Consider the following 57671-nt stretch of genomic DNA (forward strand, 5'->3'; position numbering starts at 1 on the left):
GATTTGTTCGGCGAACCCCTGCCCCAGGCAGAGCGTTAATCCAGGATACAAGCGCTCCATCATCGACAATTTCTGCATCATCGCAGGATCAGAATTGCCGGACTGGATGGCCGTAAGGACTTTTTGTGGCAGTGAAAGATTGGTAACACTTGGAGTTTTGTGCAACAGCGTGTTCAGCGTGGTGCTCAAGGAAGCCAGGTTTTCGCCCAGACTAAGTGATTGGTTCAGCAAAGTGTTGATGGTCCCTGTATCGGAAGCCTGGGCAATGTTCCCCCTGAGCGTGAAGCTGCCGGCATTGGTGGGAAAGCCAGGTTTTCCATAGACTGCCAGTTTCTTGCCAGCCAATAATTGAGGCGAAGGCGAACCAAGCACGATATAGGACCAATCGTGATTGCCACTATCTTTGATGGTAGTCCCAACGGAAAACACCAGATTGGACAATGGAGTTTGGGCGTTCGCGGTAAACGCTCCCAGCATCAGAGATAGACAGAGCCAGAAAGTCGTAACGACCGTCTCCCCAGGTTTCCGCCCGGTGCCAAACTTCCGATATGAGGTTCTGCAATTCATTAGAAATCAAACGAGTAGTCGATGCCGCCATCATTAACAATGCCGGTGAGCGTCGCGCCAATGCAGCCATCGACACAGAACGGGCAATATCCAATTTCACCACAGACATTAGCCTCACCTTTCAACATTAATTCCAGGCCGGAAGGGCCACTGGAGATGGACGTGCCGAGCGCCACATCCACATGGGCGCTGATGATGCACAAGAGAGAAGCATCCCCTGAAACCTTCTGGCGCATGCCGATTTTTCCGGACCTTGGTCCATCCTGGTAGTAAGTGGCAGTGGTGACCCCGATGGTAATATCCAACGCACAGGACGATTCTCCGAATAAGATGTCAGAGAGAGAAATGTCTCCTCCAAAGGCAATATAAAGACCGGTGAATTCCGTTGCGTGATCAAGCACTTTATCCGCCTCCGGATCAATAAATCGCAACGGGTCCAGGGAACAGGCATGCCCCGCGAACAGACCAGCCTGCACATTCACCGGTACGCCGATAATGGTTATTGTTCCCGCCGCCTTGGCTGCGAAAAAGTTTTCCAACTCTCCGACGGCAAACGTCGCTCCAATTTCGTTAATGCTGCACCCCTTAAAACCAACATGCCCCTTGATATCGATGAGGCCGCCCACTCCGAGCACGTTCCCGCTTTGCACCGTCCATTTGCCCTCGATGCTCAGCGTGAGATTGCCTGGTATCCCGGTCCAACTCAACGGGACGTTTAATGCCCCGACCGTTATCTCCGCCGCAGGCGGGCCGGCAGGAATGCAGTCCAGAGGAGTATTGTCGGAGTCCAGTTCCTTGATATCGAGGAATGCTGTGAAATGCATCTCATCCGGAAGATTCATCTGCACATCGGCATCAATATGAATTCGACGCAGTGAGTCTCCGTTGAAGGTGGGTGCTCCGCGCAGTTTTGCCGAGAGCATGGCTTTGCTCAAAAATCCCCCACCCTTGAAATTTTGGAATGCTCCATCGGTTGCCGACGCAATTTGGGATGTGAGGCCATCGCGAATGGCCTTATTGATCTGGCCAAAAATCACATCAGTCAATTGGTTCAGGGCGAAGTCATCATCATAAAGAAACTGGCGAAACGATTTCTGATAGTTCCCCACCAACGGCGAACCGAGGAAGGCTACCGTAAGACGTTCCCGAATGGCCTGCTTCACCTGTGCCGGATTGCCAGTCAGGTAATCAGTCGAACTCGCATTCAAGGAGACCAGCAAATTCGAGACGTTTAGACCTGCTGCCCCGGTGAATTGCTGCAGGCCTTTTGAATCATTAAGCGCCACCGTCAATGCCGAACTGAAATCACCGGTTCCAGCCGCTATTGAGCCCCGAAGTTGACTAAACTGGGCTCGCACATCCCTGAGCTGCTGCTCGGCTTCGGCCAGAGTTGGTTCGAGATCCGTTAGCAATTGGTTGACGGCATCATCACCCATGTTCGCCACGAATCCCAAGGCAGGGCCCTGGTCTTCCACCAGTTTTTGAATGATTGCCCGGACCACATGACGCTGGCCTTTAGAATCCTTTTCCAGCGCCCGGATGAACAAATTGAGAGTATCGTCCACGTCATTCAACGTGCCATTCATCTTTCCCAGCACTGAGTTGGCCTGGCCGGCCGAACCGTTCAGTCCGTTAATGGCGGTGTTCAAGCCGCTATTCACCCCACCCACCACCCCGTAAACACTGGTCAGTAATACAGCAGGATTTGTGCGTTGAATGTCTGTCAGTGCGGCGTAGATCTTGTCGACTACAGGATCCAGGGCGGGTTGAACAATGGGCCGGAAGAAACCACTGGCATCTTCACGCAAGGTATTTTGTAGACTGCGGAAACCGCTGGTAAGACCGGTGGAGGCCAACGCCGCCCCCAACTCCTGGCTGATTGCGTTTGAAATGGTATTTAACGGCTGGTTGATTTCATTGAGCGCATCATTGGCAAAGTCGAGGACTTTGATGCGTGGAAGTTGCACGCTAATATCCTGGGCAAAATCGAAGTCCACCTTGCCGGGTGTGATTTCTTTGAGGCGACTGTTCACATCCAGTACCGGCAGTTCCACCTTGGCATCAACGAAACCCGCGAAATTGCGAAGCACGGCGTTCCACTGCAAAGGATAATCAAATTTGGCAACTTCAATCCAATCCCGCTGCGCCCTGGGATGATAATCCTCGGTTGGAGAATTCCGATATTGTGCAATCGTAACCGCACCCGCCGGCCAACCATCGCTATGAGGATCGAATTTGGAGGTATTGAAATAGTTTTGGGTGCCGACATTCCATCCACGATTTTGCCCCAGGCCGTCGGCTGCCGGCCAACCTCCCATCATCGCCATCTGTGAGGTATTTGTTCCGGTGGGAGTGATGTGCAGTTGAGCTTTGACATCCTCAAAGAACGGAGTGCGAATCTTTACCGTCAGATTGTAGAAACCGCTGTCCGGTTTGCCGACCGTCTCCCAGTTATTGAAATAACCTTCCGCGACGGTCGACAATTTGAAAGTGCTGCCACCCGAACCCTGCAAGGTAAGCTGGGCGGGCACCGGGAAACGCGAGTCAGCGCCACCCGCGACGTTGTCGAAGGGCGCAACCATATTGCCATTGGGTTTGAACCCTAGCGTAGCGTGAAAAGCCTGAGGGATAAATGGCAAGCGGGTTTCCACACCTTCAACCAGGAATCGCGCACCGGTCCCGCAGGTGTCCGAGGCGGTGGGCCGAAACTCGATCGTCTGCGGGGTTATATCTGAGTTCCAATAGACCAAATGCTTTACTCCGCTGGAAGGCGGCACCTGTGCAGAATCCAGACCTCCGCGACAAACAAATTTCATACGAGCAAATTCCTGGGTAAAACCTGCAGGTACCGGCAAAGCCAGGGCACCGTCCGTTCGCGATTCCCAATTCTCACTATCAAGATACGAGAGTCGATAGCTGATAAAAGTGAATGCGTATCCGTATAAATTAAGATTGCTCGGAAATGTGGCGGCTTCGTGAATCCCACTCACGCCACCCGCACGCACGTAATACTTGGCCCGGGCCGTGAGTGGATAAAATCCGGTGTCCTGACCACCAATGATGCTGCGCCCCTGCGCTGGTGCCCGGAAATTCGCGCCGGCATAGTTGGCAAAACCGCTGAGATAAGCTGCCTGACCGGGGCGCTCGATATAGTTGGGGTTCGCTTGATTCCCGACCCCAGTCAGCAACAAGGTGGATGGACGGTTAGGGTCGTTGCTGGAGGTTTGATCGAACCGCAGGAAGGTCCCGGGCATATGATAGGCACCAACGCCAACATCACTGGTTCGCTGCGCAAAAATGCTCCCACCCGCAAATCCCCATGTCAGGTTTTGAGCAGGGACCGAGCCGAAGCCGAGAAGGCCGCCATCAACCGTGAAAGTAAGCTGCTGGCCATTCGGGGAAAAATTAAGCACAGCGGCGCTGATAGTGGCACTACTGCAATTGGTATCCGAACAATCCCGCGCATAGGAGAGCGGGACAGCGCCGCTCAATGCGAGATAACTGTTGGTCGTATCAATGCGCCCATTTTGCATGCTGAGCCGTCCACCAGATGTCGTTGGCGTTTGCGCCCCCGCAATTCGGCCGGAGTAAGGGAAGTGCGGACGCAGTTCGGGAGGATTGAGGGCCACTTGTGCCGACATTTGCGCGAAACCGTTCGTATCGGCAGTTACAGTTACTTGAGCCCCAGCCACCAAAGCTGCATTGCGATAGTATCCATCGTTTGAAACTCGATTGGCAGTTTCCGGCTCTTTTAGAATGCTTTTATTCGCCAGCAGAACATCGTCTTCATCCTGTCGCACGAAATAGATGGCGTTTGGCGAATCGATGAGCACTTGCCCTGCGCTGGGGAGCCATTTCAGATTAGGCGCTCCAACCCAGAATGGCTTGGTTTCCTCGACTGCATACCATGGCCCATTGGTGGTCAGAACTGAATTCTGCGGGTTCAGACTGAGATCGAGCGGTATATTTGGAAAATCGATGCGTGCGCTCGTGGCGCGGGAGGTCAAACTGGTCCCAACACTGAAGCCCAAAGGAAGTTGAAGAGAAACCAGTGCGTTAATGCCACTGCTTGTCAGATTTATATTGGTCCGGGTGAAGCAAATGTTTTGAATACAATCGGTGTCGGGAACCGAGCCGGTGAGAGGAACAGAGGCTGAAGGTGTCAACGCATCGCCATTGTCGAAGATAATGGAATTGATCAAGCTACCGTTTCCATAATGATGGTCCGGCCTCGTAACGAGCGACCCGGAGTTGTTGTTCACGGCGAGTTGTGTGGTCAGTCCGCCGCTGCTAGGTGCTCCTGCCACCGGAGTGTTCGCGATGGACGTAAAGACTGTTTGGATCGAACCAAAGAAAAGATTGCCGTTGAAATGAAGAAACCGTGCAAGTGGCAAATTTGATACTTCATCAGTAATAACGGGGTTACTAATCACCTGATGAGAGAAGGCAACCGCAGTGGAATAAGTCTGGCTGACCGACTGAAGCTGACCTTGCGGCTCGACATTGATAACTGTGGTAATCGTCTTCATCGCAGTGGGAGTCAGCGGCGAGGAGGCGTTGTAGGAATCCAAAATATACAGATTCGAGTACATGGAGGTCGGCTTAAGAGGTACGCCTTGTGACGATGCATTGGTCATCACGGGATTGATGAACGTACTCACCGATACCGGGGTTGGAGCATCTCCGTAGTCGTAGAATCGCCAAAGACTGGCCTGCGCATTCAGAGGAAAAGTTTGAAAATTGGGGCTGTTCTGGATCGCCCAGGAGCGTCCGTAATTTGCCACATCCAAGGAACCAAGAAGATATTGCGAAGCATCACCGACGCGCGCGAGCGAACCCACGCGGGTAAAACCACCGGAGGCGATTCCGTTTGCCAGACCCGTAAGATCATTAATCGTTGTGCCGCTGGCCTCATTCATTTCATAAGCGGAAATCAAGCCGCTTTCAGTCCCCGCCAGTGGTAGATGAGAATAACGATTTATATCAGTGCTGGTGAGGGCGGTGTTCCAAAGGGAGACATGATCAATCGACCCGTTGAAGAAAAGCGCGCCTCCGCCAGTGTATGCACCCAAACGCAGGCTCTCCGTAGTTGTCACTGCTGCAGGAGTTCCTGTCCAGGGTTGCGTGTTAACGAGCTGTCCATCGATGTAAGTGCGACCAGTGCTTGTGTCCACGACAAACGCGATATGATGCCACTGCCCATCGGCAACAAAACGATCGCTGGCATTGGTGAAGCCCGGATCAATGAAGCTGGTGCCACTGGCATAATACCAAGGGTCAATTCTCCCAGCGTTCAACCCGATTGCATACCCGTTCACGGAGTTTCCAACATACTTTGTGACGATGCCTGGGTATGCGCCAGTGCTTTGGCTGGTCTTCACCCATGCCATGAGAGTTATGGGGAGAGTATCCTGAGCCGGCACATGAGGCATTACAGCCTGGGCGTTAACGCCATTGCATTTAAGAGCAGTGGCCGCCACGGGCGAAAGCGGCAAAGGAGCGGTTGATGTCACCCATTGCGGTGAACCAACCAGACTGGCCACTAAGGCGGATGCACTGGAATCTGTCGCGGTCGCGCCGCTCCCCTCATCAAAATGCCACAGGGCCACTAAACCATCCTCTCCTCCCGCCAGGCGCCGATGTTTTATGTAATTCAGCGAGGCAACATCCAAAGTTTGATTCCAAACAGAAACCTCATCAATATCGCCGTGGAATCTCGTTGGATATAGGTTATATCGCCCAATTTGCAATGGGTCAGCTGAAGAGGACACTCCAGCCGTGCCGGTCCATGCGCGGGAAGCCTTCTGCACTCCATCAACGATAAGCCTTCCTCCCGAGGCATCCACCACCAGAGCCACATGATGCCAGGCCCCATCTGCCAGAAGCCCACCATCCAGCCCAAGACCCCCGTCCCAGACGTAGGAACTTGAGTTTCGAAAATAGAATGCCCGTATATGCCCGGAGTAAAAAAATAAAGTCCACCCGTTGAACGAGCCATCCACATATTTACTCACCACCCCTCGAACCTGGGCATCTTGATCCACGGTGCGAACCCACGCCGTGACAGTGAGAGGAAAGGCGTTGAAGGCCGCGCTGGAGGAAAGTTGAACGTAGCTATTCGTTCCATCATAGCGCAGAGCGGTTCCAGAGCCTGCCTGTGCCGGAAAGCAAATCAGAACGCAGCCTAGGAAAACAATCAGACAATTTCCAAGCCAGGTTTTGAAGTGGTGATTCGAAGGCATTTGGTCAATACGCCACGGCACAGCGCAATCGCTTCGTTGCCGTGCTTCTTTTGCTCGTAATGTATGGCGCTAAATGCAAATTCAGCAGAATTCTGTCACTCCGCCCGACGTATACAGGTCAGTTCAATATGGCTAAGAAGAATTAAAGGCTGTGGATTACAAAGTATTTTAAAAAAGTTTGATCTGCTAATCAGATGGCAATTTGCCCACGTGATCCACAGCATCAAAAAACTGAACGGTATCCTCCCCGGTTGTGACCGCCAAGCGCTTCCCGTCACCAGTAAATTCGATGAACGCACCGGCTTTTGGCATTTCAATGGAGAGCAATTCCCTCTGCGTTTTCAGATGCCAGAGCTTAACGGACTCGTGCAATCCCACTGACGCAAGTGTCTTTCCATCAGGTGAAAAGGAGACATCAGTAACTTCCTGCATATGGCCTGGAAGATCAAAAAGCCATTGACCCTTGGAGGTATTCCAAACTTTTATGGTTCCATCCATGCTCCCAGTGGCCAAACTTGTTGCATCCGGCGAAAACGCCAGGCCGCTGACGAAATCACGGTGTCCTTTGAGTTCCTTCTGAGATTTGCCGTCGGATTGATAAAGACGAACAGAATTTTCTCTTTCGAGGCTGACTGCCAATAGCTTTCCATCCGGTGCCAATTCAGCAGCCCGAATGGGAGGTTTTGGTCCCTGAGCACTCCAGGTCAATTTCCCGCTTTTTGCATCCCACACCCGGATAGTTCCGGAAACACCAATTGAAAAGAATTTTTTGTAATCCTGACTGAAACCAAAACATTCAAACGGCTTTTCCTTTGTCCGGGCGTACTCGAGTGTACATCCGGCATGCCCCCTGGCACCGGGCAGGCAAAATTCGAGGCATCCGGATTCCCTGTTAAGCAGGACAATATTTTGTCCCTCCGGACTAAAGCCGATGGCATTTTCTTCGCCCAGATCTGCAAGCTCCGTCTGCGTTTCAATGTTCCAAAGCCGCAACGCCTTGTTTGCCCCATTTTTCGTGACCAGAATTGCTTTTGTTCCATCAGAACTGAGAATGGGACGCTCGCCGGTGTTTAGCGGCAGGGACCGTTTTTGGGCCTGGATCTTTCCTGGCCAAAGCATTACTGCTTGATCCTTGCCACCGGAAGCCAGAAATCTTCCGTCGGGAGTCAATGCTGCACACCACACCTCGTTGCCATGTCCTCGTAATACCCCTTCAGTTTCCAAGGTGGCAGTATCCCATATTCGGATGGTTTGATCTGAGCCGGTAGTGACAATTTGCTTTCCGTTCGGGGAAAACATTGCTGACCAAACTGTCAGGTTATGTCCTTTTAATTTCCGCGGAGATACCAGCAAATCGAGTTCCCAGAGCGAGGCTTCATTTGACCAGTCAGTCGTCAGCAGCTTTTTTGAGTCAGGAGAAAATGTCACCGACCAGATCGGTTTCTGCGTTGAAATAGCACCTATCTTTTCTCCGGAAGCAACGTCCCAGATTTCGACGTCATGTGAGGGCCCGGCTCCGGCCAGCCTTTTACCATCAGGAGAAAGCGCGACGGCTCTGGCTTTACTTGAAATTCCCTTTAATTTGGCACCGGTTCGATAATCCCGAAGCTCCACGAATCCGCTGCGCTCCCAAAAAAAAGGACTTGAGTGGGAGATCGCCACCACTGAACCTGTTTTTGACAGTGAGGCAATCTGCCCGGGCAGTTCAGAAACCAGATGGAAATCTTTTGTGTCCCAAAATTTAACCTGATCGCCCGCTCCCGCAGTCATTACCAGATCTCTCTCAGGCGAAAAGCCTACCGACCAGACGGCACCTGGGGTGACTTCAAACGAGTGAATTAATTTCCTGCCTTTAACATCCCACAATTTTGCGGTTCCATCCTGACTGCCAGTTACGAGCCACTTTCCATCGGATGAAAATGCGATGCAAGTGACAATCCAAGCATGCCCGGTTAGGACTGCCAGCTGATCCCCCTCGCACTGATTCCACAAATAGAACCATTCAAAACCGCGCAAATCCACATCTCCAGCCTTGGGTTTTAAAGCCGAAAGTGTTCTTCTAGCGAGTCCATAGTCGCCCCTTTGGGCGGCCTGGGAAGCCACGCTCATGTCCGCAGCGTACAGATTAAGTGCCATTTTTCTACCATGCTCTTCGGCAATCCTCCGCTGGTTTGCCTCCCCCCTTGCAAGCAACTCCGCCCTGCTCCACTGTCCAAACACGGCCACGAATCCAAGCAGAATTACCATAGCCAGGGCGACCGTCAAAGCTGCCGGGACGGGATGCCTTCGACACCAAAGCGTAAGTTTTCTAACCGCTGAGACGGGCCGGGCCTTTATTGGTTTATTAGCGAGGAAGCACTCCAATTCCTCTGTCAATTCTCCGGCAGTTGCGTAGCGTCCCTCGGGTTGTTTCTGCAAACATTTCATACAGATCGTTTGCAGACTGATCGGAACGCTGGGGTTCAGTCTTCTCGGCGGTACCGGGTCTGCCGCTTGTAGCTGGGACAACACTTCAGGGATTGTTTCTCCCTGGAATGGCGGGCGACCAGTGAGTAAGTGATACAAAATACCCCCTAGTGAATAGACATCCGTGAAGGCGCCGGTGACGCTATGTTTTCCACCCACCTGCTCCGGGGCCATATAGTTGGGCGATCCCAAGGTTTGACCAGTGATCGTCAACCCGGCACGACTCTGAATTACTTTTGCCAAACCGAAGTCAGTAATATGTGGCTGGTCCAAATTATCTATGATTACATTGGAAGGCTTCAGATCCCGGTGGAGTACGCCTTGACCATGCGCATAGTGAACCGCCTCTGAAATAGTCTTCAACAGTCGAGCGGCTCTGGCGGCGTTTAAAGGCCTTTGACTTGTCAAATCCGCCAGATTTTTTCCTTCGATATATTCCATGGAGAAATAATGATGTCCATCCTCCTCTCCAATTTCGTAAATACCGACGATGTTTGGATGGTGCAATCGAGCCGCAGCTTGGGCTTCGGTCTTGAAGCGTTGCACGAATTCTTCGCTCGAGAACGGACCATGCAAAACCATCTTCAGCGCGACGAGACGATTTAAACTCATTTGCCTGGCCCGATAAACCACTCCCATACCGCCACGAGCGATCTCCTCAAGAATCTCGTAATCGCCCACTCGCCGGAGGGCATTTAGCATCTCGGAACCATCAGTGGGTTCTGAGGCTAGAAAACCAAAAGCAAGCCGGCCCAGGCACTTGGGACATAAGCCTCTCAGGGCGCGCTCGGATATTGACGCGCCACATTTCGAGCACTTTTTATCTGCCGTCATGATTCCCAAAGATGCTGTTTTTGAGATTACTGCGAGCCAATATCCCGACAGTTACCAATTTTTGTTCCAGAGCAAATCAAAGCATGAGCGCCTGGAACAAATGTCTCATTTCATCCTCCAGATCCAAGGGGCTGGCAACCGTCTGGGCAACTTCTGACCGGACCAGCTCTCCATAGCGCTTACGCAGCCTAAAGACTGTTACAGCCACGTGTTGGTTGCTCATTCCGAGCCCGACAGCCACTTCGGAATAATCCTGCTCCTTTGGATCGTTGGTTAGAAATTGTTTTAGCTCCTCAAAAAGCTTCTGCTTCCCCTGTTGCATTAACTCCCTTTCCAATTGCAGCAGCGCCTGCTCCAACACTGAAATGGCCCAGCGCTGGTCAAAACTCTTGTCCGGCGAAATGTGATGAGATAGCTCCACCTGGTACGATTCTTCGGCCTTGATTCCTTCCAAGGAAATGATGGTTTTCCCTCCTCCACGCTTCGCCGCTTTTGAGCGGTCCCACTCATTGGCCAGAAAATGGGTTAAGGAAGTCAAAAGAAACGTTCTGAATTTCCCCTTTGCGGGATTCACCGTGGAAAAATCATTTCGAGCCAGAAGGGTGAGAAAGAATTGCTGTGTTAAATCCTGAGCGTCTTCAGCACCGAAACCCCGTCCCCGAACAAAAAAATAAAGTGGCAGCCAATAAGTCCTGCAAAGTCTTTCCAATGCTTCAGCGCATTGTGCGGAGTGAGTTTTTCCAGCGAGCATGACCATGCTCCAATGAGTGGTGTCGAACTTTTGATGCTGCGGAACGATTGCCGGCTCCGGAAAAATCATAATTCAGTAAGCCAATAAAGATGATCAGACTCCGATTTACACAGCTCGACGTTGCCAAGGACAGATATACATCGACTTTACGAATGACAGGTTTTTGAAATAGCTCAAGGATCTTATAAACTGGCGCTGGAAATGTGTCCACACCTATCGCCAGGAACAGATTTATCCGGAAGGTGAATGGATAAAACTTTACACACAGTCTGCTGACTTTTCCTCCAAAACCCAAATAAAATTGGGTGGAGGAGAGGTCGGAACGCGCACAGCAGATTGTCAATAAACCGTACCGTCACTCCACCGTCACACTCTTGGCAAGATTCCGTGGCTTATCCACATCGCAACCTCGCGCCACCGCCACGTGATACGCCAGCAATTGCAGCGGCACGACCGCTAGCAACGGGAATACCGCCTCCAAGGTCTGCGGCAGATAAATAATCTCATCCACCTGTTTTGCCAGCGCCTCATTCCCCTCCGTCGCAATCGCAATCACCGGCCCCTTGCGTGCCCTCACCACTTCCAGGTTGCTCAATGTCTTCTCATACATCGCATCGCTGGGAATGATCACCACGCTAGGTGTCTGGTCATCAATCAATGCTATCGGCCCATGCTTCATCTCCGCTGCGGGATAACCCTCTGCGTGAATATAGGAAATCTCCTTCAACTTCAATGCTCCCTCCAGCGCCACGGGAAAATTATATTGCCGCCCTAAAAAGAAAAAATTTCGCACACTTGCAAATCTCTGCGCAATCCTCCGGATCTCTCCATTTTGCTCCAGCATCCTTTCCATCTGGTCCGGCACCGCTTGCAACGCCTTCAAAATCTTCTCCCCGCGATGCAACGACAACATCCGAATCCGCCCCATGAACAGCGCCAACAACGACAGCACCGTCACCTGTGACGTAAATGCCTTCGTCGACGCCACCCCAATCTCCGGCCCGGCATGCAAATAAATTCCGCCATCCGCCTCCCGCGCAATCGTGCTCCCCACCACATTACAAATCGCCAGCACCTTGTGCCCACGACGCTTCGTCTCCCGCAAGCTCGCCAGCGTATCCGCCGTCTCACCCGATTGCGTGATCGCCAGCACCAACGTGTTCTTCTCAATCGGCGCATTGCGATACCGAAATTCGCTCGCATATTCCACCTCCACCGGAATGTGCGCCAATTCCTCGAACAAATACTCCCCCACCAATGCCGCGTGCCAGCTCGTCCCGCAAGCCGTGATCACAATCTGGTCAATCGCCCGCAACTCCGCCACCGACATATTCAAGCCACCGAACTTCGCCGTCCCCTCCTCCAAATCAATACGCCCCCGCATCGCATTCGCGACTGTGCGCGGCTGCTCGAAAATCTCCTTCAACATGAAGTGTTCAAACTCACCCTTCTCCGCCTGTTCAGGACTGAATTCCAACTGGCTGATCTGCACACGTGCGATATCCGAACCCAGCGACGTCACAGCAAACCGATCCGCTCGCAACGTCACCACATCGTAATCATTCAAATAAATCACCTGCCGCGTGTGCAACGCGATCGCCGTCGCATCGCTCGCCAGAAAATGTTCCCCGTCACCAATCCCCACGATCAATGGCGACCCTCGACGTGCCCCCACTATCACCTCTGGATAATCCGCGCATATCACCGCAATTCCATAGGTCCCAATCACCTCCCGCAACGCCTCCGTCACCGCCTTCGTCAGCGGATGCAACCCATCCCCATTCTGCGTGGCTTGTTCCGTCTCACAGCGCTTGATGCGTTCGTAATGCTCCCCGATCAAGTGCGCCAAAACTTCCGTGTCGGTGCTCGATTGGAAGGTATGTCCCGCCTTCAAGTGCCGGTCCTTCAACCGGTCGTAATTCTCAACCACCCCGTTATGAACCACCGAAATTTTCCCACTGTGATCAAAGTGCGGATGCGAATTCTCGTCGGATGGCTCGCCGTGAGTTGCCCATCGCGTATGCCCCACTCCCACCTGGCCCAGGAGCAGATTCGTTTTCAGCAACTTCCCCAACCCCTCCTCGATCTTTCCCTTCTTCTTGCGCACCTCCAATCCGTGCCCATTCAACACCGACATTCCCGCGCTGTCATAGCCGCGATACTCCAACCGCCGCAGGCCCTCCAGAATGATGGGTGCTGCCGATTGTTTCCCGATATAGCCAACGATTCCGCACATAGTTTAAGTTCTCCAAATGTCGATCTGTTTGCGTGTTCTGTCAGTAGGTCTTGGCCGGAACGCACGTCGATCCTTCTCAAATACCAGTTCGCACCATTAATTTCCAATCGCCATTAAAGGCCACTTGCGCTTCTGATCGTCCTGAACCCTTTTGCCCACCTCAACGAATCGTCTATCATACCACAATTCTGCCCCCGGCAAGCCTACTTTTATTCTCATTATACGCATTCACCATCACAGTCATTTCACTTGTCACCCTCCACCCGTCACTCTTTACTGCCCACTCGCCACTCTCCACTTGTCACCTGCCCTTCCCATCCCTATAACAACCCCAGCGTTCTTGGAATAAAGGCACCTATTATGGCGTATCCTGTAAGGCAGTCAGTTAACACCAGCAATGTTCTCTCCGTCATCATGGGTGGCGGTCAGGGCACCCCGGCTTTTTCCCCTTACGAAGGAACGCGCCAAACCTGCCGTCCCGCTCGCCGGCAAATATCGTCTCGTTGACATCCCCATTTCCAACTGCATCAACTCCGGACTCCGGCGCATCTACGTCCTCACCCAGTTCAACTCCGCGTCGCTCCACCGTCACATCTCCCAATCCTACAAGTTCGATCATTTCTCCGGAGGCTTCGTCGAAATCCTCGCCGCCGAGCAAACCTTTTCCGATACCTCGTGGTATCAAGGCACGGCCGACGCCGTCCGCAAAAACCTCATCCATTTCCTGAATCACGAGTTCGAATACCTGCTCATTCTCAGTGGCGACCAACTCTACCGCATGGACTTCCGCTCCATCGTCGCCCAACACGCTGATACCGACGCCGACCTCACTGTCGCCACCATTCCCGTCCCTCGTCAGGATGCCTCCTCCTTGGGCATTCTCCACATGGATTCTGAACGGCGCATCACTCATTTCCACGAAAAACCAAAAGATCCAGCCATTCTGGACAAGCTGCATCTCGACCGCGCGTCCTATTCCACGCTCGGCATCCAGGAAGACCGCGAACTCTTCCTCGCTTCCATGGGCATCTACGTCTTCAAGCGCGAAGTGCTCATTAGGATGCTCGATAACAACCTGACTGACTTCGGCAAACATATTATTCCCGACGCCATCAAAACCCATCGGGTATTCTCCTACGTTTATCAAGGCTATTGGGAAGATATCGGAACCATCCGCAACTTCTTTGAAGCCAATCTCGATGTCACCAACGAACTTCCCAGGTTCAACTTTTTCGACATGGCCGCCCCGGTCTTCAGCCGCCCCCGTTTCCTCCCCGGCTCCAAAATCAACGGCGCCCAGATCGATCACGCCATGGTCTCCGACGGCTGTATCATCAACCATGCCAAAATCACCAGCTCCGTCATCGGCATCCGCAGTGTCGTGGGTGCCGGCAGCGAACTCAAACGCGTCATCTCCATGGGCTGCGATTTCTACGAATCCCTCAGTTCCATCGAGGAGAGCACCCGCCAGGACCGCCCGCGCGTTGGCATCGGCCAGAACACCCGGATCGAAAACGCCATCATCGATAAAAACGCCCGCATCGGCGACAACTGCGTCATCAGCCCCGCCGGCAAACCCGAGAACCTCGACCACCCGCTCTACTTCATCCGCGACGGCATCGTCATCATCCCCAAAAACGGCGTCATCCCCCACGGCACGGTAATTTGAATCCCTGCCAACAAAAGAAGCCCAAAACACCCACATCTCGCCCCCTTTCAACTGCCCCACCCGCGCACGCGACCCGCGACCCAATCCCACCGCCAGGCACCTTCTCTCGCGTAGGAGACGACGTACGGAGTCTCTAACCTTGCTTCGCATTCCCATCAGCGTACACGACCAACGATCCAACTCACACTCCCCGCCCCCAGCACCAAAGTTGCGACCCATACTTCCCCTGGCTTTAGCATTGCAACGTTGGACCGACCTTGTCAATCTGCCGCGCAAGAGCGCAGACTCATTATCCAACGCACATTATCTATTCGGAATGAAAAAAAATTTCGCAACCCTCGGCCTGGTCTTCGTGGGTATGCTGTTTCTGTTGGTGGCCCTGGTGTTTTATTTCCGCCCTCACCAGAGCGCCCCGCTCACAAAGCCGCCGGAGCATGGAATTGCTTTTCTGTTGGAAATTGATGCCTCCGAGGCGGCGGCAAACACAAACCTTATGGCCGAGGTCAGGCAGGTGATGCTTAAACGGTTTGGGAAATTCGGCACCACTGTTTTTTGGGAAACTGTTTCGACAAACCAGGCCCGCATTATCTCTCCCATGGTGGGTTCGCAGAACATCGAACTGGCTCAAAGCCATTTATTTAACAATGCCTTTTTGGAATTCCGCCTCGTGCATGAACATAGTGAAGACATGATTAAGCAGGGATTGACCGAAATCGGCTATGAAACGATGAAGGAGATGAACGATTTGCCGAATGGCCGGCAGCAAACCTCCACTTATCTGGTGAAGAAAATGCCGGAGCAGGGCCTGACCGGCAAATACCTAACAAGCGCGATGGTGAGCCGCAACCAGGTAGGTCAACCGGAGATTAACTTTACCTTTGACCGTAAAGGCACGGAAATCCTTGCAAATGTCACCACTGAAAATGTGGGGCGAAAATTGGCCATCATACTGGATGGTAAAATACAGTCCGCCCCCATCATCCGATCACCTATTACCGGCGGTCGGGGACAACTCACGGGAAATTATACTGACCGGCAAGCCCTGGAGTTGGCCAATCTGCTCGAGAGCTCCCTGCCAACTCGCGTCAAGCTGGTGGAATCAAAGTCGTTTTAAAGTCTTAACGAACTTATCTTTCCACCACGAAGGAATTGGTGGAATGACACTGGTGCCCGTCCGGAAGGGCCCGGAATTCTAACCTCATCGGTGATTCTGCCGAACCCATCGAGCTTATCGCGCACGCGCCCCACAATCCAAATCCCACCGCCAGGCACGTTCTCTCGCGTAGGAGACGACGTGAGGAGTCTCTAACCTTGCTTCGAGATCCTCTTCGCGTACGCGACCAACGATCCTAAACACATCCGCCCCTCATTTCTCCTTCGCCACTGGTATTTCAATACATGGATAACACTCAAAGAGGCGAGTTGGAGCGGATACCGGCGAGCCGAATGGCTCGCTTTCCGGTTCTGCTCGTCTTGGTTTGCTGCTGAAGCATTGTGAAAAACGCCCGATTTGCGCCGCGAATATGCTGGGCTGGGCGCACAGTGTTTGACCTGCATGAAATATCTGAGTTAAATCATTTGGAGTATCAAGATGAACTTCCTCTTTCGCACGCAAAATTGGTTTGCCATCTTTGCAGTATTGATGGGGACTGGGCAAGCCTTTGCACAAACTTGGGTTCAATGGAGTGCGGCTGCTGGTGGGAACAACCATTATTACGCATTAACAACATCAGCCACGAATTGGACCACCGCTGAGCACCTGGCCATATCATGGGGAGGGACGTTGGCGACCATCACAACCTCCAACGAGCAAAATTTTATCAATGCCAGGTTCCTTACCGGAGCGTATGAGCACCGGCCACTCTGGATCGGCCTCATTGACCGTCACGCGAATAGCCGATTGCGACAACTTAAAAAAAAATTTGGCCTCACCACACACACCACGTTCAATTGGGTGACAGGCGAGCCGCTTACCTACAGTAATTGGAAACCAGGACAGCCGGATGATTTCGGTGAAGATGAGTTTTGCGGGACCATAAATTGGCACTACTCAGACAACCCGCCGAGAGGAACCAAAGGGGATTGGAATGATGCGCCCCTCAATGGCACTATCGGTTTTGGAGGCACCACGGACGGTCCGTACTTTGGATTGGTGGAGCGGGATACCGATCCAAGCCGGCCGGTCAAAAGCAGTAATAAATACACCTTGGCCACCATTCTCATCACAGTGTTTGTTATCCTGCTGTGTATCTGGGTCACCCGCCTAAAACGCCCCAAAAACCCAACAGGTTAAAATGCCTCACCCGCGTACGCGGCCAACGCCCCCCAATCCAACCACCAGGCTCGTTCATTCTGGTAGGGAACACGCTGCGCCGTTTCCCAAATAAGGCCAAGGATGCTTAACCTAACGCCCCACTCAATCCGCGTACGCGGTCCAACGACACCAAACCTCGCCCGAGCAAACGTTTAATGGTGGAATGACGATGGTGCCAGTCTGGAAGGACCCCGAATTCTAACCTCGTCGGTGACTTTGTTCATCCCACCGAGCTTATCTGCGGACGCAGCCCACGATTCCACGTCGTGCGCAAGCCATCAATTAATGGTAAGGATTGGTGCCCGTCTGGAAAGACCTGCCGCTCGCTCCCTGACAAAGCCCGCGCCCCCACTCATCCCATTTGCTCCACCCGCGTAAGCGACCAACATATCCATCCCCGCGCGCAAGCAATCCATTAAATGGTGGAACGAGGCTCTGCCCGAATTCTGACAACGTCGGCGACCCTGTTCGCTCCATCGAGCCCATAGCGGACGCGACCCAAGATCCCAAACATTCAACCAACCCTTGCGCCGTGGCACCTGCTCATTCCTTTGCCCTTTTCCCCAAAAAAACCACAAAGTGGTTTCGGCTTACAGCCCAAGGTTGTCGTGCCTCGTTCGATTTGGCGCGACTACCTTTGGTACAAGTGCGTAAAAAACCTTCGGCCCAAAAACGTCAACCTCCTCCACCAAGCCCAACCGAAGGATCGAAAACGCACCAACATCCCCATCTCGCCGATAGCACGCGACCAACGATTCCAATCCTCTGCGCCAGCAATCAGTTAATCGGTGGAATGACGCTGGCACCCGTGTGGAAACACCCGGAATTCTGACCCCGTCGGTGACTTTGTTCCGCCAATCGAGCTTACCTGCGGACGCAGCCCACGATGCCACGTCGTGCGCCAGCCATAAATTAATGGTAAGGATGAGCTGCCGCTCGCTCCCTGACGAGGCCCGAGACCCCACTCATCCCATTTGCTCCACACGCGTACGCGACCAATAATCAAAATCCTCACGCTTCCCCAATCTGAGAATTTGAAAATCTGACAATCTGATATTTCCCTTGGCCATTCGCCGCATTCTCCGCGCAAGGCCCCTTCCCCCTCAAACTTCTTCAGGGCTGAAAGCCTGCCATGTGAAAGCCTGGGGTGTAGCGCAGCGGAGCCCCAGGTAACCATTCCCATAAAAACCTTCGGCCCAAAAACGCCAACCTCCTCCATCAAGCCCAACCGAAGGACCGAAAACGCATGAAATCCACCGCCTTGGCCACATTCCGCTGTGACCTTGGTAATTACATCATTAGACATTCCGCTCCCCCTCGAAATCCGAACCATCTTAACCCAGGAAGTAATCAAACGTGACGTCCTCGAAGGCGACAAGGCCGAAGCCAAAAAGAAAATCGCCCGCTCCCAAGGCCGCACCCTCCGCACACGAACCACCAAAACCACCTCCGACACCACCACCCCAACTACCGACGCAACTCCACCTTCTGCAACTCCCAATCCCATCATCCAACTCCCCCAACCGACCATTACCACCAACCTCGAACCACCCAGTGCCACCGCCTGAAAACCAAGCCCACCCACCCGCGTACGCGACCAAGGACTCAAAACTCGCGCCAGCAATCAATAAATCGGTAGGGAACGCGTTGCGCCGCTTCCGTGACCTCCCTCGCGGCATAATCCAATTCATCGTGCCCAACGCGTAGGCGATCCACGATAACCATCCAACCGCCAGGATCGTTCGCTTGCGTTGGTAAGGACACATTGCCGCGCGCTCCCTAACAAGGCCCGCGCCTTTCTCCCTCCACATGCCTCCACCCGCGTACGCGACCTGCGATTCCACCTCCCCACGCCCCCCAATCCGCCGCGCGCCAAAAGTAAGTGTTACCCTTGATAGAAACGAAGGAAGCTGGGGCACGGGTGGCAGTCCAGCCTCCCTCGCTCCATTTCTTGGGTGGGTGTGTTCTATGATAGATAGGGGGCAGGTCCAAGCGGACAAATTTCCAAGAGTTTTGAGGCGAATAATATGGTGTCAATTACGGTCAACCAGGCCGGCCGATGACATGAACCGCAAAGTCAGTGCACAACCCGGCATTGGCTACACTGATTTTGTTAGCTCTTCGTTCTCGGTACATGGATAAAAATACGCTTCTGTTTGGGATCCAATAACGAAACAACGAGTTCGTCGTCCTTCTGTTCCAACTGCAATTCGTGGGTCACCCATTGCTGGTGTCAACCGGCAAAACGTTACCTACCTCAACTTTTCCAGCCGAGGGGTCGGTCCAAATTATTTACACGAAAAGGGATCGATCCTAAGTATTTACAATTTTGCGTGAACACAATTGATTTCGGTCAGGCCAGTTCATGGTGTGGCTCCAAGTGCTCGCCACGCTGGAAAGTCCAGGACAATTGCGATTTTAGGTCTTCGTAATCCATCAAATTATTAATTATGCATTGCGTCCGCTTCCTGTCGAAAAACAAAGCCCGCATCCGCTTTCCTTTGCCTTCTCGCGATGATGTCCGCCAAGGCTTTGTATCGGCTTTTCACCGATGGCTCCTGGCTGTTGGCCATATCAGACCACGCGCCATGGCCCTCATAGTAGGCTACCGGCCGTCTTTCCCAAACCTGATGCTTTTCATACGCGCGAAGATACTCATCGAAATAAGTCAGGAACGCAGGTTTGGTCAGCAGATCCTTATTGAACTCCATTTCCATGCTCGTACCGCAGCCTTCTGCAAACTGGCAGGCAGCTTCGAGCCGATCGGTTGGCGTGGGCTGACGATGAAAAAAATAATTGGGCTGCTGGTAAACGAAATCAAAACCGTACTGCTGCCAGTTTTTCCTTCCCTGAGGCCACGAGGGAATCCAATATAAATGGGAACCTTTCGAATGGATGTATGCTCCGATTTCCTGCGTATGATGCACCTGCCACGCGCGTTCGAACACCCAATAGAATCCGGCCAGTTCCAGGTGCTTGTAATTTTTCTCCTGCCAACGTTTAAGCACCTCGTCAACATACCATCGCGCCGCCCTCAACCGCTCCTCCGCCTGGTTGAAATCCAGAGTCTTCCCGTCCAACTCGCCCCATTCCGAAGTAATCACAACCCGATTCGGATCCGAGCCCGTCATCGGGGTGGGAAGTGTTATCACGACCTGACGTTTGCGGATGGGCTTGTGTCCTTTCGCCGCCAGCGAATCCAGCAGTTGATCCAACGCCGCAAGGCTTTGTCCATCTTGAAAGTACTGGTCCATCAACTCCTGCCAGTCACGCTTCGTCGCGTCTTTGCGCTGGGTAATCGGACACAGCCGCGCACCCGAAGGCGCCAGGAAATCGATAAAAAGAAACCCATCAAAAAGCCACTCAAACTTTCCCTCCACTTCACGGTAAACATAAGGCTTGAAACCATCCATCGTCCAAGGCTGGCGACCCGCTCCAGCCTCATAGATCAGCACCAGGTCAGTGATTGAATTAGTCTTGCTCGTTACGATCGACCCCCGTGCATTCGCCGAAATTTCCGCTCCCGCCTTAATTTTAATTGCTTCCCCCTCCTGCCCAAAGGCAAAGCCAGCCACCAACAGCGTGCAGGCAAAAAGAACACCTGCCCTGCCCATGAATTGAATCGCCGTCATCAAACCAATAATTGCTTCAGCGATACAACCTGTCGACAGCAATTGCGTAGGAGATGACGTAAGGAGTCTCATAAAGGGGTCGCCAATTAGTGTTGGTGTCAACCGGCACAGACAAAACGTTACCTGCCTCAACTTCTCTGGTTCAGTTGCCTTGACGGCCAAAGTGCATCCAGAGCTGCATCCGATCCTTTCATTTCATGCGCTTGGATTCCGATTGCTTCTTATTCGGTCAGTCACCCATCAGGTTCTAGCGCGTGCTGAGAGCTTTTTAAAAGGTTTCGCCCATTAAGTTCCGGGAATCCAACAAGCGAGACCTTAACTCCTCATTGTTTGCTCTGCCTCCCCTGCAATATCACTTGTGCAGATTGCCTGATGTCCGGCGAAACCTTGGTATTCTGCGCCAACGCCTTCAAGTCTTTCAACGCTTCGCTCTCGTGACCTTTCTCATCTTCCGCAAAGATGGTGAGCAGCAGGGCCATGTCCTGGATGGGGGTCTTTCCGTCGAAGCCGGAAATAACATCCGGGCTGAAAAGGGTCACCCATCAGGGCTCAAAGAGATTATTGAACGGAATTGGCATGGAAGAAGCCGTCAAAAATAATCTGTTCGGTTTCCTCGGCTGTGTAAATGTACTGGTCAATGATGTCCGATGACATGAACTTGGTGCGGGAATATGCCCAGAGCAATTCCGAGCAGGCGTTTGCCACGCTCGTATCCCGGCACTTAAACCTGGTCTATTCAGTCGCCCTGCGGCAAGTGCGCGACCCTCATCTGGCAGAGGAAATCACCCAGGCCGTTTTTATCATTCTGGCCCGGAAAGCCAGCTCACTTGGTCCCAGGACCATCCTCTCCGGCTGGCTCTGCCGCACGGCACGATATGTTTCCGCCAACGCCTTGACCGTGCAACGCCGTCGCCAACGCCGCGAACAGGAGGCTTATATGGAAATGGAATCCGCTTCAAACGAGCAGGGATTTGACGCTTGGTCGCATATCGCGCCACATCTGGAGGACGCGCTGAATAGTTTGAGGGAGAAGGAGCATAACGCCATCGTGCTCCGGTTCATGGAAGGAAAGGATTTGAAGGAGGTGGGGATGGCGCTGGGGACGGGTGAGGACGCAGCACGGATGCGGGTGAATCGTGCGTTGGAAAATATGCGGAAATATTTCGCAAGGCGTGGCGTGACTTCAACAACTTCCATCATCGCCGGACTGATTGCTGCCAATTCCGTCCAGTCCGCTGCTCCGGAAATGGCGCCATCTGTGACTGCCGTCGTTGCGGCGGCCAAAGGAGCGAACGCTGGCGCTTCGACTCTGGCGCTGGTGAAGGGAGCCTTGAAAACAATGGTGTGGCATAAAATGAAAATTTCCGTCATCACCGGCGCCACGGTTCTTTTTATGGCTGGCATTCCGTTTTTTGCAACCGCCTTTTTTGCTCCAGCTGCAACAACCACCCAACTTCCTGCCGATATATCGATGAACAGAGGCGCAGGCACTGGTGACGCACTTTTGGTAACGGCCCGTTTGGAAAATGGCCGGGAATTATTATTGCTCGTGGACATAGGCGACCCGTATACCCAGTTTGACAGCTCATTGGCGCCATTATTGGGAAAGCCCCGCGGATTCACGTGGTCTTCTTCAACTTATGGCAGGGAAACCACGAGGCGATACAAGACGCCAAAGCTTTATCTGGGCGATACCCCGTTGGAAATGGGTGACTGGGTCGAGACAAGCACGCAGATAAAACTAATATCGAATGATTTGAGCCGGATTACCCACACCAACCGTCAAGTCATGGGAATCCTGGGCATGGATTGCCTGAAGCATTATTGCATTCAGCTGGATTTCACCACCGGCAAAATGCGCTTTCTCGACCCAAATCACTCGAATAAAGCTGATTGGGGCAAGGCATTCCCCCTGATTACCTCATTCTCCTGGACTCTCTTTGGCAGCGGGTATCCATTCATTCGCGAGAATCTTGCCGGTGTGAAGGGACAGGTTACCTTGATTGATACCGGCTGTAATTTCGACGGTTTTCTATTACCCAAAGTATACCGGCAATGGACGAATCACGTTGCATCGCCTGCGCGCGGCCAAACGCATTCTCCAAACTGCACGCTTGGCGGGGAGAATTACCCTGATTTGACTCTGCACGGGGACGGCGTATGCAATGCAGTCGGCCTGACCTTCTTATCACGGCATTTGGTCACGTTTGATTTCCCAAACCGAACAGTGTATCTGAAGCGGACCAGCGTCGGCCCCCTGGTTGATGAAGAGAGCGAAGCGGCCGTAAAATTTGTAGAGGGCCTGCGGGATAAGGGGCAACTTCCTGGCTGGACCAAGCTTGATAGGGGGCAGATCATTGGCTCTGTCTATCTCGTTTCCGGAATCCTCGAAGGCTACAAAATCGGCGACTCTGCGATGTACCATTATGCGGTTGCGCGAGCATCCAAGGATGGCCCCTGGAAATTGCAAAGAGCCTGGCGGACTGATCGGAGCGACCACCTTATTGAGGAGTTTCCTGCCCCATGAACCGTTTTCAACGGTTTCTCCTGTCGCACTCCGGAGCCGAACCGTCGGTTGGCAGGATGTGAACTGGTGTGATGGGTTACACTTCCGAGCCCCATGGCTGCGAACTCTGAACCAGTGTGCAGCCCTTTGCCAAACAACCTGAGACTGTTTACACTTGTCTCTCACACTCCAACTGCTACCCTCCACTCCCAATGAACAGGAGCGTAAATCAACCCCACCTTGCTTCGACCATGTCAAAATCAGCAACTCCTTCAATTCACGTTGATATTCCGCTTCGCACGGCACCCGCCCTCTTGTGCCTCTTGGCTCTGCCCGCCTACGCTGACAATACCAAGCAGGCAACCTGGACGGTCGCATCCGGCGGAAACGGGCACACTTTCCGCGTTGTCGCCAAATCCGGCCTCATCTCCTGGGATGCCGCCAACACAGAGGCGCTGGCGGCAGGTGGCTATCTGGCAACAATTACCTCCGCCGAAGAAAACAACTTCGTGTTCACTTTGATAGATGATCCAACCTACTGGACTCAGTCTTCCAATGATCATGGTCCCTGGATTGGCGGGTACCAGTTGGCCAACGCCAGCGAACCCGCAGGCGGCTTCACATGGGTAATTCAAACTGGTGCCTCCACTCCTGAACTATTTTCGTATGCGAACTGGGAATCGGGCGAACCGAACAATCTCACCAACACCATCAGTGGCACAAACTACAACCAGGACCGCGTATCCTTCTTCCACGCAGGAACCGGTCGTGCTGCCACCTGGAGTGATGAGTATAACCTGACTGGCTCAGGTCTGAATCAATGGACCAAATCCTATGTCATCGAACTCGAACCGACGCCACCCGTCCTTGCAAACCCCACAATCCAACCCGACCGTTCGTTCACATTCGCCTTCACCAATACTCCCGGCGTACCCTTCCACGTTCTGATGGCGACCAACCTTCCGTCAACCAATTGGACCGACCTGGGGAGCGCCACAGAAATTTCCCCCGGCCATTTTCAATTTACCGATTCGCAAACCTCCAACTCCTTCAGCCGCTTCTACCGCGTGATATCGCAATAAATACCTTCCAAGGTGCCCGGCTATTCCGATATTGCGGAGCCGTTCACGATCAGCATCGGTCTCTGGGTGGGCGCTGATGCGATTTATCGCGCCTTGACCACATGCGTTGCATCAGCCGTTGCAGCCTGCGTTGGCGGAAAAGTCCTCGATCATGAGCACGAATGGTCGGACAGTGATTTCAAAAAGTTGACGAGTTCACGAAAAGGTGGGAGAAAGTGCACAGCCTCAATGCCGGGGAATCCCGTTTTATGAAAATATTGTACATCGTTCATGCGTGTGTTTGCCTGCTTTTTTTGTGCTCCTGCCGCACGGCAAATCCAACTCACGTTCAAATTCCCGCCGAAATATCGATGAACAGAGGCGCAGGCCGCGGCGACGAACTTTTGGTAACGGCCCATTTGGAAAATGGCCGGGAATTATTATTGGTCGTGGACACAGGCGCCTCGTATACCCTGTTTGACAGCTCATTGGCGCCATTATTGGGAAAGCCTCTCGGAACCGCGAGGTCTGGTTCATGTTATGGAAAGACAACCATAACGCTATACAAAGCGCCAAAGCTTTATCTGGGCGATACCCTGTTGGAAATTGGTGACAGGATCACGACAAGCACGCAGATACAACTACTATCGAATGATTTGAGTCGGATGACCCACACCAACCGTCCGGTCATGGGAGTCCTGGGCATGCCCTGCCTGAAGCATTATTGTGTTCAACTGGATTTCGCCGCCGGCAAAGTGCGTTTTCTCAACCCAAATCCCTCGAATAAGGATGATTGGGGCAAGGCATTCTCCTTGACCGCCATTAACGGCGGAAGTCCGTCCATCCGCGAGAATCTTGCCGGTGTGAAAGGACGGGGTACTTTGATCGATACCGGCTGTAATTTCGATGGTTTTCTAACACCCAAATTATACCGGCAATGGACGAATCACGTGGCATCGCCTGCGCCCGGCCAAACGCGTTCTCCAAACGGCACGCTGGGCGGGGACGATTACCCTCATTTGACTCTGCACGGGGACGGCACATTTAGTGGAGTCGGCCTGAGCTTTTTATCTCGGCATTTGGTCACGTTTGATTTTCCAAACCGGACGATATATCTGAAGCGGACCAGCGTCGGGCCGCTGGTTGATGAGGAGGGTGAAGCGGCGGTAAAATTTTTAGAAGACTTGCGGGATCGCGGTCAACTCCCTGGCTGGACCAAGCTTGATAAGGGCCAGATTACTGGTTTTGCCTACCCCACCTCCGGAATCCTCGAAGGCTACAAAAGCGGCGACTCTGCAATCTACCTTTATGCAGTTGCTCGAACATCCAAAGATGGCCCCTGGAAATTGCAAAGAGCCTGGCGGACTGATCGGAGCGACCACCTTATTGAGGAGTTTCCTGCCCCATGAACCGTTTTCAACGGTTTCTCCTGTCGCACTCCGGGGCCGAACCATCGGCTGGCAATGCCATAAAGGGGAACCAGACCAAAAAAGGTTTGCTCCCAAATCATCACCTCCACAGAGTTTCCATGCCCCCTGTCCAGCAATTCCCACTTGAATCCACGATCTGTTCGGAAATCCGCATTTCAACATCTGTCTTCTTTTCTCCCATTCACGGAAAACGCTTCGGGACACGCGTGATTTGAGGAACGATTTCCATCGGGCCGATCCTGCCATCCGGTTAAACAAAAATATTTTGAAATTTTGTTTGACCAGTAAGATTACTGATGTAATCTTCGTACGATTGCAATTGTAATCGTAAAGGACGCATGAAGAAAATTCCACGTATCTCCGAAACGGAATGGGTAGTGATGAAGGTCGTGTGGGGCCAGTCGCCCTGTTCCGCCAGCCATATCATCGAAGTGCTGAATCAGCGCGATGCCGCCTGGCATCCCAAAACGGTGAAAGCCTTTCTGAATCGGCTGGTCAAGAAAAAGGCCCTGGGTTTCAAACTAGAGGGGCGGGCTTATCTCTATCATCCGCTCGTGCAGCAAGCCGAGTGCGCCGAGGCTGCGAGCGTTTCGTTCCTTGACCGGGTGTTCGGCGGGTCGCTAAAGCCGATGCTGGCGCATTTTGTCGCGCGCAAGCGACTTTCCCGGGAGGAAATCCGCGAACTAAAAAAGCTGCTGGAAGATCAGGAATAAGGAGGAAGCATGCAAGCGGTCATCGATTACCAATCCATGTTGCTCAAAGCTTCCTGGCAGGCCGCCGCACTCATTGTGCTGGTGCTGACCGTGCAGTGGGCCTTCGGCCAGCGGCTCAGTCCGCGTTGGCGCCACGGGCTCTGGCTGCTGGTGGTGCTCCGGTTGGCGCTCCCCTGGACCATTCCCTCCATGTTCAGTTTGTTCAATTTAATTAATTTCTCCAGGGCTTCTATGGCCATCGCCGGCCTGAGGACAACTTCCAGCTCGGCAGATTCTCCGGCCCTCCAAACGGCCACCTCCGACCTGGCAGGCAGCACTCCGCCGCAAGTTGCCATTACTCCAGCCGCCGTCGCGCCGAGATTCAGGGTTAACCCCGCCTGGCTCGCGCTGGTTTGGGCGGCGGGCGCTTTCGCCCTGGCGCTTTACCTGATGGGCACGCACTACCGGCTTTCACGGCGCATCGCGCAATGTCGTCCTTTGATTGACTCCCAGGTGATGAACTTGTTGGAGGACTGCAAACAAGTAATGGGCGTGCATGTGCCGGTGGCGCTGGTGGAGACGGCAGCGGTGGACGGCCCGTGTTTGTTTGGTTTTTTGCGCCCACGGCTGCTTTTGCCGCCAGGATTCACGCGCGGCTTTTCCCTCGATGAACTGCGCCACGTATTCCTGCATGAATTGGGGCATGTGAAGCGCCACGATATTCCTTTGGGGTGGTTGATGGCCTGGCTGCAAATCCTGCACTGGTTCAATCCGCTGGTGTGGCTGGCGTTTTCCCGGATGCGCGTGGATCGCGAACTGGCTTGCGACGCGCTGGCGCTTTCACATGTGGAGGAAGCGGACTACAAGCCGTACGGCCGCACCATAGTCAAATTGCTGGAGGGATTTGGGGATTCTCTGCGGGTGCCGAGCCTGGCGGGAATCGTCGAGGACAAACAACAAATGAAGGAGAGAATCAACATGATCACGAAACACCAAAAAGCGAAGCGAGGCACCGCATTGGCGGGGCTCCTGATAGTGGGCCTGGGATTACTTACGCTGACGGACGCGCAGACCGCCGATAAACCGTCCGCTGCCAGAACCGGCGCTGAAACCGCGCCGCCGAAGATCGTCGCCACTTCACCCTTGATCGGGGCGAAGGATGTGGACCCTGCACTGACCGAGATCACGGTCACGTTCGATCAGGATATGGGGCGCGGAATGTCATGGACCGGCGGCGGCCCGGACTTTCCTCAATCACCTGAAGGCAAGCGGGCGAAATGGCGCGACAAGCGCACTTGTGTCCTGCCGGTGAAACTCGAATCCGGGCACTACTACCGGATGGGCATCAACTCCACAAGTTACCAGAATTTTCGCAGCGCGACCGGTATGGCCGCCCCGCCCTCCGCCATCTATTTCACCACACAAGGGGCCAGCGATGCGCTCACGGCCAGGACACTCGTGCCACAGGTGGTCCGCATCGAACCGTCCAACAAAGCACAAAATGTCAGCCCGACGTTGACGGAAGTGCGTGTCACCTTCGACGTTCCGATGGGCGGGGGTTGTTCGTGGTGCACCGTGAGTGACGATGGTGCCGATTTCCCCAAGGCCCCGGAAGGAAAGAATTTTTATTGGACCAAGGACAAGAAGACCTGCGTGCTACCGGTCGAACTCAAGCCGGGGAAGACTTATCGACTGAGTCTCAACGACGCGGATAATAAGAATTTCCAGAGCGCCGCCGGCGTGCCACTGGAACCGGTGGCCTGCACGTTTAAGACAAGCGATAAGCCATAGAGAACCGTAAAGAGGCCGCCCAATCCAAGCCTCCAACCGATCGATCTTCTCTTCCTCGGGGAGAAGACACAGATGAGGGGGCTCGCGATGTAAACCACCCCACCCACTCCACGCGCCAAGCCCCAATGCAGATGATATGCGGCACCTGACCAACTCACCCACAGCGGTTTCCCCCGGATTGAGTGGTTATCCGATAACGCGATCCAGAAGGATTTAGAATGTGAAGGTCAGCGCGGCGTAGACAAAATTAACGTCGTTGTGTGGGCCGGTTTCGGCGATAAACGCGCCATGAAAGAAGTGGGAATAACCTGCGTAAGAGTTGATATAACGATCAAACTGCCAGTTCACTTGCAGGTCAATCTCGCCGCCAATCACTAGATCCGTTTCCGACATTCTTTTAAGGAATGTTATATGGCGGCACTCGCTGCCTTAAAAAGGCTGATTGCCAAATCAAGGTCACAGCGGCCCGACAATGACAGGCTTGTTCTTGGAAAGGACAGCCATCGTCTTTTGGTCCAGGTTGAGATGGGCCTCTACCAGCTTCGGTGGGGTCAGCGCCATCCATTGGTTTAATGACACGTCCGCAAAATAAGAACTGCGGAACATTTCCAGAAAACGTAGCGTCTCGCTGCCCGTGTTCTCAATGTAGTGGCCCATCGCAAACGGCACATAGCCCACATCACCCGCCTGATAATCGAACGTACGCGCTTTCCCACTTGACGCAAAGACGGTCATCCGACCACTGCCGTTAATGTAATACTGCCACTCGTCGGTATTCGGATGCCAGTGCAACTCACGCAATCCACCCGGCTCGACCTCGACCAACGCCGCCGCTATTGTGCTCGCGGCGGGAAAATTATGTGAATCCACAATGCGTACCTGGCCTCCCGCAACCTTTATCGGCTCTTGCGCCAGCATCCGATAGCTGTATCGCACCGGCACCTCCCCCGCCGGAGATTTCACCGTGTCTGCGGCGATAGGGCCGGGCACCTCTCCAGCAAAAATCCATCGCGTGTCTGTTGGAATGTTGGCGAAAGCGGACTCGGGCACGCCAAAGTTCTTGGCCAATACCTCCCGTGGCGTATGCGCAAACCAATCGGTGATGAGGAAAGTCTCGTTCTCTGAGAAGTTGCCGTCGTCGAAAACCAGCAAAAACTCACAGCCCTCTTCGAGTCCCTGAATCGAATGCGGGATGCCTGCGGGGAAGTTCCATAGATCTCCCACACCGACGTCGTCGATGAAGTTTCGTCCCTGTGCATCGACAGCAGTGATCCGGGCACGGCCAGCAAGCATATACGCCCACTCGGCCTCCTTGTGCCAATGCAGCTCACGGATGCCGCCGGGTTTCAATCGCATGTTCACCCCCGCCATGTTCGTCGACACCGGCAGTTCACGCACCGTCACCTCACGTGCCCAACCGCCTGACGTTAAACGGTTGCGCGCCATTGCATAGGAGAACTTGAGGTTCGGGATTGTGCCAGCGTCAGTGTCTGGCGAGGCCAGCATGTCGGGATTTTCTTGCTCCAACGGCACGTTCCGAGGCCCCATAATGGGCGCCCCCTTATCACCGCGGATTGGCTGTGGCCCGTTGGCAACATCTTGCTTTGTCTGGATCATAATCGTCTCCTTTTCTTTGTTATTTTTCGCACACCTTGTCTGGAAATTATCGACTGTTCCGGCCTCACGGGATGCCCCAAGACGTCCTGGGCCAACTGTCCGATGCGTCTGGACAGAACTTGAAACAAGACCAGTGCAGCTTCCACGAACCCGCACAAACTTCCTCCTTGCGAAAAGCCACCAAGACGCTTTTGAACCGTAATGCCTCTCAGTCCCATCCGCAAAAATCACCACATGGGGTTATACCCTTACGATCCCACCAGAATCATTCCGTGAAGCTGGCCCGAACTTCCTCCAAAACGGGTGTTCACCCCACTGTTATCAATCTGGCTTTTCATGGGAGGTTTGGAAGCGGAGAAAAAGAGAGATCAGATCGCAAAGAGGAGATGAGTTATGGCCCATCAGGATCAACCGTACCTGATCCATATTTCACAAGAACATATTGGGAAAACCTCATTGAAAGCTCCAAAACATGAATGATCAACAGATACGCAACGGGAAAATTGTCCGGAGTGCAGAACCGCTCAATCTTGAGATGCCGTTCGAAAAACTCGATGGCTTTATCACGCCGACGGAATTGTTTTACGTACGGATGCATTACGCAATACCGAAGATCGACAGGACCAAATGGCGGTTGCGGGTTGAAGGCGAAGTCGAAAGAGCCTTCGAGCTCAACTTCGACGAATTGACCAAACTCGCATCGAAAAGGGTTGCGGCGCTGCTGGAGTGCGCCGGCAATTCCCGAATCTTTCTCGAACCCAAAGTGTCAGGCGTCCAGTGGGGACTGGGCGCCGTCGGCAACGCAAATTGGACCGGAGTTCCCTTGTCAATCCTGCTCGATCGTGCCGGCGTGAAGCAGGCTGCGCGTGAAGTGATTCTCGAAGGGGCCGATGAGGGTCCGGCCGAATTGGCGGGAGGGCCGCATGGCAAGGTGTGCTTTGCGCGGAGCATTCCACTGGCGAAGGCGCGCGAGGATGCGTTGCTCGCATACAAAATAAACGATGTCGACCTTCCAGCCGAACACGGCTTTCCCGTGCGCGCGATTGTGCCCGGATGGTACGCGGTTGCGTCGGTCAAATGGTTGCAGCGCGTCATCGTGATCGATCGACCGTTCAACGGTTATTACCAAACTTTGGATTACGCGTTCTGGAAGCGTGTCCACGGCAACCCTGAGCTCGAGCCGCTGCGCAAGATGCCAATCAAATCAGAGATCGCGCAACCAATGGAGGGCGAAACGGTTCCGGTAAATTCGAAAGTGCGTGTCCGTGGCGCTGCCTGGACCGGAGAGGGAGAGGTCGCCAAAGTCGAGCTTACTGTCGACGGCGGCGCGACCTGGAACGAAACGAAACTCGACGAGGCGAAGCCGAACGCCTGGCGGCTTTGGGAATTCGATTGGCAAACGCCCGCAACTGCCGAAAAGCGAATACTCATTGCCCGGGCCACTGATTCAAAGGGTCGCACGCAACCTGCCGAGCACGATCCCGATCGCGGCGCTTACATGATTAATCATCTTCTGCCGATTAACGTCGAAGTTCGGTAGGAGCGAGGTCGATCCGGTTGAACTTCGCCGCCATGCGTTTAATCTGAACTGGAGTGTCGGCGGGGCTTTCATGGTCAAAATGTGATCCAACCGGCTCTCTGTCTTGCTGTCGCGTTCCTGTTGGGCTTGCCTCTGGAACAAACCCGATACGTATTCCTACTCAGTGCTCTTCCCTGCGGCTTCTTTGGCATTCTCTTCGGTGAAAATTTCAAAGCAATTCCTGATGTGGCAAGCTCGAGTCTCATTGCGAGCACTCTGTTTGGTATCATCACACTGGCGGGATGGATCATTCTTCTCAGCCACTTACATTAGGACACCCTATGTTTCATTGCGAAGGTGCGAATAACCTGAGCATATTCACCACCCGGTATCACACAAATTATGACAGCACCCTGGCGCTGCTGCCAGAAGCCTCTTGGAGCCATCTCATAATAAACCGAGGATGGCCCAAACATTTCCGCCAAAGTGGGTGTTCACCCGATGGTTATCGACCCGATTTATTTTGACGATTGGCAGAAACCGGGAAATGGTGATTTTGGATTGCAAAGAGGAGATGGATTGTCGCCGAAGCCTAGTGGGCACTTTCATATCACCGGAGGAAAAGCAAAATGCCAGACATTCGCAAAGAAACCGACAGCCTCGGCGAGGTAGATGTTCCCGCCGATAAACTCTGGGGCGCCCAGACCCAGCGCTCGCTTGAGCACTTCAGCATCGGCCAGGACCTGATCCCGCGCGAGATGATCAGCGCGTACGCCACTCTTAAGAAAGCCGCCGCCAATGCCAACCATGCCGGCCAGCGACTCGACGACGAGCGCCACAAATTGATCGTGCAGGTCTGTGATGAAATCCTTGCCGGCCAGCATGAGGACATGTTTCCGCTTCATGTCTGGATGACTGGCAGCGGCACTCAGTTCAACATGAATGTGAACGAGGTGATTTCCAACCGCTGCTGCCAGCTCGCCGGGACACCATTGGGGAGTAAGAAACCGGTCCACCCCAATGACGACGTCAACATGTCACAGTCGTCCAACGATTCGTTTCCTTCCGCCATGAATATAGCCGCGGCGGTTAATGTGAAGCAGCGATTAATCCCAGCAGTGAAGGCGTTGCGTGATGCCATTCTGGCGAAGGTCGAATCGTGGGAAGACATCGTCAAGATCGGTCGCACACATATGCAGGATGCCACACCTCTCACCCTCGGCCAGGAATGGTCGGGTTATGCGGGCATGCTCTCGGACGATCTCGAGCGAATTGAGGATGCTCTGAAAGGTATCTACCGCCTTGCGCTCGGCGGCACCGCCGTGGGCACCGGCATCAACTCGGCGCCCGGCTTCGGTGAAGCAGCAGCCGCCGAAATCGCAAAACTCACAGGCCTGCCCTTCGTCAGCGCGCCGAACAAGTTCACGGTTCAGGGCGCTCACGACGCTCAGGTGCAGCTTTCCGGCACGCTGCGCACTCTGGCCGTGTCGCTCTACAAGATTGCCAACGACATCCGGCTGATGTCGTGCGGTCCGCGAGCCGGCTTCGCCGAGTTAATGATTCCGGAAAACGAGCCGGGCTCGTCAATCATGCCAGGCAAGGTAAATCCCACCCAGGCCGAAGCACTGACCATGGTCGCCGTGCAGGTGATGGCAAACGATGCGGCGGTGGGCTTCGGTGGCGCAGGCGGCTACCTGGAAATGAACGTTTACAAGACTTTGATCATTTACAACGTCACTCACTCCATCAGGATCATGGCCGATTCGTGCACAAACTTCCGCAAATTCCTGATCGAGGGGACAAAACCGAATCTGAAAAAGATCAAGGAGTATGTGGACCGCTCCCTGATGCTGGTGACGGCGCTCTCGCCGGTCATTGGCTACGACAAGGCGTCCCAGATTGCCCACTACGCGATGAACAATGACCTCACCCTGAAGGACGCCGCACTCAAGCTCGGCTTCGTGACGGAGGATGAGTTCGACCGCGTTGTCGATCCGGCGAAGATGGTCAGGCCGTACGTCGCGATTGCCAGGCAACCAGAGCTCAATCGCGAACTCGAGCCAGCAAGCCATTAACAAAGACAATCGATATGAAAAATATTAATAAACGCGGAGTGGAATTGCTCCAGGACCCATCGCTCAATAAATCTACAGCATTTACCGAAGCCGAAAAACAGAAGTTCGGCCTGATTGGCCTCGTGCCCGACGTTACCGAAACCGAGGACCTGCAACTGCGCCGCGTCCTGCTGCAACTCAGCCACCAGAGCACGGACCTTGAGCGCTACATTTACCTCATGAACCTGCTCGACCACAGCGAGACACTCTTCTACCGGACCGTCATGTCGGACCCGGCGCGCTTTTTGCCGATCGTGTACGATCCGACCATCGGCGAGGCCTGTCTCAAGTTCGGCCACATCTACCGCGGGCCGCGTGGCATGTATCTCTCGATTACGCGCCGCGGCAAAGTGAAGCAGGTCTTGAAAAACTGGCCGCAGAAGGATGTCCGGTTCATCTGCGTCACCGATGGCGGCCGAATTCTCGGCCTTGGTGACCTCGGAGCAAACGGCGCCGGCATTCCCATCGGCAAGTTGCAACTTTACACCGCCTGTGCCGGAGTGCCGCCGCAATACCTGCTCCCCATGTACCTCGACGCAGGCACCAACAATGAACAATACCTGCACGATCCCTTGTATCTGGGGATGCGCAGAACGCGCCCGCCGACTGCGGAGCTTTATTCGTTTGTGGATGAATTCGTCGATGCAGTGCAAGAGGTGTTTCCGAAGTGCTGCATCCACTTCGAGGATTGGACGGGCACGGATGCGGTGCATTTGCTCCAGCGGTATCGCGACCGGTATTGCGTCTATAACGACGACGTGCAAGGCACGGCCGGGATCACCCTTGCCGGGATGATCAATGCGTGCAAGATCAAAGGCTCGAAGCTGAAGGATGAAACATTTTTGTTCCTCGGCGCGGGTTCGGCTGGCATTGGACTCGCCGACCTGCTTTGTTCCGCGCTCGTTCAGCAAGGCATGACGCTCGAACAAGCGCGCTCCAAGGTATATCTGTTCGACATCAATGGCCTGATCGAGTCGAGCCGGAGGGACCTCGTTGATTTTCAGAGGCCATATGCCCATCCGCATGTGCCGACGCGGGATTTCGTCGCCGCGATTGAGAGCATCAAGCCGACCACGATCATCGGAGTCAGCACCGTCGGCGGCGCTTTCACGCAAGCGGTCATTGAAGCCATGTCGCGCATCAATAAACGCCCTGTGATTCTTGCGTTGTCAAACCCGACCGACCGGGCCGAGTGCACACCCGAGCAGGCGTACACCTGGTCGAAGGGCAAGGCGATTTACGCCGCCGGTGTCCAGTTCCCGCCGGTTCATTACAATGGCCAGACCTTTCTGCCGGGGCAGGCAAACAACTTCTATATCTTCCCGGCGATTGGCATGGCGATTTTTGCCACGCAGGCAAAACGAGTGACAGATGAGATGTTCATCGAAGCCGGCCAGGCCGTCGCGGACCAGGTGCCGCCTGAACTGCTCAAGCAAGGCCTCCTGTACCCGTTGCAGGCGAACATTCTCGAAACTGAAATCCAGACTGCGGCACGAGTGGCGAAACTGATCTTCAACTCCGGCCTGGCCAGGGTGCCGCGTCCGTCTGCCGACATGGTGGCATTTATCCGCAAGCAGGTTTATCAGCCGGAATATGAGGAGGAAGCGCCGGTTTCCCCGCCCAAAGCAGCTGCGAGGCCCAGCCGCTTGCGGCTCCCGCGCCAGCCACGCCTTGCTCCTTCCCGGCGGAGAAGTGTTCGAGCATGATTACATGAAGAATATCAACGATCAGGAAGCCCAACTCCGGGTTCGCGACCTGCTGCTCAACGCATTGACGGTTTCGTCGGGAGCTATCGATGCCGTCAGCTTTCTCGCCTTGGGCAAGGTTTTCACAGCGTTTATGACCGGTAATGTCGTGTTTCTCGGGCTACGGATCGCAGGCGGTAATATCGTGCCCGATGCCTTGGCCATCCTCATTCCGATAACGGCCTTCGCGATGGGTGTCTATCTTTCGATGCTGATTGTCCGGCCCTCTGCCGGCTCTGGCATGTGGCCGCACCGAGTCACGATCGCCCTCGCAGTATCACTGATTCCACATGCAACTTTCCTCGCAGTCTGGTTTGCGAATCACGGCCTTCCCACGCCCCAGGCAACTGATTTCCTCCTCGGCATGTGGGGACTTGCGATGGGTATGCAAAGCGCGGCGGTTCGAACTCTCCATGTGGAAGGCGTATTTACGACCGCGGCAACCGCCACCATCATTGTCCTCGTGAGCGACATCGCATACTGGCCCAGGACGGAGGCCGAGAGGCAGCGACTTGCAGGTATACTCGTCTCTCTTTTTATTGGCGCCACAGCCGGAGGGCTTCTCCTGGTTTATGCCCGCCTCTACGCCCCCATCCTGCCGTTCTTGGTCACTCTCGCCACTATTTCGGCTGCACGAATCCTATTCCGCGAGCCGCGTGTGGCTCACTGATTTCAGTTGCCCCCTCGAAAAAGATAAATCCCAAAAACTTGCAGGAAGAAATTTCAAGTGCTACTTTCTGCCAGCAGCAAGGACACACCACAAGCAAACGGGCCAGGACACCATGCTGGCGGCAAGCAATTATGCAGAAGCGAACGAAGGCTTTGGCATGGCTCTGTACGAAGGCGATTTTCCTGGCACTGTTTGTCATGCCTTCCTGTGGCCATGCCGCCTCAGACACCAACTCTCCGCCGCCTATTCCCAAACCCGGTCCGTTGGCTCAACCCAGGTCTCTGCAACAAGTCGGCCTGCCGCTCGATCAAACCCGCGCAACCATTCCACCAGACAATCCGCAGACTCCGGAGAAGATTGCGCTCGGACAAAAACTGTTCTTCGATGGCCGATTATCGGCCGATGGAACCGTGGCCTGTGCCACTTGTCATGATCCCGCACGCGCTTTTACGGACGGCAGACCGGTTTCGATAGGTATTCATGGTCGGCCCGGCCAGCGCAACTCCCCCACCGTTCTGAACGCTCTCTACAACAAGACACAATTCTGGGATGGGCGGGTGAAAACGTTCGAGGAACAGGCGGAACTGCCCATTATCAATCCGGTCGAAATGGGGCAGACAAACATGGATGCGGCGGTCGCCAGTATCCAGGCCATCAAGGAATATCGGGATGACTTTGAAAAGGTATTCGGACGTCCGCCCAATGGTCCAGACATCCAGCGCGCGATTGCCTCCTATGAACGAACATTGTTTTCCTTCAACTCGCCTTTTGACCGCTTCATTGCCGGTGACGCAAACGCCATCGACGATTCAGCAAAGCGCGGATGGAAGCTGTTCAACACCCAGGCTCGATGCAACAAATGCCACGCGCTCAGTGACAACCAGCCAAACCTGATCAACTTCACGGATAACGACTTTCACAACATCGGCATTGGCATCATCAGGCACCATGTCGTCCCGCTCGCACGTCAGGCTGAAAAATTGGTTAACTCTGGAAATTCAGCTGCGATCGATCGCGCCGCCATTCTGACAGACTTTAGCGTGCTCGGCCGGTTTCTGGTCACCAAGAAGCAGCCCGATATCGCTTCGTTCAAAACGCAAAACCTCCGCAATCTGTTATTGACCGCACCTTATTTCCACGATGGGTCACAGGAAACTCTTTGGGACACGATGGATCATTACAACAAGGGCGATGGTGTGCAAAACCCGTTCCTCGACCAGGACATCCAGCCCCTCGCCTTGAGCGAGGATGATATCAATGATTTGGTGGCTTTTCTCGCCTCTCTGACCAGCGACGATTACAAGGAACCAGCGGCCAAAGAATTGGCCCGTCAACGCGCTATCGCAAAGACCAACCGTCCCCAACGCGATACCGCCCGGGCCTTTGGCCCGAAACCGGTCCAACCGCCGCCCGGCCCGTGAATCATGTGGATTGTCCGCCTAGCTCTCCGGCGTCCATACACGTTCATCGTGATGGCGTTGCTGTTGTTTTTGCTCAGCCCATTTATATTGCTGCGCACTCCGACCGATATCTTTCCAGTGATCAACATCCCGGTGATAAGCATTATCTGGCAATTCACCGGGTTGAGCGCCGACCAGATTGAGGGGCGCATGGTTTACGTTCATGAGCGGGCTCTGACCACCACGGTGGACGGTATTGAGCATATCGAGTCCACCTCCTATGATGGCGTGGGGGTCATCAAGGTTTTTTTTCATCAGGGCGCTTCCCCAGCGCAAGCCGCAGCACAGGTCACCGCCGTTTCGCAAACCATCCTGAAGCAACTTCCGCCCGGCACAACTCCGCCGTTGATTCTCCAGTATAGCGCTTCGACCGTCCCGATTCTGCAGTACGCCATCAGCAGCCCGACTCTGTCCGAGCAGGAAATATATGACCTGGCGCTCAACCAGGTACGCGTCGGGCTTATCAACGTTCCGGGAGTCGGCATTCCGCTTCCATTTGGGGGCAAGGTGAAGGTGGTTTCTGTTGATCTTGATCTGAAGGCACTGCAAGCGAACAATATCGCGCCTTCGGATGTTGTTACTGCGATCGGTCAGCAAAATGTGGTCTTTCCCAGCGGCACGGCGAAGATCGGTGCGACGGAATATGACGTTAGCTTGAACACCAGCCCCCGGTTGCTGAATCGGCTGAATGATCTGCCGATCAAATGGGTTCAGGGCACGGTGATTTACATCCGTGATGTAGCGCAGGTACGTGATGGTTATTTGCCCCAGCAGAACATGGTCCGGCTAAACGGTGTGCCCAGCGCGCTATTGAGCGTGTTTAAATCGGGCGGCGCATCAACGCTTGAAGTCGCGAGCGGAGTGAAGGCAGCCATGCCCCGCGTTCAAAAGACCGTCACCAGTGCTCTCGAAGTGAAGCAATTCGCCGACCAGTCGCTCTTTGTCAGTGCAGCCATTTCCGGTGTGGTGCGGGAAATGGTGATCGCGGCGGCCTTGACGGCCACGATGATCCTGCTGTTCATCGGCGCATGGCGCAGCACCCTTATCATTTGTATCTCGATTCCGCTTGCGATTCTGGCATCTCTGACCCTGCTGAGCGTGTTGGGCGAAACCATCAACCTGATGACACTCGGCGGCCTGGCGCTCGCGGTCGGAATTCTCGTGGATGATGCAACGGTGGAGATCGAGAATGACCATCGCCATATGGCGAAGGGCAAGCCGCTGCAGCAGGCGATCCTGGACGGAGCGCAGGAAATCGCCCTCCCAGCCATGGTATCCACGCTGTGCATCTGCATCGTGTTCGTCCCGATGTTCCTTCTGACTGGTGTGGCGCGATTCCTCTTTGTTCCTCTGGCTGAGGCGGTTGTTTTCGCCATGCTGGCCAGTTATTTATTGTCGCGGACGCTCATTCCCACGCTGGTGATGTATTTCTATCGGCATCACCCCTATCACGAACACGACCCGAATGTCCCGCGTGATACCAAAACAATGGCTCCGTGGCTGCGACCATTTGTGGCAATCCAGGACCGCTTTGAACGCGGTTTTGGGCGTTTTCGCCAGGGGTATGGTGAACTGCTCCAGACGGTGTTGGCGCATCGAATGATCTTTGCGACACTATTTCTGGCCTTTTGCCTCGGCTCATGGTTGCTGGTTCCGCTGCTGGGGCAGGATTTCTTTCCGACGGTCGATGCCGGAATGTTCGCACTGCACGTTCGTGCTCCCACAGGCACACGCATTGAATCGACCGCCGTACTCGTCGACAAGGTTGAGGCAGCGATCCGGCGTGAGATTCCAGCCAAGGACTTTCAAGGTGTGCTCGACAACATTGGATTGCCCGTTTCGGGCATCAACATCAGTTACAACGCCAGCGGGATGATAGGGACAGAGGACGCGGATATCCTAGTGTCCTTAAACCCAGGCCATCGCCCCACCGCCGAATATGTGCGGCGCTTGCGCCTCGTGCTCAACCGCGAGTTTCCCGGGAACATTTTTTATTTTCTGCCTGCGGATATCGTCACCCAGACGATCAACTTCGGCCTGCCCGCCCCTTTCGATATCCAAATCTTCGGTCACGATCAGACGGGCAATCGGCAGGTCGCCGCGCGACTCGCAGAAAAGATCTCGCACATTCCCGGGGCGGTGGATCTACGTGTACAGCAACCCGACAATGAACCATATTTGGAGTTTGCCATCGACCGAACCAAGGCGGCCGAGTTGGGTCTTACCGAGAGCTTTGTGGCAGGTGCGGTGTTGCTAAGTCTGACCGGCAGCAGCCAGGTCACGCCTACTTACTGGCTCGATCCTCGGACTGGGATTCAATATCTCGTAAACGTTATGGCGCCGCAGTACCGGATGGATTCACTGGATGCACTCAAATCCATGCCGGTGAATGCCAGTCAACCGGGCAGGGGCAACGTCCAATTGCTTGCCAATCTGGCTGCCTACTCGCGCACCAACTACCCGGCGATTTACTCCCACTACAATATTATGCCGGTCATCGATGTCTACGGCGGGGTAAGCGGCCGGGATCTGGGGGGGGTGCTGCATGACATCCAACCACTCATCAAACAGGCAGAAAAGGAACTGCCTGCCGGCAGTACCATACAGGTGAGTGGCCAGGTGAACACCATGCGCTCCAGTTTCACCGGCTTGAGCATCGGACTGGTGGCGGCCGTGGCGCTCATCTACCTGTTGCTCGTGGTAAATTTTCAAAGCTGGCTCGATCCTTTCATTATTCTTACCGCGTTGACGGGAGCACTGGCGGGCGTCATCTGGGGATTGCACGTCACAAACACCACTCTGAGCGTCCCGGCCATGATGGGCGCCATTATGGGCCTCGGTGTGGCCACGGCGAACTCGGTGCTCGTGGTGACCTTTGCCCGAAACAACTTGCAACAAGGGATGGATCCGTTGAAAGCGGCCTGGGAAGCCGGCTTTGACCGGTTGCGTCCGGTGCTCATGACGGCAATGGCGATGATCATCGGCATGATCCCCATGGCATTAGGCTTGGGTGATGGCGGCGAGCAGAATGCTCCCTTAGGTCGCTCGGTCATTGGCGGGTTGGTAATTGCCACCTTCACCACGCTGTTTTTCGTGCCAGTGGTATTCAGCCTATTATACCGCCGAACACGTCAAACATGAACTCACCCGAAGATAGCAAACGAAAAGCCGATGGAGGACAGCCCTCTCCGGAACAGCCGAATCAACCTCCTTCGGATGCGAAATCGTCTGCGAAGCCGGGTTTACATCTCGGCCTCATTGCCGGCGCGGTGGCGGTGTTACTCGTTATTGGATTTTTTGTTGGCATAATTCCCCATTGGCGCCAGGCCAAAGCAACCAAGTCCTACACCCAGGAGTTGGCAGTCACCACCGTTGCAGTCGTTTCGCCCGCGCCCGGTAAGTCAGCTGCCGGACTCATGCTGCCAGCCGAAGTCAGACCCTGGCTCGATGCCTCCATTTTCGCTCAAGTCAGCGGCTACCTAAAAACCTGGCTCGTGGATATCGGTGCGCAGGTCAAGGAAGGCCAGTTGCTGGCCATAATCAATACACCCGAAGTGGACCAACAGCTTGAACAGGCGCGCGCCCAGCTTGTCCTGGCCCAGGCGAACCTCAAACTGGCCAGGATAACGGATGAGCGATGGCAGGCCCTTGTCAAAAAGGCGGCAGTCTCAGAACAGGAAGCCGCGCAAACATCAGCCGCATGGGCTGTCGCGGCCGCCAATGTCGATGCCACTGCCGCCAATGTCCGCCGGTTGGAAGCCCTGAAATCCTTCCAGCGCGTGATCGCGCCCTCGGACGGGACAATAACACTGCGCAATGTGGATATCGGCGATTTGATTGTTGCGGGTGCCGGCGGCAAGGAACTATTCCATCTGGCCCAAACCGGGAAGCTCCGTGTATACGTGCGCGTGCCCGAACCCAATGCCCCCGACGTCAGTCCAGGCCAATCAGCAGAGTTGGTGGTTTCCCAAGCGCCCGGGAAGGTTTTTCCAGCGAAGGTCATCACCACCTCGAGGGCAGTGTCGCCGGTTTCGCGCACGTTGCAAGTGGAACTCGAAGCAGACAATTCCGAAGGCTTGATCCTTCCAGGCAGTTATGGGCAGGTTCGTTTAACCGGTGCAAAACCAAGCCCAAGGTTGGTGCTCCCTTCGAACACCATATTGTTTCGTGCCCAAGGTTTGCAGGTGGGGGTTGTGGGAACCAACAACACTGTCGAGCTGCGCCAGGTGCAAATTGGACGCGACTTTGGCCAGACAGTCGAAATTGCCTCAGGCGTAACCCTCGAAGATCGCGTTATCATCAATCCTTCCGGTTCTCTGGTAAGCGGCACGGTCGTACGTGTAACGCAAGCGCCCCCCACCCCTGCTGCAAAATGAAATCCGCCTCCGTACACGTCGTGCGATGGTATTGTAACCAGCTCTTTGCCCTGATGGGAGCGACGCTGGTTCTTGGCGGTTGCATGGTTGGGCCGGATTATAAACGCCCGGAGGCAACGCGCATACCCGCCACTTACGCCGGTGCAACCAATCATGAGTGGAAGGTGGCTGAACCACGGGCCCACCTGCCCAAAGGCAATTGGTGGGAGATGTTTGGCGATCCAGAGTTGAACCGGCTGGAAGCCGAGGCGGCGTCGGCAAATCAACAACTCAAAGCCGCTTTCTCCCGACTCGAGGAGGCCCGTGCGATTACCGATATCACCAGGTCCGGACTGTTTCCCAACGTTGCACTTTCAGGAGAATACACACGTCAGCGTACCTCACCCAACCAACCATCGGTGCTGAGCGGTAACGCCATTGGCAAGCCCAGTACGTTCAATGACTTCCTCGTTCCACTGAACCTGAATTACGAGGTTGACCTGTGGGGGCGAGTGCGCCGCAGTGTGGAATCAGCCAGGGCTCAGGAATCCGCCACTGCCGACGATCTCGGAACCATCCAGCTGATCATCCAGGCCGAAGTGGCGGCAGACTATGTCTCGTTACGCTCGCTGGATACCGAATACGCCATTGTGCGATCCACCATCGGAGTGTTCCGCAAATCACTTGACCTGACACTCGACCGTCGCGCTGGAGGCATTGTCAGCGATCTGGACGTCGCGCAGGCGGAAACAGTGTATCGGACAGCCCGGGCCCAACTGCCCGCGATTGCCTTGCAGCGAGCACAATTCCAGCATGCCTTGGCCGTGCTGATCGGCAAACCCGCTTCCAGTTTCGCAATCCCGGAACGCGCACTCAGGGCAACACCGCCCGTTATTCCACCTGGTTTGCCTTCCGAACTGCTGGAGCGGCGCCCCGATATCGCCGCTACGGAGCGCCGCATGGCGGCCGCCAACGCCAGTATTGGTGTGGCCAAGGCGGCCTTTTTTCCAACCGTTCGTCTAAATGGAATGGCGGGCCTTGAAAGTGTGAATGCCGGCACTGTGTTTAATTGGTCGAGTCGATTTTGGTCGGTTGGCCCCTCCCTGACGCTGCCAATCTTCGAAGGCGGAGCACTGCGTGCCAATCTGCGATTCACAAAGGCAACTTATGATGAAACCGTCGCCGATTATCGTCAAATCGTGCTCACCGCGTTTCGTGACGTGGAAGACAACCTGTCTGCACAGACCCTCCTCGCGAGTGAATACGAGGAGCAAGCCGGCGCGCTGCAATCTGCCAACCGGCAACTGGAGATTGCCAATGATCGTTATCATGGTGGTCTGGTTACCTATCTGGAAGTCGCCACCGCGCAGAACCTTGTCCTCGGCCTTGAGCGGACCGTCGTGCAACTCCGCGGCCAGCAACTTGTAACCGCCGTGGCTCTGGTCCAGGCACTGGGCGGAGGATGGCAACCGATAATGGATGATGGGGCTTCGTCAAAAATATCCGCTCTCCCACCCACGAAGTAGGTGAATACCCCATATGTTCCCTTTCGCGCAGTGCGGTTAAAATGATAGAGCTTAAATTCGTTTTATATCTATTATCAGAAAGCAAGCCGTACCAAGCACATGCAAGCCGAACTGACCGACCAGATCCTGGATCTCCCTCCGGGTGCTCATCTGTGCCTTCTCTACGACAGAGATCCCCAGGAACAGATGCCTGCTCTCATTCCTTTCATCCAGGAAGGCCTGTCGAAAAATGAGCAGTTCGTTTATGTCGCCGACGATCACACTGTCGATGAATTGGCCGACGTACTCAGGCAGCACGGGATAGATCTGGAAACTGAATCCAACAAAGGTCGGCTGAAGCTATGGAGCAGGAACGAATGGCGCGAACCAGGTGAATTAAATACCGAACAGAAAATCCAACAGGTCCGCCGCATCGTCCAGCAAGCCGTCGACTCAGGTTTCAAAGGCATCCGCTTCGCCGTCGAAATGACCTGGACGCTGGGGCCCGACATCAACGTCAGGCAATTGGAACATTGGGAAGCCGCCATCAATACCCTTTTCAACTCTTCCTTTCCCGGGCGCATCATCTGTCAATACAACCGCAGCCGGCTCGCCCAGGACGTCCTCATGGCCGCCTTGCACACTCATCCACAGGCGATTTTGGGTGGCGAAATTTGCTCCAACTTTTTTTGCCATGACGAACGGGTGCTTAAAGGTCACAGCCATTTGAATGCTCCCAGTGAGGACATTAAGGACATTACCAGCGCCGCCGAGCGGGTGAACTGGATGATCTCGCGGCTCAAGCAAGGCCGCACGGCAGAAAGGCAAAATCAGGAACGACTTCGTGAAGAGTTGGAACGACGCAAAGAAAACAATTACACCAACCAGCAATTGGCAGCCATCGTCCAATCCTCGGATGATGCCATCATCAGCCAGGATTCAAACAGCATCATCATCAGTTGGAATAGTGGTGCTGAAAGAATTTTTGGTTACACTGCCCGGGAAGCCATCGGGAAATCGATCACCATGTTGATTCCTAGTGATCGGGAAAACGAGGAACCTGACATCCTGAAACGCATTTGCAATGGGGAGCGCATCGACCATTATCTGACGGTTCGCCGTCGGAAAGATGGCAGCCTTATTGACGTCTCTCTCTCGGTTTCTCCGCTGAAGGATGCCACGGGAAAAATAATCGGCGCTTCGAAGACTACCCGCGAAATTACCCGGCAAAAGCAGATTGAGGAAACCCTCCAGCAGCGCACGAAATCTCTGGAGATTCTGAATCGAATCGCTGAAAAATTAATCTCGGAACGCGATCTTGAGCCCTTAATCCTATCGGTGGTCGATGCCGGTCGTGAACTGAGTGGCGCTGAGTTTGGTTCCTTTTCTATAACGTGAAGAATGAACAGGGCGAATCCTACACACTTTATACCCCCTCCGGGGTGCCGCGCGAGGCATTCGCCAAAATTCCCATGCCCCGCAACACCGCGCTCTTCGGCCCCACCTTCCGCGGCGAAAGGGTGATACGCATCGGCGATGTGTTGCAAGACCCGCGCTACGGGAAGAGTGCGCCTCATCACGGCATGCCCAAGGGACATCTTCCCGTCCGCAGTTACCTCGCCGTGCCAGTTTTCTCACGCTCCGGCGAGGTCTTGGGCGGCTTGTTCTACGGCCATTCCGCCCCCAACATCTTCACCTCCGAGTCCGAGGCCACACTTCGCACCCTGGCGTCCCAGGCCGGCATGGCAGTGGACAATGCCAACCTTTACTCCACCTTGCACCGTGAACTCGCCGACCAAAAGCGTGCGCAACAATCCAGTCAACTGCTCGCATCCATCGTTGAATCTTCCGATGATGCCATCATCAGCAAAGACCTTAACGGCATCATTACCAGTTGGAATGCCGGGGCTCAGAAGCTGTTCGGCTATACCGCGGCAGAAGCCATCGGCCAACCGATCACTATTGTCTTTCCTGCGGAACGTCTCAACGAGGAGGAGGGCATTCTGGCCCGCATTCGCAGAGGCGAACGCATTGACCATTACGAAACCATCCGCCAACACAAGGACGGCACCAGGATTGATATTTCACTCACCGCGTCTCCTATAAAGGATGCCGACGGCAGAATCATCGGCGCTTCCAAAATTGCGCGGGATATTCGTGAACGCAGACAGGCAGAAGAAGCCCTGCAGGAGGCCAACGAAAAATTGGCCCGGGCCAATCAGGAACTCGAAAGCCGCGTCTCAGAACGCACTGCCTCACTACAGCAAGCCTTGAGCCAGATGGAGGAATTTTCCTACAGCGTCTCTCACGATTTGCGGGCGCCCGTTCGCGCCATGCAAGGATATGCCAGGGTGCTTATGGAAGACTTTTCCGCCCAACTGGGCCAGAAGGGAACAGATTACCTCGATAGAATCATGCGCAGTGGTGTGCGCATGGATCGGCTTATCCAGGAAGTCCTGACTTTTAGCCGGCTCGCCCGGACAGAAATCGAATTAAAGCCGGTCTCCTTGGAGAAACTGCTGCCGGATATCGTTCATGCCTATCCCCAGCTCCAGCCTCCCCATGCTGAAATCATCATCAAACATCCCTTGTTAATGATGCATGGCCATGAGCCCTCGCTGACTCAGGCGATTTCCAACCTTTTGAACAATGCCGCTAAATTCGTGGCACCGGGAGTGAAACCAAAGATTCACCTCTGGACCGAACAATCGGGAGACCGGGTCCGCTTGTGGATCGAAGATAATGGCATCGGCATCAAACCAGACTATCAAGCCCGGCTTTTCGGACTGTTCCAACGCATTCACGGAGAAACCATATACGAAGGAACAGGCATCGGACTCGCCATTGTCCGCAAGGCTGCGGACCGCATGGGTGGCAAAGCGGGCTGTGTATCGGATGGCGTTTCCGGAAGCAAGTTTTGGATTGAATTAAAAGCTGTTCAATAACCGGAGCAGTGTCGAGACATTGGATCCTCCTAGTAGAAGAAGTCTACGAGGCTAACGCTTTTCTCATCATAACGAGCCGCGAACTTCCCATCCATTCCAAAACGCACCTCAGATTCCACTCGCTCTCCTTCAAATAATCATTAACCTTACCCCATGAGTTTCGCTATCGAAACCAGGGGGTTGACTCGCCGCTTCGGCAATGTTTGCGCCGTTGACGCCTTGGACTTGCAGGTCGAACGCGGCCGCTTCTACGGCTTTCTCGGCCCTAACGGCGCTGGCAAATCCACCACCATTAAAATGCTCACCGGCCTGCTGGCTCCCACCAGCGGCGCGATTACGATACTTGGCCAGGACGTCAGCGACACTGCCAAAGCTCGCGAAGTCAAGCGTCACATCGGCGTCGTGCCCGAAAATCTGGCGCTCTTCGACAATCTTACCGCCCGCGAATATCTCACTTTCATCGGTCGCATGTATCTGCTGCCACCAACCATTGTGCGCGAACGCTCCCAGGAACTGCTCACCATGATGAACCTCGAAGGCGAAGAAAAGAAACTCACCATGGAATATTCCCATGGCATGAAAAAGAAGCTCGCTTTGGCGGCGGCACTCATCCCCAACCCCGAACTCCTTTTCCTCGACGAACCTTTTGAAGGCGTCGATGCCGTCGCCTCCCGCGTGTTGCGCGACATCCTGAAGCGAGTGGTCGAACGTGGTGCCACCGTGTTCCTGACCTCGCACGTGCTTGAAATCGTCGAAAAACTATGCACGGAAGTCGGCGTCATCGCCAAAGGCAGACTGGTCTATCAAGGCTCCATGGCCCAGGTGCGGGAAAGCGGCACGCTGGAGGAAACCTTCATCAAAGCTGTTGGCGGTGACGAACACGAAAGTCAAAAACTAAGCTGGCTCGAGTCCTGAATCAAATGAACTGGTCCCAACTCAGCACCATCATCTGGTTGCGCTGGCGCTTAAGCCGCAACCAATTTTCTCGCGGTGGCGCCCTCAACGCGGCTCTCAAAATCCTCGGCCTGATTGCTGGCATAATCCTCTTCGTCGGCTCAGGGATAGCCGGCTTGCTGGGCGGTGCGCTTGGACTGTCCAAAGCGTCGCCGATGATCAACCTTTTCGTCTGGGACGCCATCATCGGCATGTTCATTTTTTTCTGGCTTATCGGCGTCCTCGTGGAAATTCAACGCGCTGAATCCATCGACCTTTCCCGCATCCTCCATCTACCCGTCTCTTTGCAGGGAGTATTTGTGATGAACTACATCGCCTCGCTCCTGACTCCTTCCATCATCATTTTTCTGCCAGGCGCACTCGGCATCTGTCTCGGCCTGCTCTGGGCCAAAGGCCTCACCATGCTCTGGCTCCTGCCTCTGCTATTGACGTTTCTATTCATGTTGACGGCCCTGACCTATTGCCTCCGCGGCTGGCTCGTGACTGTCATGATCAACCCTCGCAAACGTCGCAACGTTATAGTCATAGCCACGATGACGATCGTGCTCGTTGGCCAGGTTCCCAATCTCTACTTCAACGTCTTTATGCGCCGGGGCCACTCTCGTCACCATGCATCCAGCTCCGCGCCTACAGGCACTCCAGCTTCCTCTGCATCCAGTGACACCGGCATTCCCGGTCACCTGCCCCCCGCTTATTTATCAGCTCATAAATACGTTCCACCACTTTGGTTGCCCGGTGGCGCGATGGCATTGGCTTCCGGCGATTCCTGGCCCGCTCTCTGGGGCTCCCTTGGCGCTCTATTGCTTGGCACTGCCGGCCTCGCCCGCGCCTATCAATCCACCCTCCGCTTCTACCGTGGACAGACCAACGCTGCACCGGTAAAAGTCAAAGCCCCAACTCTGACCACCGCCAAAATCCAGAATAGTCTCCTCGAAAAACAGCTCCCCTGGTTGCCAGAAGAGGTCACTGCCCTTTTTCTCGCATTTTCCCGTTCTCTGAGTCGCGCGCCCGAAGTCAAGATGGCCCTCGTCACCAATATTGTCTTGCTTGTAGTCATCGGTGGCGGAGCGTTCTCAAACGCCACCCGCTCAATGAGTGAAAGCTTCCGCCCATTTATTGGCACCGGTGCCGTCGCCCTCACCTTCTTCGGCCTGCTCCAGCTCATGTTCAACCAGTTTGGTTGTGACCGCGAAGGTTTCCGCGCCCTGGTGCTGCTCCCGGCCTCTCGAAGCCACGTTCTGCTGGCGAAGAATCTTTCCTTTGCCCCCATGGTAGGCACGCTTGGTCTTGTTCTGCTCGTCCTGCTCACCATCCTGGCTCACCTGCCCTTGTTGGCTCTCTTCGCCTCGTGCCTGCAACTCATCTCCATGTTCCTGTTCTTGAGCGTCGCCGCCAACCTCTTTTCCATCTTCGCTCCTTATCGCATGGCGGCCGGTTCCATGAAAGCTGCGAAACCACCGGCCAAAACTGTCCTGCTCATCATGCTGACCCAACTCTGCTTTCCTCTCCTGATGCTTCCTGCAATCCTTCCGCCGCTCTTCGGATTTCTCTCAGAAAAGCTTGGCTGGCTCCCCGCCGGACCAATCAACGCGATGCTCTCCCTCGGGTTGCTCGCCATTGCCGCCATGTCCTACTACTTCAGCCTCCCCGGCCTTGGACGCTATCTCGAACGCCGTGAAAAGGACATCCTTCTCATTGTCTCCCACGAAGCAGAATAATACCTTTCCGCACCGGTAAACGTCCGTCAGCCGACGGCCCCGCGCTGGGCGTCAGCCATACATTCTCCGTATCTCGATCTTCCGCTCAGTACATACCTTCTCCAACTCACCCAAACCCGGCTCGGGTAAAATTAAAAACGCATCCTTGTAATTGTTCCAATAAACCGGATGAGGAGCTTCATCTCCATGCGGCACAAACCACGTCTCCCGTCCCCTGCTCGTCAAACGCCGCACCACGCACGCATCCATTTCCAGTTCCCCTTTAAGCACATCCAAACTCACCACCCGTCCTTCTGCCTGCAGTTTCCCCAACCATCCCTTCTTCCCGCTCGTCCTGCGCACCAAATAGGAAATACAAGTTCCCGCACACGCCATACTCCACACAGCACACACTCCGATGATAATTGCATCAACCATACCCAAGGTTGTATCCCAGCCAATGCCCCCTGCCAACGAACAATTGGCCATGGTTATCTCTCAGCATTTGCCACAACTTAGAAGGGTTGTTGTAGTCCGGCTTTGGACTGGGTGGCAGCGTGGCCTTTGCCTCCTCGAACTGCTCAAACCTATCCTTGAATGCCTCGGCGGTGCCCGACCCGCATTGTGGGTCAATGATGGTGGCGGGTGATGTGCTGTGCAGGTGCGTGACGCAGTAGTCGCGCAGGTGATTTGGAGTGAAGTATTGTTGCTGACCGGCGAGTGTTGCCCACTCAGCAGAACTCTCAGTGCCAATAACTTCTTCGATGTTATCTAATGCGATAGTGCTTCTTGCTTGTTTCATGGTAATAAAAAAGCCGCCATGCTTTTGGCACGGAGGCTCGGTCAATTTGTGGTTGTGAAATTTACGGTTTCACGGTTATGGCTACAGGTAGGTGACGAATCCTGAGGATTTTGGCGTTGATATACAATCGGCTGTTCGTATATCCATTGTTCGACATTACGTACTATGAAAAAAACGGCTATATTTCTTCTTATTCCATTGATGCTATTCTCTTCGGGCTGTGGAACATTTTCTACTCAGTTCACCTCCGAGAAAGATCGTCGGGCTGAGAGTCCCCACGCGGTCACTATGCACCAGGTCTATAGCGGAACATCCGCCGATTTAATATACGCAAAGGATTTGGTGAACGGAGGGACTGGGATGGACGCGGCTGGACGCGGCTTTGAATTGATTATCGTTCCGATTTTCTTGGCATTTGATACCCCTCTATCGGTCGTAATGGATACTGTGTTTTTGCCCATGACTGTGCCAAAGCAGTTTATACATGGAGACATGACATTGGTGAATCCATTGGAGAATCACTAGATAGTGATATTCGTATGACAAGTAACACGAATCCACCTAACAAGATGCTGAAGCCAACTTGGGTTGGCGTTCTCAGTTCCGCTGTCGCGGCTCACGCCCCAGTTCCGGCTTGGCTCAGTTCTCGGTCGTTAGCCTGAAGCACCCCTTGCGTGCCATCATTTACATGCTAGCCGGAGCATTCTTTGCCGTGAGTGCTTTTCCCGAACTACGAAGAGGCAGTCGCCTGCGTTCGCGCATTTCAGATAAAGATATTTGGGTTTGGCGAGCAGTGTTCTTGGCGATCGCTTGTTTCTTCTTTGTGCGAGGTGTGATTGCACTTTGGCCCTAATATTACAGATTTATGACATCGCCAACGTACCTTGAACTCATCAAATCGAAGCTTTATCCCAACATGTATCCGAAGCTGATTGAGGCAGATGAGGCCCATATCATCCTCCGCGATGGTCGTTATCTCTTTTGCTGTTTGCCTTTGGAGCAGGTGGACCTGAACGACACGCACAATAAGGCAATCAAAGCGCAGCTCGCAAAGACATTCAAGGCATTCCCCGTCATCAGAGAATTCGGTTTGTTCCTTCATATTTACGGTCCTGTGGCTCGCTGGAAGGAGGTATCGAAAATGATAACGGTAGACAAGACCGCCCTACGGCCCATTATCGTGCAGAACGTCAACTTCATTGATCCAGAGACAGGAGATGTTTTCAACAATCGCACGGCTTGGGGGCCAGTGAAGTTTGGCTTTTGCGGCAAAGTGATTGAGACGATTGAGGCTGTAGCCAATGAACTCAAGAGTCGAGGCTAACCATGCGCTGCATCACCATCGCTCCCATGAAAACATCTCTGTTAACAACTTTAATTCTTTTCACATCGATTTTAGCCTTTGCGGTTACCAACCCTGGGACAAGTAAGTTGATTGGCCATTGGCACAACGTGAATGGAAATCGACGAGCCTGTGTGAAAACTCCTCCACAGGGGGAGCGTAGCACACCTTGCGGCAACCTCCCGCCGCCGCGTATGAGGCACCCAAAGTTTCAATCGACGAACCATGGGGTATATATTAATTATTAGCCTGCATTGCCACCCGTGAGCGGTTACATCATTTATTTTGTTGGCGGACTCTTCATCCTCCTTTGCGCGAGTATTATGTGGGCACAGATAGACCACTTTGTAGACCAACTTACCGGCAGCACTCGCATTCGGTGGTATCGCCGCCTGTTCTGGAGACAGACGGTTGAGGATTTGATGGCCGAGTTGCAGGCAGGCAAGCGGACAGAGATTAGCGGGGAGGAGGTTGAGTTGGCGAAGGCGTATCAGAGGCGACGGATGGCGTCAGACATTAGGTTTCCCAAGGCCGGAGAGATTTATGAGGCGATTGGAGATTTCGAGGTTCATTACATGACGGCGCATTGTGCGCCATTCACTGGTGGCGGGAGGTCTATTTTGCCGAAGGGTGAGCGTGTTCGTGTTTGCGAGCCTTCCAATCCAGAGCCGCTTTGCGTTTATTGTGACCCGCTCAGCTATGAGGCATTGCATGAGCGCATTGTTTCTGCTGAGGAGCGTGCTCACGAGCGATACGAGGGCTACTACTTTAACATTGATACCGTGGACTTGAATCGGTTCTTTAGGTTTGTTGAGAGTTCAAAAACAGATGAAGAGACCAACAAACATGCAGGCTGACCATGCGCTGCGGCGAACCCGGCCATCGCGCTCCGGTCGCAATCACAATAGGAGCAACGGTCTGATGCCCACACCGAACTGCGGGTGAGTGAGTTGACTATATCATCTTGAATTTCCCTTCCTTGTTGTGGTGTTGAAACATGGTGCAGCCCAGGCTGGGCAGACCAAAATTATCTTGAGTTCGGCCCAGGGTATGACTGAAGTTTTGCTTTCATATACGGCTGGTTCCTATATTAGAGACGTATAAACTACTTCCACAAACCGTTAAATTAAATGTTTCAATATACGAAGCGCCGGTGGGCTATTAATTGTTGGCCGGAGCAATCCATATGAATAAATTACCCATATGTATCCTGGTGACAGCTCTTGTTTCGCAGTCTGCGCTGGCGATTTCTCAAGCCGATACGGAGGAACGAAACGACATTCGGTATGCGAAGAACGAGCAGGCACCACTCGAAGGAATGCTTGAGCATTATTTCGAGGATGGACGGATTTGGGAGATTTATTACTACAAGCAGGGAAAAATGAATGGGGAAGGAATAGTATTTAACCGATCAGGGCACCTGGCATCGCGGGCAAACTACCGTAATGGGAAGATTCATGGCAAATCCACCCATTGGACCGATGCAGGACTGAAACAATGGGAGCAATTTTACAGCGACGGCGAACTCCTCGAGACAGTCTTTTTTGACCCGGCAGGCAAGGTCACTAAACGAGAAGTCCAGCATGCAACAGAAAAACCTAAGAAATGATGTCGGCCCCTCATGCAAGCCGAGCGTCGTCGGTGACTGTCCGGCCATACAGCTCACCGTCACAGGTGAATGCTGTCTTCATCAATCTGCTCACAACATCTCCTTTGCTTCGATCAGCTCGTATTTTTCCTTTACCCTGTCCAGATATTCCAGCGGCGTGTCGCCGTCTTCCCATGCCGACTTGAACCTATCTTCATCGCCAACGTCATTCAGTTCCAGACCGAACTGAGCCTTGGCTGAAAGTCCCAGCTCTGTCTTCCATTCGCGGAAGGTCATGCCAGTTACCTCATCCTTTCTTCGTCAAGCACGGCGTTCATGCGCTCAACCATTCCCTTCAATGTTTCCATCAGCTCGTAAGGGTTGTGTGCATCCCTGACTGCGTTGCGGGTATCACCCGCTTCCGCCGTCACCCTCTCTCGGTTACGGGCCGGCTAGCAGGCAGCAGCTTATTTCTTAACGCGCGCTCTCCTGCCTGTATCCGCCGCTTTCTCACGGCTGAGCTTCTTGCTTCTGGCCTCAGTCGTATTCTGCATCCCTGATTCACTCTTCAGAAGTCTTCCCCTGACTCGGGCACCTTTTTTCTTCGCTCCGGACGTGACCACCTTTGGCCTCACTTCCCGATCCTCAACCTTGCCCAACCGATGCATGATTTCCGGCTTCTTCCGCAAAATCTCCTCCTGATCCCGCTTCAATTGGTAGGTCAGATGCACCCGATTATTTCGAATCGCCGCCTCGATCGCCCGCTGCTCTTCGTTGTTATCCCCCTGTTCCAACAAGCGCAAAAAATACTGCTTCATCATTCCCATAAAAACTCCTGTCATTAAGCTATCATCTCACCCCTTCTGCTTCCACGTGCAAACCCCTTCAAGTACAGCAGGTTGTTTATCCATTGGCCGTGCGCTTTAACCAACTCGACACAACCTTGTGCGCCCCGCATTTCACGTGTAGCTTGCGCAGATATGTTGCCCACGAAAAACGGGTCAATTCGACTATTCAAGCTCGCCGGGATCACGGTGTTTCTGCACTGGTCCTGGTTTATCGCTGGAATATTTTTATTTAAGAGGAGCGGAACTCACTACTCCTCGCTCTTCTGGAACTTTTTGGAGTATGTCTCCCTTTTTCTTATCGTTCTGATGCACGAGTTTGGCCACTCGCTGGCGTGCCGATCGGTTGGTGGCAATTCGGATCAAATTGTTCTCTGGCCGTTAGGGGGTGTCGCTTATGTCGATCCACCTCAACGCCCCGGTGCCATGCTCTGGAGCATTGCCGCCGGTCCCATGGTGAATGTCATGCTGGTCCCCATCCTCCTTGGCCTCTCCATCCTAAGTCAGTCTTTTGGCTGGTATCGATCCTTTCCCGATGTCGCTACACTTATTGCCAAGGTTTCTCAAATGAATATCGGCCTGCTTATATTTAACATGCTGCCCATTTATCCCTTGGATGGCGGTCAGATCTTTCGCTCCCTGCTCTGGTTTATTGTCGGGCGCGCCCGCAGCCTTTTCATTGCCTCGATCTGCGGTCTAATCGGGATGGTTGGCTTGATCGGTTTGCTTGTGCTGATGGTTGTGGTATCTCTGATCGGTGGCGAAAAACTGGACGGTTCCATTGCTTTGCCATTCGTTCTCGGCGTCTTTGTCCTTTTAATTTGCTGGCGCGGCCTCATGGAAGCACGTCTTCTCTCAAAAATAGATAAACTTCCCCGTCGCAAAGGCTTTGCTTGCCCTAGTTGCCACACAGCTCCTCCTTGGGGCGCATTTTGGGTTTGTGGTAATTGTCGATCTCCTTTCGATACCTTCGAGACCAACGCCACCTGTCCCCGTTGTGCCGCTTATTACGGCGAAGCTCCATGCCTCGACTGTGGTCATCGTTATCCCATTCATGAATGGTTCGCCGCGCCGCCAATGCCTCCCAAGGCGGGATAAGAGCCAGCGCCCGGTCAAATTTGCGGCAAGGGATTAAACTGGAGCCGGCTCAAGCTGTGGCTTGGCACATTCCAGGCCCCAGTAGTGGGTGATTGAAGTAAACAGCCCTTCCACAGCCTTAAAATCCACAGGCTTAATCATATAGGCATTCGCACCCATCTCATACGCCTTATCCACATCACCCGGCTGGTCTGAAGAGGAAACGATTACCACCGGAAGTCGTTTCATAAAGGCATCATGTTTGATCCATTCCAGCACCTCAAAACCGGTTTTACGGGGCATCTTGATGTCCATCACAATAAGGCAAGGCAGCGGGAAGTGATTGCGATCCGCATACTTGCCATCTCCCCGCAAATAATGAATCGCCTCCTCTCCATCCGTCACGATTTGCAATGGATTTGGAATATGAGCTCTCTTGAATGCCCGTTTAACGAGGAAAATATCATTAAGATCATCCTCAACCAACAGGACTGTGAATGAACCACCATTATGCATATGAATTTCTTGCAATAATTCCACCTAAACCTAGTCGAACCGTGCCAAAAATCCACTGTCACCGCCTTTTTGCCAGTTGGTATTAACCCTACTCCACCGTCAGATATTCCCTTGAAAACCCCTCGGCCATCACTTCGTTCTTATAACCTCCAAACGCGCACAGGCATAAATCGTGATTCGACAATCGCCCGCTTCGCTGCTAAAACCAGAGGGTGCTAAACGATTCAGCAATCTGGAAGTCATTGAACTCGCCAAGCCGCCTGAGCCTCATTGCCGGGCCTTGCGCGATTGAGAATGAAAAGCTCTGCCTGCGCATCGCCGCATCCCTTAAAAAGACCTGCGATAAACTCGGCATTAATTATATTTTCAAGGCCAGTTACGACAAGGCCAACCGCACCTCCAATCAATCCTTTCGTGGTCTCGGCCTCGAAAATGGACTCCAAATCCTCGCTCGCGTACGAACTGATATTGGCGTCCCGGTTCTGACCGACGTTCACACCGAACAACAAGTCGCCGCCGCGGCTGAGGTCGTGGATGCCTTGCAGATTCCTGCCTTCCTTTGCCGTCAGACCGACCTCATCGCTGCTGCCGCGAAAACCGGCAAAATCGTGAACGTCAAGAAAGGTCAGTTCCTTTCTCCTCAGGAAATGGGCAATGTCGTCAAAAAGGCGGAAGCTGCTGGAACCAAAAAGATTTGCGTCACCGAACGCGGCACCACGTTTGGTTATAACAACCTAGTGGCCGACATGCGTTCCATCCCGATCATGAGCAGGTTCGGCTACCCTGTCATTTTCGACGCCACCCACTCCGTCCAACTCCCCGGCGGCGGCGGTGACAAATCCAGCGGCCAACGTGAATTTGCTCCTGTGCTCGCCCGCTGCGCTCTTATCGCCGGTGCCAATGGCGTCTTCATCGAAACGCATCCTGATCCAGAGCACGCTCTCAGCGATGGTCCGAACATGATTCCGCTTGCCGAAATGCCGAGGCTCCTGGCCAATCTTGTCAAAGTTCACACCCTGGCCCGCGAAGCGAAATGAGTACTCCTGTCACCGAAGCTCTTGTCCACAAGCTCAAGAAGGTCAAACTCTTCGTTTGCGATGTCGATGGCATCCTGACCGATGGCTCTGTTTACATCGGCCAATCCCAGGAGACGAAAAGGTTCGATATCCGCGATGGCTTGGGCATCGTCACTCTTCGCAAGCTGGGTTTCAAAGTCGGCTGGATCTCAAACCGCCCTTCGACTGCCACCACCTTGCGTGCTGAAGAGCTCAAAATCGATTTTCTGGTTCAGAATAAGGGTGGTAAAGTGGCTGAAGTCGAGATCATCCTCGCCGCCACCGGCCTGACTTGGGAGGAAGTCTCGTATATGGGTGATGATATCGTTGACTTGGGAGTGTTGAAGCGCGCTGGTTTCGCCGCTTGCGTTCCCGAAGGCGTGGCCGAGGCTAAAGCAGCCGCTCATTACATTACCAAAGCCACGGGAGGAAACGGCGCCGTTCGGGAAGTCATTGAACTTATCCTGAAGGCGCAGGGCCATTGGGATCGTTTGATTGCCGATTATTCAGCTTGATTGCATGATTTTGAATTTTTTGAAAAAGTGGGTTCTCCTGATACCGATGGCTCTTATCGGCCTCGCTCTTTCCATGATCATGCTCGCCCACGGCCAACCTTCTGCCCAAAGGTTGGTTGCCCGTGATCTCAAGTATCCGGAGCATTACGATGCTCCAAATAAGGGACAGATGAGGAGTTTAACCACGTTTAAGGAGGCCGTGCCTCAGTCCGGTGGATTGCTCTTGGGCACGGGAATGAAAATCGAGTCGTTCCGCACCAACGGCGAACCTGAAACGATTATTGAAGCTCCCGATTGCACTTTCAATACAATAACCAAAAGCGCCTACTCTCCCGGTCCTATTCAAATCCGCACGGCAGATGGCAAAATGCACATCGACGGCATCGGCTTTATTTGGAATACAGCCACCAATAAAGGCGCCACGCTGGGTCTCACCATTTCCAACAAGGTGCACACCATCCTCAACAAGGATCTGATGAAGGAGACGAACGCTGTCTCCACCACAGCTCGCACTAACACCGCCGCAGCGACCACTAACGACTTCCTGCATGTGTATTCCGACCACATGGTCTTCGACCGCCTGATCAATCTAATCACCTATACCGGAAATGTTCGGGTGGAGGATGTTCAACTCGACCTTCTCTGCGACGTGATGACGGTTCAGTTGAAATCCGGAACCAACGGTGGCGTCGATAAAATCGTCGCCGATCGAAACGTGGTGATCATCAATAAATCCCAGGGTGGCAGAACTACTGGAGATCAAGCCGTCTATACGACGCGCGAAGGCCGGCAGGTCGTGGAACTGACCGGCAATCCGCATTGGCAGGAAGGGCCCCGTGAAGGCATAGCCAACCTTTTTGTCTTCGAGCGACTGCCTAACAATATGGGCAACCTGTTGCATGCCATCGGTGACGCCTCCTTGAAAATGCCTTCAAGTGCCATCGGCAAAAGCGGTTTGTTTTTAAGTCAATCCACCTCCGAGACGAACGCTCCCGCAGCTACCAATCATTTCGTTGAAATGTATGCCGATTCCATGACTTTTCTGCAACCGCTCAAAGGCCCGGTCCAGACGATCACTGCTGATAAAAACGTCTTCATTGTGGATCGCGAAAGAAAAAGCCAGGCGACTGGTGGTCACGCTTTTTACGATAGCAACACT

Annotated in this window: 45 protein-coding genes (1 of these 45 running past the window's edge); 30 read left to right on the forward strand and 15 right to left on the reverse strand. The window is 53.9% G+C overall.

What is annotated here, in order from left to right; genetic code table 11:
- The 5 genes from CFLAV_RS21880 to glmS form a co-directional block, all read right to left on the reverse strand.
- A partial coding sequence (locus tag CFLAV_RS21880) for a hypothetical protein (protein ID WP_007417026.1) occupies window positions 1–567 on the reverse strand: 567 nt, incomplete at its 3' end.
- Window positions 567–6809 (reverse strand): LamG domain-containing protein, encoded by a 6243-nt coding sequence (locus tag CFLAV_RS21885; RefSeq protein WP_007417027.1) that lies wholly within the window; start codon window positions 6807–6809, stop codon window positions 567–569. The genes CFLAV_RS21885 and CFLAV_RS21880, both read right to left, overlap by 1 nt.
- 186 nt (window positions 6810–6995) lie before the next feature.
- Complete coding sequence (locus CFLAV_RS21890) at window positions 6996–9977, reverse strand: serine/threonine-protein kinase (RefSeq protein WP_007417028.1); 2982 nt, start codon at window positions 9975–9977, stop codon at window positions 6996–6998.
- Between the two features lie 208 nt (window positions 9978–10185).
- Complete coding sequence (locus CFLAV_RS21895) at window positions 10186–10929, reverse strand: RNA polymerase sigma factor (protein WP_007417030.1); 744 nt, start codon at window positions 10927–10929, stop codon at window positions 10186–10188.
- Window positions 10930–11215: 286 nt separating this feature from the next.
- Window positions 11216–13096, reverse strand: coding sequence for a glutamine--fructose-6-phosphate transaminase (isomerizing) (glmS, locus tag CFLAV_RS21900; RefSeq protein WP_007417031.1), 1881 nt, complete (start codon window positions 13094–13096; stop codon window positions 11216–11218).
- Window positions 13097–13493: 397 nt separating this feature from the next.
- Here glmS and CFLAV_RS34315 point away from each other — a divergent pair, with 397 nt between their 5' ends.
- The 4 genes from CFLAV_RS34315 to CFLAV_RS35990 all read left to right on the forward strand — a co-directional run bounded on the left by CFLAV_RS34315 (window position 13494) and on the right by CFLAV_RS35990 (window position 18647).
- On the forward strand, window positions 13494–14765 hold the full coding sequence (locus CFLAV_RS34315) for a glucose-1-phosphate adenylyltransferase (RefSeq protein ID WP_007417032.1): 1272 nt from the start codon (window positions 13494–13496) through the stop codon (window positions 14763–14765).
- Between the two features lie 316 nt (window positions 14766–15081).
- Window positions 15082–15879 carry a SecDF P1 head subdomain-containing protein gene (locus CFLAV_RS21910; RefSeq protein ID WP_007417033.1) on the forward strand — a complete coding sequence of 266 codons (798 nt, stop codon included), beginning with the start codon at window positions 15082–15084 and terminating at the stop codon, window positions 15877–15879.
- 477 nt (window positions 15880–16356) lie between these two features.
- On the forward strand, window positions 16357–17058 hold the full coding sequence (locus tag CFLAV_RS21915) for a C-type lectin domain-containing protein (RefSeq protein ID WP_007417034.1): 702 nt from the start codon (window positions 16357–16359) through the stop codon (window positions 17056–17058).
- 1298 nt (window positions 17059–18356) lie between these two features.
- Window positions 18357–18647, forward strand: coding sequence for a hypothetical protein (locus CFLAV_RS35990; RefSeq protein WP_192812807.1), 291 nt, complete (start codon window positions 18357–18359; stop codon window positions 18645–18647).
- A 37-nt stretch (window positions 18648–18684) separates the two neighbouring features.
- On the opposite strand, the gene CFLAV_RS35695 is transcribed toward CFLAV_RS35990, so the two are convergent.
- The 3 genes from CFLAV_RS35695 to CFLAV_RS21935 all read right to left on the reverse strand — a co-directional run bounded on the left by CFLAV_RS35695 (window position 18685) and on the right by CFLAV_RS21935 (window position 21250).
- Window positions 18685–18843 (reverse strand): hypothetical protein, encoded by a 159-nt coding sequence (locus tag CFLAV_RS35695; protein WP_160164634.1) that lies wholly within the window; start codon window positions 18841–18843, stop codon window positions 18685–18687.
- 680 nt (window positions 18844–19523) lie between these two features.
- Window positions 19524–20783 carry a DUF4855 domain-containing protein gene (locus CFLAV_RS21930; RefSeq protein WP_083809085.1) on the reverse strand — a complete coding sequence of 420 codons (1260 nt, stop codon included), beginning with the start codon at window positions 20781–20783 and terminating at the stop codon, window positions 19524–19526.
- Window positions 20784–21034: 251 nt separating this feature from the next.
- On the reverse strand, window positions 21035–21250 hold the full coding sequence (locus CFLAV_RS21935; RefSeq protein WP_040549767.1) for a hypothetical protein: 216 nt from the start codon (window positions 21248–21250) through the stop codon (window positions 21035–21037).
- Window positions 21251–21363: 113 nt separating this feature from the next.
- Between CFLAV_RS21935 and CFLAV_RS21940 the strand changes: the two genes are divergently transcribed.
- From CFLAV_RS21940 to CFLAV_RS21970, 5 genes are all read left to right on the forward strand, one after another.
- Window positions 21364–23238, forward strand: a complete 1875-nt coding sequence (locus CFLAV_RS21940; protein WP_007417042.1) for an RNA polymerase sigma factor — start codon at window positions 21364–21366, stop codon at window positions 23236–23238.
- Window positions 23239–23468: 230 nt separating this feature from the next.
- The gene (locus CFLAV_RS32845) at window positions 23469–24299 is read left to right on the forward strand and encodes a C-type lectin-like domain-containing protein (RefSeq protein ID WP_050785909.1); all 831 of its coding nucleotides are present in this window, start codon (window positions 23469–23471) and stop codon (window positions 24297–24299) included.
- A 350-nt stretch (window positions 24300–24649) separates the two neighbouring features.
- Window positions 24650–25687 carry a pepsin/retropepsin-like aspartic protease family protein gene (locus tag CFLAV_RS21955; protein WP_007417044.1) on the forward strand — a complete coding sequence of 346 codons (1038 nt, stop codon included), beginning with the start codon at window positions 24650–24652 and terminating at the stop codon, window positions 25685–25687.
- Between the two features lie 359 nt (window positions 25688–26046).
- On the forward strand, window positions 26047–26421 hold the full coding sequence (locus CFLAV_RS21965) for a BlaI/MecI/CopY family transcriptional regulator (RefSeq protein WP_007417045.1): 375 nt from the start codon (window positions 26047–26049) through the stop codon (window positions 26419–26421).
- Between the two features lie 9 nt (window positions 26422–26430).
- Complete coding sequence (locus CFLAV_RS21970) at window positions 26431–28191, forward strand: M56 family metallopeptidase (RefSeq protein ID WP_007417046.1); 1761 nt, start codon at window positions 26431–26433, stop codon at window positions 28189–28191.
- 213 nt (window positions 28192–28404) lie between these two features.
- Here the strand turns inward: CFLAV_RS21970 and CFLAV_RS21975 are convergent, their stop codons facing one another.
- Window positions 28405–28584, reverse strand: a complete 180-nt coding sequence (locus tag CFLAV_RS21975; protein WP_007417047.1) for a hypothetical protein — start codon at window positions 28582–28584, stop codon at window positions 28405–28407.
- Between the two features lie 63 nt (window positions 28585–28647).
- A complete protein-coding gene (locus tag CFLAV_RS21980) occupies window positions 28648–29808 on the reverse strand; it encodes an oxalate decarboxylase family bicupin (protein WP_007417048.1) in 1161 nt (386 codons plus the stop codon).
- 472 nt (window positions 29809–30280) lie between these two features.
- Between CFLAV_RS21980 and CFLAV_RS21990 the strand changes: the two genes are divergently transcribed.
- The 13 genes from CFLAV_RS21990 (at window position 30281) to CFLAV_RS22050 (ending at window position 48793) form a co-directional block, all read left to right on the forward strand.
- On the forward strand, window positions 30281–31348 hold the full coding sequence (locus CFLAV_RS21990) for a sulfite oxidase (RefSeq protein ID WP_007417049.1): 1068 nt from the start codon (window positions 30281–30283) through the stop codon (window positions 31346–31348).
- Between the two features lie 81 nt (window positions 31349–31429).
- Window positions 31430–31660 (forward strand): AEC family transporter, encoded by a 231-nt coding sequence (locus CFLAV_RS37900; RefSeq protein WP_040549771.1) that lies wholly within the window; start codon window positions 31430–31432, stop codon window positions 31658–31660.
- Window positions 31661–31956: 296 nt separating this feature from the next.
- Entirely contained in the window at window positions 31957–33402 is a 1446-nt protein-coding gene (fumC, locus tag CFLAV_RS22000; RefSeq protein WP_007417051.1) for a class II fumarate hydratase, read from the forward strand.
- A gap of 14 nt (window positions 33403–33416) precedes the next feature.
- The gene (locus CFLAV_RS22005; protein WP_007417052.1) at window positions 33417–35147 is read left to right on the forward strand and encodes an NAD-dependent malic enzyme; all 1731 of its coding nucleotides are present in this window, start codon (window positions 33417–33419) and stop codon (window positions 35145–35147) included.
- A gap of 4 nt (window positions 35148–35151) precedes the next feature.
- Window positions 35152–35856, forward strand: a complete 705-nt coding sequence (locus CFLAV_RS22010; RefSeq protein ID WP_007417053.1) for a YoaK family protein — start codon at window positions 35152–35154, stop codon at window positions 35854–35856.
- A gap of 131 nt (window positions 35857–35987) precedes the next feature.
- On the forward strand, window positions 35988–37277 hold the full coding sequence (locus CFLAV_RS22015; RefSeq protein ID WP_007417054.1) for a cytochrome-c peroxidase: 1290 nt from the start codon (window positions 35988–35990) through the stop codon (window positions 37275–37277).
- Window positions 37278–37280: 3 nt separating this feature from the next.
- Complete coding sequence (locus CFLAV_RS22020) at window positions 37281–40457, forward strand: efflux RND transporter permease subunit (protein ID WP_007417055.1); 3177 nt, start codon at window positions 37281–37283, stop codon at window positions 40455–40457.
- On the forward strand, window positions 40454–41692 hold the full coding sequence (locus CFLAV_RS22025) for an efflux RND transporter periplasmic adaptor subunit (protein WP_007417056.1): 1239 nt from the start codon (window positions 40454–40456) through the stop codon (window positions 41690–41692). The genes CFLAV_RS22020 and CFLAV_RS22025 overlap by 4 nt, the downstream gene beginning before the upstream one ends.
- Window positions 41689–43197 (forward strand): efflux transporter outer membrane subunit, encoded by a 1509-nt coding sequence (locus tag CFLAV_RS22030; protein WP_007417057.1) that lies wholly within the window; start codon window positions 41689–41691, stop codon window positions 43195–43197. Before CFLAV_RS22025 ends, CFLAV_RS22030 begins: the two co-directional genes overlap by 4 nt.
- Window positions 43198–43296: 99 nt before the next feature.
- Window positions 43297–44574: an MEDS domain-containing protein gene (locus CFLAV_RS37905; protein ID WP_007417058.1), complete on the forward strand. Its 1278-nt coding sequence runs from the start codon at window positions 43297–43299 to the stop codon at window positions 44572–44574.
- Window positions 44571–46121 (forward strand): PAS domain S-box protein, encoded by a 1551-nt coding sequence (locus CFLAV_RS32855; protein WP_007417059.1) that lies wholly within the window; start codon window positions 44571–44573, stop codon window positions 46119–46121. The genes CFLAV_RS37905 and CFLAV_RS32855 overlap by 4 nt, the downstream gene beginning before the upstream one ends.
- Window positions 46122–46274: 153 nt before the next feature.
- Complete coding sequence (locus CFLAV_RS22045) at window positions 46275–47036, forward strand: ABC transporter ATP-binding protein (RefSeq protein WP_007417060.1); 762 nt, start codon at window positions 46275–46277, stop codon at window positions 47034–47036.
- A 5-nt stretch (window positions 47037–47041) separates the two neighbouring features.
- Window positions 47042–48793 (forward strand): hypothetical protein, encoded by a 1752-nt coding sequence (locus CFLAV_RS22050; protein WP_007417061.1) that lies wholly within the window; start codon window positions 47042–47044, stop codon window positions 48791–48793.
- 51 nt (window positions 48794–48844) lie between these two features.
- On the opposite strand, the gene CFLAV_RS22055 is transcribed toward CFLAV_RS22050, so the two are convergent.
- Together CFLAV_RS22055 and CFLAV_RS22060 are read right to left on the reverse strand one after the other, a co-directional pair.
- Window positions 48845–49210 (reverse strand): hypothetical protein, encoded by a 366-nt coding sequence (locus CFLAV_RS22055; RefSeq protein WP_150107539.1) that lies wholly within the window; start codon window positions 49208–49210, stop codon window positions 48845–48847.
- Window positions 49203–49574: a hypothetical protein gene (locus tag CFLAV_RS22060; protein WP_007417063.1), complete on the reverse strand. Its 372-nt coding sequence runs from the start codon at window positions 49572–49574 to the stop codon at window positions 49203–49205. Before CFLAV_RS22060 ends, CFLAV_RS22055 begins: the two co-directional genes overlap by 8 nt.
- 288 nt (window positions 49575–49862) lie before the next feature.
- Here CFLAV_RS22060 and CFLAV_RS37910 point away from each other — a divergent pair, with 288 nt between their 5' ends.
- From CFLAV_RS37910 to CFLAV_RS22080, 4 genes are all read left to right on the forward strand, one after another.
- Window positions 49863–50099, forward strand: a complete 237-nt coding sequence (locus tag CFLAV_RS37910; protein ID WP_425500542.1) for a YceK/YidQ family lipoprotein — start codon at window positions 49863–49865, stop codon at window positions 50097–50099.
- 340 nt (window positions 50100–50439) lie between these two features.
- On the forward strand, window positions 50440–50898 hold the full coding sequence (locus tag CFLAV_RS22070) for a hypothetical protein (RefSeq protein ID WP_007417065.1): 459 nt from the start codon (window positions 50440–50442) through the stop codon (window positions 50896–50898).
- Window positions 50899–51179: 281 nt separating this feature from the next.
- Window positions 51180–51773, forward strand: coding sequence for a hypothetical protein (locus CFLAV_RS22075; RefSeq protein WP_007417066.1), 594 nt, complete (start codon window positions 51180–51182; stop codon window positions 51771–51773).
- A 329-nt stretch (window positions 51774–52102) separates the two neighbouring features.
- Complete coding sequence (locus CFLAV_RS22080) at window positions 52103–52525, forward strand: toxin-antitoxin system YwqK family antitoxin (protein ID WP_007417067.1); 423 nt, start codon at window positions 52103–52105, stop codon at window positions 52523–52525.
- A gap of 90 nt (window positions 52526–52615) precedes the next feature.
- Here CFLAV_RS22080 and CFLAV_RS22085 read toward each other — a convergent pair whose 3' ends face one another.
- Both CFLAV_RS22085 and CFLAV_RS22090 read right to left on the reverse strand, forming a co-directional pair.
- Window positions 52616–52801, reverse strand: a complete 186-nt coding sequence (locus tag CFLAV_RS22085; protein WP_007417068.1) for a hypothetical protein — start codon at window positions 52799–52801, stop codon at window positions 52616–52618.
- Window positions 52802–52971: 170 nt separating this feature from the next.
- Window positions 52972–53346, reverse strand: a complete 375-nt coding sequence (locus tag CFLAV_RS22090; protein WP_040549775.1) for a hypothetical protein — start codon at window positions 53344–53346, stop codon at window positions 52972–52974.
- A gap of 138 nt (window positions 53347–53484) precedes the next feature.
- On the opposite strand from CFLAV_RS22090, the gene CFLAV_RS22095 reads away from it, so the two are divergent.
- Window positions 53485–54447 carry a site-2 protease family protein gene (locus CFLAV_RS22095; protein ID WP_007417070.1) on the forward strand — a complete coding sequence of 321 codons (963 nt, stop codon included), beginning with the start codon at window positions 53485–53487 and terminating at the stop codon, window positions 54445–54447.
- Window positions 54448–54480: 33 nt separating this feature from the next.
- On the opposite strand, the gene CFLAV_RS22100 is transcribed toward CFLAV_RS22095, so the two are convergent.
- Window positions 54481–54942 carry a response regulator gene (locus CFLAV_RS22100; RefSeq protein ID WP_007417071.1) on the reverse strand — a complete coding sequence of 154 codons (462 nt, stop codon included), beginning with the start codon at window positions 54940–54942 and terminating at the stop codon, window positions 54481–54483.
- A gap of 242 nt (window positions 54943–55184) precedes the next feature.
- Between CFLAV_RS22100 and kdsA the strand changes: the two genes are divergently transcribed.
- The 3 genes in view from kdsA to CFLAV_RS22115 are tightly spaced (at most 4 nt apart) and all read left to right on the forward strand, a layout consistent with a single transcriptional unit that may run on beyond the window.
- Window positions 55185–55979 (forward strand): 3-deoxy-8-phosphooctulonate synthase, encoded by a 795-nt coding sequence (gene kdsA, locus CFLAV_RS22105; protein WP_202796941.1) that lies wholly within the window; start codon window positions 55185–55187, stop codon window positions 55977–55979.
- Window positions 55976–56512: a KdsC family phosphatase gene (locus CFLAV_RS22110; protein ID WP_007417073.1), complete on the forward strand. Its 537-nt coding sequence runs from the start codon at window positions 55976–55978 to the stop codon at window positions 56510–56512. Before kdsA ends, CFLAV_RS22110 begins: the two co-directional genes overlap by 4 nt.
- A gap of 4 nt (window positions 56513–56516) precedes the next feature.
- Window positions 56517–57671 carry the 5' portion of an LptA/OstA family protein gene (locus CFLAV_RS22115; RefSeq protein ID WP_007417074.1) on the forward strand. The gene runs 939 nt beyond the window's last position, so the window shows 1155 of its 2094 coding nt (coding positions 1–1155); its start codon is at window positions 56517–56519; its stop codon lies off the right edge, out of view.

Origin of the sequence: Pedosphaera parvula Ellin514, from assembly GCF_000172555.1 — a bacterium.
Lineage (GTDB): Bacteria > Verrucomicrobiota > Verrucomicrobiia > Limisphaerales > Pedosphaeraceae > Pedosphaera.

What these genes read in the sequence shown, in the direction of transcription:
- CFLAV_RS21970 (WP_007417046.1), top strand. Translation starts at nt 26,431, where the DNA reads ATGCAAGCGGTCATCGATTACCAATCCATGTTGCTCAAAGCTTCCTGG.
- CFLAV_RS21940 (WP_007417042.1), top strand. Translation starts at nt 21,364, where the DNA reads ATGAACTTGGTGCGGGAATATGCCCAGAGCAATTCCGAGCAGGCGTTT.
- CFLAV_RS21930 (WP_083809085.1), bottom strand. Translation starts at nt 20,783, where the DNA reads ATGAGACTCCTTACGTCATCTCCTACGCAATTGCTGTCGACAGGTTGT.
- CFLAV_RS32845 (WP_050785909.1), top strand. Translation starts at nt 23,469, where the DNA reads ATGTCAAAATCAGCAACTCCTTCAATTCACGTTGATATTCCGCTTCGC.
- CFLAV_RS21915 (WP_007417034.1), top strand. Translation starts at nt 16,357, where the DNA reads ATGAACTTCCTCTTTCGCACGCAAAATTGGTTTGCCATCTTTGCAGTA.
- CFLAV_RS21890 (WP_007417028.1), bottom strand. Translation starts at nt 9,977, where the DNA reads ATGCTAAATGCCCTCCGGCGAGTGGGCGATTACGAGATTCTTGAGGAG.
- CFLAV_RS22020 (WP_007417055.1), top strand. Translation starts at nt 37,281, where the DNA reads ATGTGGATTGTCCGCCTAGCTCTCCGGCGTCCATACACGTTCATCGTG.
- CFLAV_RS22100 (WP_007417071.1), bottom strand. Translation starts at nt 54,942, where the DNA reads ATGCATAATGGTGGTTCATTCACAGTCCTGTTGGTTGAGGATGATCTT.
- CFLAV_RS22030 (WP_007417057.1), top strand. Translation starts at nt 41,689, where the DNA reads ATGAAATCCGCCTCCGTACACGTCGTGCGATGGTATTGTAACCAGCTC.
- glmS (WP_007417031.1), bottom strand. Translation starts at nt 13,096, where the DNA reads ATGTGCGGAATCGTTGGCTATATCGGGAAACAATCGGCAGCACCCATC.
- CFLAV_RS22050 (WP_007417061.1), top strand. Translation starts at nt 47,042, where the DNA reads ATGAACTGGTCCCAACTCAGCACCATCATCTGGTTGCGCTGGCGCTTA.
- CFLAV_RS21955 (WP_007417044.1), top strand. Translation starts at nt 24,650, where the DNA reads ATGAACAGAGGCGCAGGCCGCGGCGACGAACTTTTGGTAACGGCCCAT.
- CFLAV_RS22045 (WP_007417060.1), top strand. Translation starts at nt 46,275, where the DNA reads ATGAGTTTCGCTATCGAAACCAGGGGGTTGACTCGCCGCTTCGGCAAT.
- CFLAV_RS22110 (WP_007417073.1), top strand. Translation starts at nt 55,976, where the DNA reads ATGAGTACTCCTGTCACCGAAGCTCTTGTCCACAAGCTCAAGAAGGTC.
- CFLAV_RS22010 (WP_007417053.1), top strand. Translation starts at nt 35,152, where the DNA reads ATGAAGAATATCAACGATCAGGAAGCCCAACTCCGGGTTCGCGACCTG.
- CFLAV_RS22095 (WP_007417070.1), top strand. Translation starts at nt 53,485, where the DNA reads ATGTTGCCCACGAAAAACGGGTCAATTCGACTATTCAAGCTCGCCGGG.
- fumC (WP_007417051.1), top strand. Translation starts at nt 31,957, where the DNA reads ATGCCAGACATTCGCAAAGAAACCGACAGCCTCGGCGAGGTAGATGTT.
- CFLAV_RS22085 (WP_007417068.1), bottom strand. Translation starts at nt 52,801, where the DNA reads ATGACCTTCCGCGAATGGAAGACAGAGCTGGGACTTTCAGCCAAGGCT.
- CFLAV_RS22070 (WP_007417065.1), top strand. Translation starts at nt 50,440, where the DNA reads ATGACATCGCCAACGTACCTTGAACTCATCAAATCGAAGCTTTATCCC.
- CFLAV_RS22060 (WP_007417063.1), bottom strand. Translation starts at nt 49,574, where the DNA reads ATGAAACAAGCAAGAAGCACTATCGCATTAGATAACATCGAAGAAGTT.
- CFLAV_RS22090 (WP_040549775.1), bottom strand. Translation starts at nt 53,346, where the DNA reads ATGACAGGAGTTTTTATGGGAATGATGAAGCAGTATTTTTTGCGCTTG.
- CFLAV_RS21965 (WP_007417045.1), top strand. Translation starts at nt 26,047, where the DNA reads ATGAAGAAAATTCCACGTATCTCCGAAACGGAATGGGTAGTGATGAAG.
- CFLAV_RS21980 (WP_007417048.1), bottom strand. Translation starts at nt 29,808, where the DNA reads ATGATCCAGACAAAGCAAGATGTTGCCAACGGGCCACAGCCAATCCGC.
- CFLAV_RS34315 (WP_007417032.1), top strand. Translation starts at nt 13,494, where the DNA reads ATGTTCTCTCCGTCATCATGGGTGGCGGTCAGGGCACCCCGGCTTTTT.
- CFLAV_RS21885 (WP_007417027.1), bottom strand. Translation starts at nt 6,809, where the DNA reads ATGCCTTCGAATCACCACTTCAAAACCTGGCTTGGAAATTGTCTGATT.
- CFLAV_RS22025 (WP_007417056.1), top strand. Translation starts at nt 40,454, where the DNA reads ATGAACTCACCCGAAGATAGCAAACGAAAAGCCGATGGAGGACAGCCC.
- CFLAV_RS22055 (WP_150107539.1), bottom strand. Translation starts at nt 49,210, where the DNA reads ATGGTTGATGCAATTATCATCGGAGTGTGTGCTGTGTGGAGTATGGCG.
- CFLAV_RS37905 (WP_007417058.1), top strand. Translation starts at nt 43,297, where the DNA reads ATGCAAGCCGAACTGACCGACCAGATCCTGGATCTCCCTCCGGGTGCT.
- CFLAV_RS21895 (WP_007417030.1), bottom strand. Translation starts at nt 10,929, where the DNA reads ATGATTTTTCCGGAGCCGGCAATCGTTCCGCAGCATCAAAAGTTCGAC.
- CFLAV_RS21990 (WP_007417049.1), top strand. Translation starts at nt 30,281, where the DNA reads ATGAATGATCAACAGATACGCAACGGGAAAATTGTCCGGAGTGCAGAA.
- CFLAV_RS21975 (WP_007417047.1), bottom strand. Translation starts at nt 28,584, where the DNA reads ATGTCGGAAACGGATCTAGTGATTGGCGGCGAGATTGACCTGCAAGTG.
- CFLAV_RS21910 (WP_007417033.1), top strand. Translation starts at nt 15,082, where the DNA reads ATGAAAAAAAATTTCGCAACCCTCGGCCTGGTCTTCGTGGGTATGCTG.
- CFLAV_RS22015 (WP_007417054.1), top strand. Translation starts at nt 35,988, where the DNA reads ATGCAGAAGCGAACGAAGGCTTTGGCATGGCTCTGTACGAAGGCGATT.
- CFLAV_RS22005 (WP_007417052.1), top strand. Translation starts at nt 33,417, where the DNA reads ATGAAAAATATTAATAAACGCGGAGTGGAATTGCTCCAGGACCCATCG.
- CFLAV_RS22080 (WP_007417067.1), top strand. Translation starts at nt 52,103, where the DNA reads ATGAATAAATTACCCATATGTATCCTGGTGACAGCTCTTGTTTCGCAG.
- CFLAV_RS37910 (WP_425500542.1), top strand. Translation starts at nt 49,863, where the DNA reads ATGCACCAGGTCTATAGCGGAACATCCGCCGATTTAATATACGCAAAG.